General features: G+C 55.7%; 45 protein-coding genes and 7 pseudogenes. 24 read left to right on the top strand and 28 right to left on the bottom strand.

Annotation, left to right across the window (positions count from 1 at the left end):
* Positions 1–219 precede the first annotated feature (219 nt).
* Positions 220–450: a hypothetical protein gene (locus G6K99_RS22980; RefSeq protein ID WP_174198082.1), complete on the top strand. Its 231-nt coding sequence runs from the start codon at positions 220–222 to the stop codon at positions 448–450.
* Positions 451–454: 4 nt separating this feature from the next.
* Positions 455–1453 carry a sensor histidine kinase gene (locus tag G6K99_RS22975; protein ID WP_371816287.1) on the top strand — a complete coding sequence of 333 codons (999 nt, stop codon included), beginning with the start codon at positions 455–457 and terminating at the stop codon, positions 1451–1453.
* 92 nt (positions 1454–1545) lie between these two features.
* On the opposite strand, the gene G6K99_RS22970 is transcribed toward G6K99_RS22975, so the two are convergent.
* From G6K99_RS22970 to G6K99_RS22955, 4 genes are all read right to left on the bottom strand, one after another.
* A complete protein-coding gene (locus G6K99_RS22970) occupies positions 1546–1731 on the bottom strand; it encodes a hypothetical protein (protein ID WP_174198081.1) in 186 nt (61 codons plus the stop codon).
* A gap of 23 nt (positions 1732–1754) precedes the next feature.
* Complete coding sequence (locus tag G6K99_RS22965) at positions 1755–2117, bottom strand: ArsR/SmtB family transcription factor (RefSeq protein WP_371816280.1); 363 nt, start codon at positions 2115–2117, stop codon at positions 1755–1757.
* A gap of 146 nt (positions 2118–2263) precedes the next feature.
* A complete protein-coding gene (locus tag G6K99_RS22960; RefSeq protein ID WP_174198080.1) occupies positions 2264–2632 on the bottom strand; it encodes a response regulator in 369 nt (122 codons plus the stop codon).
* Positions 2633–4619: 1987 nt separating this feature from the next.
* A complete protein-coding gene (locus G6K99_RS22955; protein WP_174198079.1) occupies positions 4620–5054 on the bottom strand; it encodes a hypothetical protein in 435 nt (144 codons plus the stop codon).
* 604 nt (positions 5055–5658) lie between these two features.
* Here G6K99_RS22955 and G6K99_RS22950 point away from each other — a divergent pair.
* Positions 5659–5883, top strand: coding sequence for a hypothetical protein (locus tag G6K99_RS22950; protein ID WP_174198078.1), 225 nt, complete (start codon positions 5659–5661; stop codon positions 5881–5883).
* 971 nt (positions 5884–6854) lie between these two features.
* Here G6K99_RS22950 and G6K99_RS22945 read toward each other — a convergent pair.
* A complete protein-coding gene (locus G6K99_RS22945) occupies positions 6855–7358 on the bottom strand; it encodes a PAS domain-containing protein (RefSeq protein WP_174198077.1) in 504 nt (167 codons plus the stop codon).
* A gap of 307 nt (positions 7359–7665) precedes the next feature.
* On the opposite strand from G6K99_RS22945, the gene G6K99_RS22940 reads away from it, so the two are divergent.
* On the top strand, positions 7666–7899 hold the full coding sequence (locus G6K99_RS22940; protein ID WP_174198076.1) for a hypothetical protein: 234 nt from the start codon (positions 7666–7668) through the stop codon (positions 7897–7899).
* Positions 7900–7982: 83 nt separating this feature from the next.
* On the opposite strand, the gene rpsU is transcribed toward G6K99_RS22940, so the two are convergent.
* Positions 7983–8222 carry a 30S ribosomal protein S21 gene (gene rpsU, locus G6K99_RS22935; protein WP_174198075.1) on the bottom strand — a complete coding sequence of 80 codons (240 nt, stop codon included), beginning with the start codon at positions 8220–8222 and terminating at the stop codon, positions 7983–7985.
* A 578-nt stretch (positions 8223–8800) separates the two neighbouring features.
* Here rpsU and G6K99_RS22930 point away from each other — a divergent pair.
* Positions 8801–9820, top strand: a complete 1020-nt coding sequence (locus tag G6K99_RS22930) for an ABC transporter substrate-binding protein (protein WP_174198074.1) — start codon at positions 8801–8803, stop codon at positions 9818–9820.
* Between the two features lie 29 nt (positions 9821–9849).
* Positions 9850–10245 (top strand): annotated as a pseudogene (locus G6K99_RS23365) (iron chelate uptake ABC transporter family permease subunit); the annotation flags it as partial.
* A 52-nt stretch (positions 10246–10297) separates the two neighbouring features.
* On the opposite strand, the gene G6K99_RS22925 reads toward G6K99_RS23365, so the two are convergent.
* From G6K99_RS22925 to G6K99_RS22915, 3 genes and pseudogenes are all read right to left on the bottom strand, one after another.
* The gene (locus tag G6K99_RS22925; protein ID WP_174198073.1) at positions 10298–11335 is read right to left on the bottom strand and encodes a calcium-binding protein; all 1038 of its coding nucleotides are present in this window, start codon (positions 11333–11335) and stop codon (positions 10298–10300) included.
* 554 nt (positions 11336–11889) lie between these two features.
* Positions 11890–12450 (bottom strand): hypothetical protein, encoded by a 561-nt coding sequence (locus G6K99_RS22920; RefSeq protein WP_174198072.1) that lies wholly within the window; start codon positions 12448–12450, stop codon positions 11890–11892.
* 119 nt (positions 12451–12569) lie between these two features.
* Positions 12570–12707, bottom strand: a pseudogene (locus G6K99_RS22915) (transcriptional regulator); the annotation flags it as partial.
* Between the two features lie 1146 nt (positions 12708–13853).
* Between G6K99_RS22915 and G6K99_RS22910 the strand changes: the two are divergent.
* A pseudogene (locus G6K99_RS22910) lies at positions 13854–15021 on the top strand (IS3 family transposase).
* Between the two features lie 522 nt (positions 15022–15543).
* Here the strand turns inward: G6K99_RS22910 and G6K99_RS22905 are convergent.
* A complete protein-coding gene (locus G6K99_RS22905) occupies positions 15544–17019 on the bottom strand; it encodes a catalase (protein WP_113111955.1) in 1476 nt (491 codons plus the stop codon).
* A gap of 235 nt (positions 17020–17254) precedes the next feature.
* Between G6K99_RS22905 and G6K99_RS22900 the strand changes: the two genes are divergently transcribed.
* The gene (locus tag G6K99_RS22900) at positions 17255–18247 is read left to right on the top strand and encodes a catalase (protein WP_244631601.1); all 993 of its coding nucleotides are present in this window, start codon (positions 17255–17257) and stop codon (positions 18245–18247) included.
* A gap of 506 nt (positions 18248–18753) precedes the next feature.
* On the opposite strand, the gene G6K99_RS22895 is transcribed toward G6K99_RS22900, so the two are convergent.
* Positions 18754–19452 (bottom strand): glutamine amidotransferase, encoded by a 699-nt coding sequence (locus G6K99_RS22895; protein ID WP_174198071.1) that lies wholly within the window; start codon positions 19450–19452, stop codon positions 18754–18756.
* 196 nt (positions 19453–19648) lie between these two features.
* Here G6K99_RS22895 and G6K99_RS22890 point away from each other — a divergent pair, with 196 nt between their 5' ends.
* From G6K99_RS22890 to G6K99_RS22855, 8 genes are all read left to right on the top strand, one after another.
* Complete coding sequence (locus tag G6K99_RS22890; RefSeq protein ID WP_174198070.1) at positions 19649–20332, top strand: MOSC domain-containing protein; 684 nt, start codon at positions 19649–19651, stop codon at positions 20330–20332.
* 40 nt (positions 20333–20372) lie between these two features.
* The gene (locus G6K99_RS22885; protein ID WP_113111968.1) at positions 20373–21824 is read left to right on the top strand and encodes a PLP-dependent aminotransferase family protein; all 1452 of its coding nucleotides are present in this window, start codon (positions 20373–20375) and stop codon (positions 21822–21824) included.
* A 60-nt stretch (positions 21825–21884) separates the two neighbouring features.
* Positions 21885–22532: a MarR family winged helix-turn-helix transcriptional regulator gene (locus G6K99_RS22880; RefSeq protein WP_113111958.1), complete on the top strand. Its 648-nt coding sequence runs from the start codon at positions 21885–21887 to the stop codon at positions 22530–22532.
* A 34-nt stretch (positions 22533–22566) separates the two neighbouring features.
* Entirely contained in the window at positions 22567–23283 is a 717-nt protein-coding gene (locus G6K99_RS22875) for a hypothetical protein (protein ID WP_113111959.1), read from the top strand.
* Between the two features lie 79 nt (positions 23284–23362).
* On the top strand, positions 23363–23911 hold the full coding sequence (locus G6K99_RS22870) for a carboxymuconolactone decarboxylase family protein (protein ID WP_113111960.1): 549 nt from the start codon (positions 23363–23365) through the stop codon (positions 23909–23911).
* A 60-nt stretch (positions 23912–23971) separates the two neighbouring features.
* Positions 23972–24535 (top strand): peroxiredoxin, encoded by a 564-nt coding sequence (locus G6K99_RS22865; protein ID WP_113111961.1) that lies wholly within the window; start codon positions 23972–23974, stop codon positions 24533–24535.
* A gap of 86 nt (positions 24536–24621) precedes the next feature.
* Positions 24622–25836, top strand: coding sequence for an NO-inducible flavohemoprotein (hmpA, locus tag G6K99_RS22860; protein WP_174198069.1), 1215 nt, complete (start codon positions 24622–24624; stop codon positions 25834–25836).
* 88 nt (positions 25837–25924) lie between these two features.
* Positions 25925–26446 carry an N-acetyltransferase gene (locus G6K99_RS22855; RefSeq protein WP_162728420.1) on the top strand — a complete coding sequence of 174 codons (522 nt, stop codon included), beginning with the start codon at positions 25925–25927 and terminating at the stop codon, positions 26444–26446.
* 776 nt (positions 26447–27222) lie between these two features.
* Here the strand turns inward: G6K99_RS22855 and G6K99_RS22850 are convergent.
* Positions 27223–27846 carry a GNAT family N-acetyltransferase gene (locus G6K99_RS22850; protein WP_174198068.1) on the bottom strand — a complete coding sequence of 208 codons (624 nt, stop codon included), beginning with the start codon at positions 27844–27846 and terminating at the stop codon, positions 27223–27225.
* 436 nt (positions 27847–28282) lie between these two features.
* On the opposite strand from G6K99_RS22850, the pseudogene G6K99_RS22845 reads away from it, so the two are divergent.
* The 3 genes and pseudogenes from G6K99_RS22845 to G6K99_RS23225 all read left to right on the top strand — a co-directional run.
* Positions 28283–28504: pseudogene (locus G6K99_RS22845) on the top strand (cytochrome d ubiquinol oxidase subunit II); the annotation flags it as partial.
* A 359-nt stretch (positions 28505–28863) separates the two neighbouring features.
* Entirely contained in the window at positions 28864–29466 is a 603-nt protein-coding gene (locus tag G6K99_RS22840) for a DMT family transporter (RefSeq protein WP_202048855.1), read from the top strand.
* A complete protein-coding gene (locus G6K99_RS23225; RefSeq protein ID WP_202048854.1) occupies positions 29463–29705 on the top strand; it encodes a hypothetical protein in 243 nt (80 codons plus the stop codon). The genes G6K99_RS22840 and G6K99_RS23225 overlap by 4 nt, the downstream gene beginning before the upstream one ends.
* Positions 29706–29893: 188 nt before the next feature.
* Here G6K99_RS23225 and G6K99_RS22835 read toward each other — a convergent pair whose 3' ends face one another.
* From G6K99_RS22835 to G6K99_RS22825, 3 genes are all read right to left on the bottom strand, one after another.
* Positions 29894–30592 carry a nucleotidyl transferase AbiEii/AbiGii toxin family protein gene (locus tag G6K99_RS22835; protein ID WP_174198067.1) on the bottom strand — a complete coding sequence of 233 codons (699 nt, stop codon included), beginning with the start codon at positions 30590–30592 and terminating at the stop codon, positions 29894–29896.
* A gap of 11 nt (positions 30593–30603) precedes the next feature.
* Positions 30604–30867 carry a hypothetical protein gene (locus G6K99_RS22830; RefSeq protein ID WP_174198066.1) on the bottom strand — a complete coding sequence of 88 codons (264 nt, stop codon included), beginning with the start codon at positions 30865–30867 and terminating at the stop codon, positions 30604–30606.
* 537 nt (positions 30868–31404) lie between these two features.
* Entirely contained in the window at positions 31405–32688 is a 1284-nt protein-coding gene (locus tag G6K99_RS22825; protein ID WP_174198065.1) for a condensation domain-containing protein, read from the bottom strand.
* A gap of 373 nt (positions 32689–33061) precedes the next feature.
* Between G6K99_RS22825 and G6K99_RS23620 the strand changes: the two genes are divergently transcribed.
* The gene (locus G6K99_RS23620; protein ID WP_174198064.1) at positions 33062–33265 is read left to right on the top strand and encodes a transposase; all 204 of its coding nucleotides are present in this window, start codon (positions 33062–33064) and stop codon (positions 33263–33265) included.
* 142 nt (positions 33266–33407) lie between these two features.
* Positions 33408–33622 (top strand): annotated as a pseudogene (locus G6K99_RS22815) (IS3 family transposase); the annotation flags it as partial.
* Between the two features lie 918 nt (positions 33623–34540).
* Here the strand turns inward: G6K99_RS22815 and G6K99_RS22810 are convergent.
* Positions 34541–34816: a hypothetical protein gene (locus G6K99_RS22810; RefSeq protein WP_174198063.1), complete on the bottom strand. Its 276-nt coding sequence runs from the start codon at positions 34814–34816 to the stop codon at positions 34541–34543.
* Between the two features lie 547 nt (positions 34817–35363).
* Here G6K99_RS22810 and G6K99_RS22805 point away from each other — a divergent pair.
* The 3 genes from G6K99_RS22805 to G6K99_RS22795 all read left to right on the top strand — a co-directional run bounded on the left by G6K99_RS22805 (position 35364) and on the right by G6K99_RS22795 (position 41335).
* Complete coding sequence (locus G6K99_RS22805) at positions 35364–36695, top strand: MFS transporter (RefSeq protein WP_174198062.1); 1332 nt, start codon at positions 35364–35366, stop codon at positions 36693–36695.
* A 1165-nt stretch (positions 36696–37860) separates the two neighbouring features.
* Positions 37861–38856: a cytochrome-c peroxidase gene (locus G6K99_RS22800; protein WP_174198061.1), complete on the top strand. Its 996-nt coding sequence runs from the start codon at positions 37861–37863 to the stop codon at positions 38854–38856.
* On the top strand, positions 38813–41335 hold the full coding sequence (locus G6K99_RS22795; protein WP_174198060.1) for a two-component system VirA-like sensor kinase: 2523 nt from the start codon (positions 38813–38815) through the stop codon (positions 41333–41335). The genes G6K99_RS22800 and G6K99_RS22795 overlap by 44 nt, the downstream gene beginning before the upstream one ends.
* Here the strand turns inward: G6K99_RS22795 and G6K99_RS22790 are convergent.
* The 12 genes and pseudogenes from G6K99_RS22790 to G6K99_RS22735 form a co-directional block, all read right to left on the bottom strand.
* Positions 41285–42340 (bottom strand): annotated as a pseudogene (locus tag G6K99_RS22790) (IS3 family transposase); the annotation flags it as partial. The gene G6K99_RS22795 and the pseudogene G6K99_RS22790 sit on opposite strands and share 51 nt — an antisense overlap.
* 61 nt (positions 42341–42401) lie before the next feature.
* Positions 42402–43472 carry a ketopantoate reductase family protein gene (locus tag G6K99_RS22785; RefSeq protein ID WP_174198059.1) on the bottom strand — a complete coding sequence of 357 codons (1071 nt, stop codon included), beginning with the start codon at positions 43470–43472 and terminating at the stop codon, positions 42402–42404.
* Positions 43473–43801: 329 nt separating this feature from the next.
* Positions 43802–44517, bottom strand: a pseudogene (locus G6K99_RS22780) (response regulator).
* 600 nt (positions 44518–45117) lie between these two features.
* Positions 45118–46332 (bottom strand): cytochrome P450, encoded by a 1215-nt coding sequence (locus G6K99_RS22775; RefSeq protein WP_174198054.1) that lies wholly within the window; start codon positions 46330–46332, stop codon positions 45118–45120.
* A 197-nt stretch (positions 46333–46529) separates the two neighbouring features.
* Positions 46530–47609 (bottom strand): cytochrome P450, encoded by a 1080-nt coding sequence (locus G6K99_RS22770; RefSeq protein ID WP_174198053.1) that lies wholly within the window; start codon positions 47607–47609, stop codon positions 46530–46532.
* A gap of 269 nt (positions 47610–47878) precedes the next feature.
* Entirely contained in the window at positions 47879–49474 is a 1596-nt protein-coding gene (locus G6K99_RS22765; RefSeq protein WP_174198058.1) for a GMC family oxidoreductase, read from the bottom strand.
* A gap of 854 nt (positions 49475–50328) precedes the next feature.
* On the bottom strand, positions 50329–50700 hold the full coding sequence (locus G6K99_RS22760; RefSeq protein WP_174198057.1) for a hypothetical protein: 372 nt from the start codon (positions 50698–50700) through the stop codon (positions 50329–50331).
* Complete coding sequence (locus G6K99_RS22755) at positions 50697–51557, bottom strand: extradiol ring-cleavage dioxygenase (RefSeq protein WP_174198056.1); 861 nt, start codon at positions 51555–51557, stop codon at positions 50697–50699. Before G6K99_RS22755 ends, G6K99_RS22760 begins: the two co-directional genes overlap by 4 nt.
* Positions 51558–51693: 136 nt before the next feature.
* The gene (locus G6K99_RS22750) at positions 51694–52410 is read right to left on the bottom strand and encodes a response regulator (RefSeq protein WP_174198055.1); all 717 of its coding nucleotides are present in this window, start codon (positions 52408–52410) and stop codon (positions 51694–51696) included.
* A 602-nt stretch (positions 52411–53012) separates the two neighbouring features.
* Complete coding sequence (locus tag G6K99_RS22745) at positions 53013–54227, bottom strand: cytochrome P450 (protein WP_174198054.1); 1215 nt, start codon at positions 54225–54227, stop codon at positions 53013–53015.
* 197 nt (positions 54228–54424) lie between these two features.
* The gene (locus G6K99_RS22740; RefSeq protein WP_174198053.1) at positions 54425–55504 is read right to left on the bottom strand and encodes a cytochrome P450; all 1080 of its coding nucleotides are present in this window, start codon (positions 55502–55504) and stop codon (positions 54425–54427) included.
* Between the two features lie 269 nt (positions 55505–55773).
* Positions 55774–57360, bottom strand: a complete 1587-nt coding sequence (locus G6K99_RS22735) for a GMC family oxidoreductase (RefSeq protein WP_244631605.1) — start codon at positions 57358–57360, stop codon at positions 55774–55776.
* Positions 57361–57671: the final 311 nt, after the last annotated feature.

The following is a 57671-nucleotide window of genomic DNA, read 5'->3' as shown; positions in this document are numbered from 1 at the left end:
TGGGGATGTTTCCATGCAGAATGCATACGTAGTTTCCGTGGTCGACGATGGGCTGGAGCGCAATTTTATCTGTAGTTTTGCCATGCTTTCTTCGGATGGCCTGTTCATGGTCTGCGAAGGAATCGAACGCCGATACAGCACGTCGGATTAGATAAGCATCGAGTCGGTGAAACACGTTATCGACGACGACATTTTAGCGTGAACGAGGGCAGGGACACCATGACGGAAAACCATTCGAAATCCAGGCAGCAGGCGGAGATCGCGTTCGACGAAACGCAGACACAATTCTTCGCGCGCAACCATGCCGTCGAGGAACTGGATGCAGTCGTACAGGCGCGCGAGGCGAAAACGCAGCGGCTGCGTGAGGCACGCCTCGCCAAGGAAGCCGATGATATCGCGATTGCATCCGCGGGGTTGATCGCCAAGCGCGCCCGAAAAGACGATCTTTGAGGGTATCCGCTTGACCGATCAGAACGCCGAATGGAGCTCCAGCCAGCTACGACGCGCCATCAAGGCTGCGGGCGTGGCCCTATGGACGTGGAATGTCGACACCGACGCGTTCCTGATGGATCGACGGGGATACGAGCTTTGGGGCGTGGAGGCAGATGGGGTCCTGTCATTCGAACATCTATCCGCAATGATACATCCGGCCGACCGTGATCGTGTGAGGGCTGCGTTCTCTGCCACCCGTGCTGTCATCGGTTCCTACGAAATCGACTTCCGAATATTGAGCGGTCTCGACGTCAGGTGGATATCGGCACGCGGCCAGGGAAGCGACGAGGACATCGTCGCCCGCCAGATGACGGGTATCTTCCTCGACGTCACTAGCCGCAAGCAGGCCGAAGAGGGGCACGAGCTTCTCGCGGGCGAGATGAGCCATCGCGTCAAGAACCTGCTGGCCATCGCGTCGGGGCTGACCCAGATGACGTCGCGGTCTTCGAGTTCGATCGCCGACATGACTTCACAGCTCACAGAGCGGCTCACAGCTCTTGGCCGTGCCCACGACCTGGTAAGACCACTGCCGGGCGGGCAGGGGACAGCCGCGTTGCTCGGCGACCTCATCACCATCCTTCTCGCTCCCTACGACGAGACGGCGGCGTTCTCCGGCCGCATCCGCGTGGCGGTCCCACGGATGGGCGTGGGCGAGGCGGCGGCGACGGGTCTTGCGCTGGTGATCCACGAACTTGCCACCAACTCGCTCAAGTACGGGTCTCTTTCGGCTGCGACGGGGACGCTTGACGTCTCCGGCTCGATCGAAGGAGACGACGTGGTTCTTGCCTGGACCGAGCAGGGCGGTCCGGAAGTCGTGACACCGCAGGGCGCGGGGGGCTACGGCAGCAAATTGCTGGAACGGACCGTGGCCGGCCACCTCGGGGGAACGCTCTCCTATAACTGGACCCCTGGCGGGGCCTTGGTCACGCTTAAGCTCGACGCGAACCGACTGGCTTCCTGATCGTTTCGTCCAGCCTTAGCTTTGCTCCCCGAGACCTTCGCTGGCGCACGCCGCGATAATATGCGGACGCGACAGTTCCGGGTCGACGCCGTTCAGGAGGGCTGCTGGCAGAGATCGACTGCACGGATGTAAACCCTGTCCGACCTGACCGCGCACGTCCTCAGATACCGCAACGCGTCGGCCGGACCAAGGATGGTGATGGTCGATGACGGCTCGTCTCCGATGATGACGACGGGCGCCCGCCAGCGCGCGTGGAAGTCGACTACGATGATATTCATGCCGACATCTCCTGCTGTCGCGCTTACTGCCTGAGCAGTTCCACGACCATGGGTTCGTCGACACCTTCGACGTCTCGGGAACCGGGAACCTCAATGTCGAAAATCTCGTAGAGGACCGCCAGTATCGAAGCGACCGATGCAGACTCGCTTCTGTAATAGATCGTCTGGGCGTCGCGTCGCGTCTGTACCAGGTGGGCGTTCTTCAGGATGGTCAGATGCTGTGACAAGGCAGATTGTCCCATGCCCACCATGACGGCCAGCTTACCCACCGAGGTTTCGTTTCGGCTGACGATATCGAGGATGAGCATACGCTTCCCGTTCCCGATCAAAGTCAGGAAGCTGGAGGCCTGGGCAATTTCCGTCGCCGAGGGCATGGTCATACGCATCGTGGTATCTCCGGGCGCACAACGTCCTTCCCCGGTATGGGGAAGGTAGGTCTGCGCATGATGGGCCAGGAAGGTCTGGTACGGGACCATTCGAACTCGATGATCACAGACCGGAACGGCAGATTGTCTTTTCCGACCTGAAGCGGTCAGCTATCGTTGATCTGCGCGCGGGACATAGCCTCGAACCTCGCGACAATCAGGTCGAGGTCGTATGGCTTCGAGTAGAAATGAGCCGACGGGGGCAAGTCGACGTCGCATGGCTTGATACGGCCCGATGCGACTACTATCCCAGCACCTGGGAACCGCGCCGCCACTTCGTTGGCGAGGTCAACACCTGTAAGACGACCGGGCATCTGGATGTCGGTAAACAGGAAGTGGATTGCCCCATCGTCCATCTTGTCCATGGCCTCGTCTGCCGTACTCGCTTCAATGACCTCAAAGCCCGCATCCTCAAGAGCGTCCATCACGGTCAGACGGATCAGAACTTCATCGTCGACTACCAGTACTTTACGCATCACCCACCCCTTGCATGTGGCGGGACAACAGAACCGTGCGGATATCGTTCCTAAATGAGAGTTGTTTTACGGATTAACTTCAACTTTGCATTGAGGGAAACTCGATCCGAGTTTGTAGGGACGACGACCTTCAGTCGTCGGAACATTTGTGGTCAGCGCGGCAACCCCACGTCAGCCTGGGAGGAGAAAGCCAGAAAAGATGTCGATCGTGCTTGTCGAACCCGGCTTGAGGGGAGGCCGTGTCTCCATCAGCATGATCTGCCCTTAAAAATCGTTCGCGATTCGTCCGAATGTGACAGCATTACACGTATAGCAGAGAGTTTCGGCGCTACCGTGCGGGCCGCGCACAACACATGTTCGATGGATGAACTTTGCTGCCTAACTGAGACCATTATCACTATTGCTCGCTATATCCTTGTTTGCATTTATAGTAGTATCTTCTAATATTGACGCGTTGCCAGCAGGACACCCCCTCGTGCCTGGTGACATGCCTCTGGGATGCCGTTCCAGATGGTGGAGCGGGCGTGTTGGAGTTGGTGGTTACCTTCTACCGACACGCCCGCTAAAACGACGGTTGGTTACTGAAGACCGGTGATGAGCCCGCAATAACTCCTTAAACAAAAGCCTGATAACCAGTCAGCGTCTTGGCAACGCCTTGCCGAGATGCGTGACGACCGGGACGGGCTTTTCAAGCATGAACGTCTCGGTCGTTGTCGGCTTCCAAGAAGGCAAAGGTATCAGATCACAGCCTTTGCCTTCTTGGTTCGGTCAGTGGTCACCAGCATCACGTTGGAGACGGCGGCTACGATGGTTCAACCTGGCGATTGTCTGTCTCTTGCTCGGGTTAATTGTCATTAATGTGATGTGAGCCGTTGCTATAGCTATCGTGACCGCATGATGCTTCGTTCCCTAAAAGTTGCGATCTTCCCAATCGGCAGAAGGGCAGGTCAAGGCCATCCTGACTTGCCATTCGCCTATTTTCGCGAGATGAGGTGCTCCCCATCCACAATGCTTCCTTAATCAGAATCGCTCATATCTGTGCTGCGTCTGGTGCCGCAATACCAGTAGCTCAGCGAGCATGTCGGCAGTAATTGGTACCTGCTCCCGACATGCTCCGCTACAATCCTCACTTTAACCCCTCTGTTGCCGCCAAGCGCATCTGACCATTGTTCCTTAAACGGATCATTGTTACGCTGGGGTTGTTGCCGAGAGTTGATTCCTCCGGCTATGGCGACAAGTGACGATGGTTCAGCGGTAGGACGTCAGAACCATTGTCTCGACTTGGAACGGTTGCCCTCAACATGCTCCCCGCATGAAGCGTCGTTTCAACGGGAAGGCTGATGGAAGTTGGCCTTCCCAAGTCCCCAGTCGTTGAAAACAGCCTGTTGGTGAGCTTGCCTCACAAGGGTGGCGTTGATAGTCCTTCGGCTGGTCCGAAGCCAAACCCGGACCTCTGACTTGGAAGGTTCTGTCTTCGCGACAGCCTTCCCTTTTTTTGTGGTGGGACGTGCGATTGCGGCAACTCGCGAAAAAAGCGGAAATATAGCCTCCCAGACCCCTTGTGAATCAAGGCTATTTCACACTTCAGATTTACGAAACTGGACCTACTCGCGTTATGCCGGTCACCACTTCAAACCCTGGAATTACGGTTCGATACGATAAGGCTCTGTCGGATGTGGTTTTGTCCCGTAGCGCCATCCAGATCAATTCAGCGTAATGCAGAGATCGGCAGTCGTATCCATTGGTGTCGATAGGATCTGGCAAGGTCCAGCAGTTACCTTCAAAATAGCCATTGGTTGAGGTGGCAAATCTAACCTTTACCCATTTCATTACCATTAGGCTTAGGGGGCCGCAAAGCTGAACCTTTCTCGCGTTGCGAGGTGCACGAGTAGCCCGGAAAGAGGGCGGGGTTCTTGGTTATTCTACCGATGTTCGTGAGGGTTCCGAAGGTATGACGTCTCCTCAACAACATATTTTTTATGTCGTGTTAAAGCGCTGGCCCTTCTAAGCGTGATAGTCGCTGGAACGGCACGACATTATGACCAGAAACGTCTGTCGGAACGTCCTGCTGCCGATCTGGTCGCTCGAAAATCGTACCTGTGTAGAATGAAGGCAAGCCCGTAGTATCGTGTAGGCATCTGCCAATCGACATGACCTTTTTCAAACAAAAGCCGTCAAATACGGTGTAGCAGGTGGAGCCAGCCTCACCACTGAGTATGCCGGTGTGGACTTCAAAAGCCACCCTCTCACGATCGCCGGGGATGATGCGTGCCATGACGTCTTCGATGGTCACACCTCTAACCACCTCATCCAAAGTGAACCCGTAGAGACTGGCGAATATCGCATCGCCGGTAAGGCAATTATCCACCACGTTCCAGTTGTAGAACCCTAAGTTAGGAACGTCGTTTTCACTGAAGGCCATCTCAAACCCCTGATCGAATCATACCAATTCTGCCATTAATGCGAGTATTCGTAATTGCTAATTTTAGTCAGTGAGTTGTAGTAGTGAGGGGGGGGTGATCGCTCTGTCGCTTACGCCAAGAACGCGGAAGTCAAGCAGACTGCTGCAATCATCACGCCCATTAAAACAACCGTCATCAGATGGTTTTGGTGAGGTTTGATCGAGGAGGGTGGGGCGGGTGTGCGTCTTTTGGAACTGGCCAGATAAGGCATGAAGTCTTTCCTATGGTTGTAGAGGAAATGACAAACCGTCAGTTTAGTTCCGATTGTTAATTGTGCGGAAGAAGCCGTTGACTCATGTGATTAATGAGAACACAACAAGAACGTTACCCTTCCAGATCAGGTGCGAGATGTCAGCAATTATCCAAGCCGTAACAACGAATGACGTTGAGATCGATCATGCGGAAGCCTTATTGGCCGCGCACGAAGGCGATGCTGTTGCCGCGCTTAGGCACGTCATTGCCGACGCGTCCTTCCTACATGGACAGCTACTGATAGCATCGACGTTCGTTTCTTACGGAGCGGCGAGGGGATGGCGGCCACGGTTCGTTCGGGAGTAGCGCTTCATGGACGCGGTGGAAGATGTCATTAAGTGCTTGCGGAAGCTTGATTTGAAGCCGGGCGATAGCGTCAACATCTATGCCATCGGGGCACCGCTCATTGACATGGGGTTCGACCCGGAAGCAATCATAGATGCTGTCTGTCTACTGGAGGCTCAGAAGGTTATCCAACTTATCCCCGGCAATCAGATCTCGATCTTAAAGCCGTTGCAACAAGAATATTCGATTTAGCTAACTAACAACGTTGTTTGCTGGCGAGACTCGATTTGTTCCAGTCTTTCGACTACGTGTGATGATCGTATGGGGACCGGGGCATATACATGGACAGCATATACATCGTTACGGTCTTTCAAGACGATGTCGAGCGTGTGTTCTTGTGCTCGATGGTGATGCTGTCACCGGACGGCCTTTACTTAGTAAGCCAAGACGGTGGCGAGTATCGTTTCCCATCATCCGATCTAATCGGGATTGAGTCTGTCAGATCAGCAACGGACGTCGCAGAGCGATGGGATCGGCGGTAGCCGTTAGTGCGTCTGCGAACTGAGATAAGTAGCCAGAAACAAAAAAGCCTATCCGGAAGGAGCCACCGCCGGACAGGCTTTCGATCTTCAGCAGACACGTAGCATGACCGGGGGAGGTAAACATGTGTCTGCTGTTGTCAGAATGCAAACCGAGCCGATTGGTTCCAAGCGCCTAATCGTCGCCATTTGAGTAAAGAAGCCTCATCCCATATCCTTTTCGGTCCTTCATATGGGTGAGGGCGGCTTTCGTGAAACCGTAACGTTCACAGTCCGCCTCAGAGACGGGTGAGACCGGCAAAGCAAACGACCCGGTAGACAACGTGATCGTCAATCCGCGGTAGACGGTACCCGTGACGTCGAAGAACCTGCCAACGACTAGCCCTCCAACGACCGACCTTTATAACAGGCCGCGTCCGAGCGTTTCGGCATCATCCCTTAACAACGTGCCAACTCGACTGCTGTTCTGTGTCGCTCAGGACTTGCGTAGCAGCCATAGCGCCTCTTACTGGACGCTATGGCTTTGCAAGTCTAATCAGTGGGTACAGACATGGACGAAGAGAAAAAGCTAGCGGAGTTGATCCACCGTATTCGGACAGCTTCGATCCGTCCCATAGATGACCAGGATGCCCACATCGGGAAGAGGGAGATGGTTCAACGAGTGCTCAGGCAGTTGAGTAAGTTCTACGATCCTTTGGAAGAAAGAGACCGCAATGCCGACGACAAGTAGCGTTCGGTCAGTTCAAGCCCTTCTTTCTTTGCCAGATCGATTGCAGTTTCTATCTGCATCTTCAGCCCGGCAGCCTTGACGGTCACCTCAACCTCCTTTGCTATAAGCACGATCCCAGAATAGGTGGAGGGCACGCCATCCTGATCGTTCGCACAAGATCCCATGCTCAGTAGAGATCTTATACGTCCGTCACGCGTCATGATGCGATACGGCGAAACGAAGGGCTTGCCCCCAAGAATGACATCGTGGATGCGCTCGGCGAGGCGAGGTCGATCTTCTGCTACGATACGCTCAAGGATGGATTCGACTGGAATCCCTCTCGCCAGATCGGCTTCGCTGATCTCGTAGATCGCCGCAAACGCCGCATCCGCGGTAAGCCTGTTCGTCGTCAACGACCAGGAGTAAAAGCCACCACCGCTGAGTACGCCTTCGACGAGACCACTGTGCGATTTCCCCATGTCGGACCTCTTCTCTACGCCGACACTACAACCCAAATTAGTGTCTTCGACAATGGTCAATCGTCGTTCAACGTGCACGCCACAGGCTTGGAGTAAGCCATATCGATTGTGAACATCGCAAAGACGGGAAAGCTTCAGATGTTCAGCCAGTCCGCACCGGAAACTGGAAAGGTTTGCAACGTTCTACGGCTAAGCCATTGTTTAAAGGCGTCCCCGCATCAGGCTTGTCGTGATCGACGTTTGTTGTAGATTACGGACCTTCGGAAGAAAGGACGAGGTCGGGAGGACCTCTGACTGGGAGGGTTCAATGAACAGGTCCGTGCGTAGTCTTTCGGACAACGACAAGCTCGTGCTTCAATCCCTGCTTGGACGATACGCTTTAAGATACCACCTGGCGGGACCAGAAAAGGATGATCTCATCGAAGAGACATTTTTAGCCCTGGCAACCCGACCGGAAGTGGTTTTCGAGATGTCGGTAGAGCAGGCGGTCGTGGAAGCGATGGAGGCAGTGTTCGCGTCGAGACGTCTGACGGCGGAATAAGAGCGGTTCCTCCATGGCAGCTTCTTCGAGCGGTATGCCATGGGAGACAGCCGAGCTTAACGAGCAGCTTGGTGAGTGAGGGCCTACTTACCTCGGGCGGGCTTCGACTTCGCAGGGACTATGCCGAGCTCCCGGTTCAGCTTTTTCTGGGCAAGCTTTCTCGCACGGCGAATACCTTCGGCCTTCTCGCGCGCACGTTTTTCGGATGGCTTCTCGTAGTGCTCGCGACGTCGCATTTCCCGCAGGACGCCTTCCTGCTGCAGCTTCTTCTTCAGAACGCGCAGTGCCTGATCCACGTTGTTATCTCTGACCTGTATCTGCATTGTTGCTCCTCAAGCTTCACTGTTTCCACCTTCTCTATAGCCACAAGCCTGAACGGGATTCAATCCTTGAGTACGGTGACGGGCATCGTCGAGCCGTCCGCCCTGTCCATCGACGGGTCAGTGGACGGTCCGTCCAACTCGGATGGTATCGGATCGAGAAATTGGTTTTGAATTCTTATGCACGGGCATCAAACGCAATCACCTTTGTCCAGGCATCCATTCTGTAGTTAGTTCCATAACGTGCATTACGCGATTTCATTAGCCGACTAACAGACAAGTCCTATATTTGTTTGGTTTCACGGCCGCCCTTCCGCCGGGTCGCAAAGCTGATGGGAGCGCCTGCACTAAACGCATTTCCACAGCAACAAACGCCTCTTCCAAGCCAATCAGCGGGCATCCCCCACCAGCAACCTTTGGATCGTTCGTGCCAGCGAGCCAAGAGTTCAAGGCTATTACGCGACGGCATGCAGAGATGCAAAACATGAGCGCTCGAGTCTTGTTTTCGGGCTCAAAAATAGTTAGACGACCGCAACGGATACCGGCCTAGATCAGGCCTCGACATGAAGGTGTGGCAGACAATGAGAACAATACTGGCAATCGCAGGTTTATGCACTCTGCTCGGCGTCACTACACACTCGGTGGCGGCGGCTTCCACGGCCTATCCTCTGACTGTTGAAAACTGCGGCGTGAAGGTGACATTCACCAAGGCCCCGCAGCGCGCCGTTGGTCTTGGCCAGGGCAGCGCTGAGATCATGATGATGCTCGGCCTAGACGACAAGATGGTGGGGACCGCCTTCTGGCCGAACAAGCCTATGCCACAACTCGCGGACGCGTATGCCAAGGTAAACCTTCTCTCCATCGAGTTTCCGACGTTCGAATCCGTCCTTGCCCAGCAGCCCGATTTTGTCGCAGCGGCACTACCAAGCCTGATGGGCCCGTCGAGCAAGGTCTCAAAACGGGAAGATTTCGACAAGCTTGGGATCCCCGCTTACCTGTCGCCGAGCGCATGCGTTGGCGAAGGTGTTGCGAAGGACAAGTTCGGCTATGGCAACCGCGACCAGCTGTGGAACATGACGGCGCTCTACCATGAGATCAAAGAACTCTCGCAAATCTTCGACGTGAGCGACCGCGGTGAAGCGCTCATCGAAAATCTCAAGAAGCGCGAGGCAGCCCTTCGCGGACACATGCCCAAGGATGGCAAAAAGCTATCCTATTTGTTTTGGTTCTCTAGCCCATCGCCTGCCGCGGACGCTTATCTTGCTGGGAAAAATACCCCGTCTGGCTTCATCGCCGAGGTTCTGGGGGGAACAAATGCAATTACATCTGAGGCAGATTCGCCGGCCCTTGGCTGGGAGAGCATTATTGCTGCCAACCCTGACGTCATCGTGGTAGCTCAGGTCGACCGCAATCGTTGGGAACTCGATAAGGCAGAAGCGAAGGTCAAGTTTTTGAAGACAGATTCTGGCACTAGTCAGATGCCGGCCGTCAAGAACAATGCCATCGTGATCATGGAGGGTCAGGCCATGAACCCGACAATCCAGACCATATTTGGCGCAGAAAAGATCGCCGAGCAGCTCAAGGTGCTTGGCCTGCGTTAGTGAGCGCGTCCAGTATCAGGGGCGGCGGCGTGCGGCTCTACAGTCGCTTCATTGCACTTGCCGCCACATTGCTCGCCTCGGCCATTGGCATATCGCTGATTTTCGGCGTCGGGATTGGCGACATGCCGATCCCCGCTCTGCTCGACGTATGCCGCTATTCCCAACCAGATGGGTTGGACAAGTGTCGACCTGAACCTGATCCACGAAACGATTATTTGGGATTATCGCCTGAGCCGGGCTTAGTCGCCGTCTTCTGCGGGCAGGCTCGGCCTCTCGGGCGCGATCCTGCAGTCGTTGCTGCCTAATCCTCGGAGTTCTATGTCCTCGACATCTCCGCCGGTGCCTCGACCGGGACCGTCGCCGTGATCATCCTCGGACTCGGTGCCGGGTCGATCTCACTTTCTGCGGGCGCATTCGTCGGTGCACAAAAAGGCGCCCTCTTTTCAGAAGGCGCCTTTTGCGAAACTGCTAGATGGATCAGGCTAAAAAATCGCTGTCGAACATTTTGGTCTGGCCCGCGATCTTGATCTGGAAATCGGCGTAGCCGTCGCCGTTCACATCGCCCGAGACAATGCCGCCGCTGAAGCGCAGCTCGCCTGCCTCGCCCGAAAAGCCTTTCGATCCGATGAAATCGAAGGACTGATTGCCGCCGAAGGTCGTGTCCGCATCGATCGGCCGCAGGTCGATATAATCGTCTTGCGAACGGCTGAAGTCCTGGATGATGTCGCGGCTGCTGTTTGCCTTCGAATCGGAAATCGATGTGAAGACGAACGTATCGGCGCCCGATCCGCCATAGAGATGGTCGTTGCCGGAACCACCATAGAGCTTGTCGTTGCCGCTGCCGCCATAGAGGTCGTCGTTACCGGCGCCGCCGTAGAGCGTGTCGTTGCCGCCCTTGCCGTCAACAAGGTCGTTACCGGCATCGCCCCAGAGCTTGTTGGCAGCGGATGATCCATAGATCTTGTCGCTGGCGCCGGTGCCGATGGCATTTTCGATGCTGACAAGGGTTTCCTTGTAACTGGTTCCGAGCGTCTGCGCCGTGCCCTTGCCGAGATCGAGGGAGACACCGAGACCTTCAAGATCATCATCCTCGTCCTGCGTCTCATAGCTGATCGTATCGGTCCCCGAGCCACCGTTGAAATAGTTGCGATAGCCGACCGAGAAGAAGGCGTCATTGCCCGTCTCGCCGTAATAGTCGCTGTGATAGGTGGAGACTTCGAGAGCGTCGTTACCGCTGCCGGCATAGACGACATCATATAGCTTGCTTGAAGTGGAAAACCCTGTCGCGATGTAACTGTCGTTGCCGGAGCCGAGGTCGATCTCGTTGCCGCCCTCGAAGGAATTGCGGACCAGATCGTTGTCGGCTCCTGCGTAAACCGTATTGAAGCCGCCGTATTTGCCGACCAGATTGAGATAGATCCTGTCGTTGCCGCCGTAGGCGTATACCGTTAGATCGGAATCGTAGTCGTCTTGATAGACGGTATTGGCGTAATCGTTGCCGTAGAATGTGGGCATGTGTTTCCTCCGGTCCGCTTATGGCGCCAGATCCGCCGCGGATTTCTGCTATATGGTAGTGGATGAAAAAGCCTCAAGGTCTCAGCTGCTCGTGTCGGGCAACGATGCAGCGGGACTTCGGCGTAGCAGCGCTCGACACATAGGCGTGTCAATCACCTTGTATCATGAGGTGCCACCGGAAACTGCGCGCAGCGTAAAGCCGCTAGCTTCGGCGAAATGGAGATGGTAGCCGCGTCCAGCCGACACCTGCGACCTGACGAGGTTTAAGCCTGTGCAGGATCCGGTAGCGGCCCGTCGCGGCGAGTTCCGCCAGCATCTCAGCCTCTTCCATGGGTTGGCTCTTGACGCGTCTGCCCCGCGAGGGGGAGTAGACCAGATCCTCTTGGCCGTTCGCCGGGTCGATGAACATATCGAATTGGGCTGGCTTGTCCGTCGGATGCTGCTGCGTCATCCTTACAGAATTACCATGCACTGGCACCTATATGTAGCTCGAGAGACCTGTACAACACCGAAACGGCGCCCAATCCCCGTTTTTCGATTGACAGCCTCTTCTGCTATCGCTCGAACCGCTCGAGCATCTTTCGCAGTTGCGCGTTCTGCAATCGAAGCTTTCCGACCAATTGGCCCCTGAGCAACCTGATCTCGTCGTCGAGGCTCAGCGTATCGTCTGACGGGATGCTGACGTCAGGTAGGACTTGAGTCGTGTCAACCAGCTCCGGTTTCCTGCCTCGACCCAACTGCTTTCGCGGTTTGCTCTCTACCCGCAGCTGCAAATTCGCTGCGTCCGGAGATGGGATGACGACGGTACCCGGGAGATTGAATGGCGCAGTATCACCAACGACTTTGTCAGCAACGACAGTCCCTGCCCCATCATCCGCCCTGCTTACAGCGCTTTCCACCGGCGCAGGCTTTTCCAAATCAGGATCGGATACAGCCGACGGTGATAGCTCAACATCTCCGAGTGCGCTTGAGTTAGCCAGGTTCTCCTCCGCTACGGTCTCCACGGGACCGGAAAGAGCCAGGACATTCGGCTTCACATCGGCAACCTCAGCGTCCTGCTTCGGCTCACGGCGGCGCAACACGAGTCGGCTTAAAAACTTCCAGGGAGATGCCATGGGATAGGCCTCGCATCAGTTATCGATCTATGCGGGTTAGGTCCGGCGACGGTCTGACCGCCGCCAACTTGGCTATCTCAAATAAGAGATCTGATGCGTTTCCGGTTGGGTCGGCCAGATCAGCCGAGATTGAGCTTTTTGCGCAAATCAGCATTTTCGGCACGCAACTTTTCAGCCAGCATCTTGCGGAGCTTTTGGTTCTCCGCCTCTAGCTGCAGAAGATCAGCCATTTCGTCGCCTGCAGCGGTCGCCGCGTGTGCTGCCGCCCAGCGGTTGTCCAACACTCCATCGCCGGGGTCCCTGGATGCTTTCTGGTCAGCTTCAGCGCCGACTTGGAGCGAAGCATGTTTCTTTGCATAGAAAAACTTTCGTCGCTTGGTCTGTGCGCTTCAGTCGAACCTCACCGTTTGACGGCCAACGGCATTCACGGCCTCAAGGGAAACAAGGAGGCGACTGACCTTCGGTCCCGCCGGTTCGCTTAGCCGTTCAGACATGGGCGTTTCGCCCGTCTGGCGATAGGTATGCAGTGGCACTGCTTGTGGTCCTCAATACCGGTTACCCAGCGAGCATGTCGGTAGTGTTTTTTAATTATTTCCGAAATGCTCTCCTACCCCTTCCGAGACAACGACCTTCGCTGATCGCCGTCGCAACTGAAGCCTTGTCCAGCAGTATAAACGTAGTTACAGTCCATATGTTGCCGAGAGCTGATCCCTCTCGCTTTGGCAAACCAGACGAGGGTGCGACCATATTGCGGGCTGAACCATCGTACGGACTGGAACAGTGCCCTCAACATGCTCCCCGCATGACGCTTCTGTTTCGAGTGGGAAGGCTGATACTAATCAGCCTTCCCAAGTCCTCAATTCTTGAAAAACTGCCTCGCGCTTGAGCCTGCTTCACACTGATGATGTAGGCAGTCCTTTCCCTGATCCGAAAGCCAAACCGAGCCCACTGGTTCGGAAGGTTTGTCCTCGCAACAGCCCACCTTTTTGCACTTGCAAAAGCCTAACCTGTAGACACGATGCGTCGCGCTGACCGCATGCGTCTGACCGCTCGCTTGCATAGTACTGTTAATTTACAAGATCTTGGTTCTACGAACCACCTAGCGAGTATTCCAAATGAATGGGAAGCGGAGCATCACAACAGCAATTGAGAATTAAGCCAACTCGAAAACGCCGGTCGCTTTCCAAGCCCGACAAGGAATGATGCGTCCGTCAAGACGATAGCGTAGGTGTCTCGATTCAACTGCGGGGGTCACAGCGCAGACGTGTATTGAACGCCCAGACTCGAATTTTGACAGTCATCAAACGTCATACAACTAAATAAGTGGATAAGTTTAAATGACACTGAATAGCCCCGAGTTTTGTAGACGCCTTCTTTCCTAATTTTGAGGCAAGAAGATCACCATGAGCAAATCGAATTTCAGCGAAGAGTTCAAGCGCGACGCGGTGCGTCAGATCACGGAACGGGGCTATCCGGTTGCGGAGGTTTCGCAGCGGCTCGGTGTAAGCCCGCACTCACTTTATGAGTGGAAGAAGAAGTTCTCCTTGGCGTCTGGGAACCAGGGTAACGACCAGTCCGAAGAGATCAGGCAGCAAAAAAAAGAACTGGCGCGGGTCACGGAGGAGCGCGACATTTTAAAAAAAGCGACCGCGTATTTCGCCATGGATGCACCCCTCTCGACGATGTAAACATCGTATGCCGGGCAATGAGTGAAGTACGCGTTCGTTGCCCAGCATCAACAGCGGTTCTCGGTGCGAATGATGTGTCGCCTGTTCCGCATCCATCCCAGCGGGTTTTATGCCTGGCTTCGGATGCCCTTGAGCAAGCGTGCCTGTGAGGACAAGCGGCAGATTGATCTGCTCCAGACGGCTTGGGAAGAGAGCAGCAGGGTCTACGGGTATCGCAAACTTCATGACGACCTGCTCGATCACGGCGAGACATGCTGCCCCAACCGGGTTGCGCGTCTGACGCGGATTGCCGGGATAAAGGCTCAGATCGGCTACAAGCGCCGTCCCGGAGTTTATGGCGGCAGGCCTTCCATTGTCATCGACAACACTCTGGACCGTCAATTCGGCGTTGCTGCTCCGGACAAGGCGTGGGTCACGGACATCACCTACATCCGGACCAACGAAGGCTTCGCCTATCTCGCGGTGGTGATCGATCTCTATTCCCGCCGTGTTATCGGCTGGTCGATGCAGAGCCGTCAGACAACGGATGTCGTGCTGCAGGCGTTGCTGATGGCTGTCTGGAGGCGAAAGCCAGAGGAAAAGGTTCTAGTGCATTCGGATCAGGGATCGCAATTCACCAGTATGGACTGGGCAGCGTTCCTGAAGCACCACAATCTGGTTCATTCGATGAGCCCGACGGGGCAACCGCCATGACAATGCCGTCGCTGAGAGCTTCTTCAATCTGTTGAAGCGGGAGCGGATACGCCGAAAGGTCTATCGCTCAAGAGACGAAGCCAGGCAGGACGTGTTCGACTACATTGAGATGTTCTACAACCCGAAGCGGAAACATGTCAGAAACGGGATGCTGTCGCCCGTAGAGTTCGAAAAGCAGCAGAAAACTTAACCCGAGGGTGTCTCGGAAACTCGGGGCTATTCAAAGCCCGTGTTGCTCGCGAACCGATTAGCCGTTGCCCGCCGGATTTCTTGGATCGTCGTGGCGGGTCCGTGATCAAAGCCTTGGGGAAAAAGTTGTGTGTATGTTGACCAAACGCACCCAGCGCCCCTGGGTTCAGAACTTTGCCGTCTAGCTCCACTTGTATTGCTTCGTGCTCGGCGGCAGCCCCTTCCCGGCGTGCCGTTCCTTACGGCCAAGAGGCGGCTGCTCTCCAGGAACCAATCAGTGGCAGTCTCTGTTGCGCTCGACCGCCGTACCGCATGGCGAGCCGCTCTCCTGGTCAACGCCGGATGAATAAGTCCCGCCTTGATGTGATGCGAACTGCCTACCTGCGGTCGAAGTTGGAACAACTCTGAATAAAGAGATAGCGGCCTCCCGTCAGGGACGCCCAATGAAACCCCTGAGGCTCGCTCAGCACAATGCAACACGACCGGATCGCAAGCCGCGGTCCGGTCGTGTCGGTTCGAGATGTCACTCTGTGGCTGGCTCGAACGCTGAATGCGCAACTTCATCAGAACCAAGGCCAGCAATCGCACGCGCAACGCCACACCCGTAAAGAGGGTCTGCCATCGTGCAATTTGCAATATGGCGGTCTATGATTGCCTTGTCAGCGCCCTTTATCGCTCGCGCGGTGTTCTCGACCAGAACCGCGCGCTGGTTTTCATTCATCATGCGGAACAAGTTGCCCGGCTGGCTGAAATAGTCCTCGTCGTCGCGGTGATCCCATCTGGCGGCCGCGCCGCCGGTCCTTAACGGCGGCTCTGAGAAATCTGGTTGATCGTGCAGTGCGCCAAAACTGTTAGGCGCGTAATGCGTGCTGCGTCCCCCATTTCCATCTACGCGCATGGCACCGTCGCGGTGAAAGGAGTGAACAGGGCATTTCGGAGCATTAACTGGTATCTGCGCGTGGTTGACGCCAAGACGGTAGCGTTGAGTGTCACCGTAGGAGAAGAGACGACCCTGCAGCATCTTATCAGGCGAGAAACCGATCCCGGGGACAACATTTGCTGGGGAAAATGCCGCCTGCTCGACGTCTTGAAAGTAATTTTCTGGATTCCGGTTCAGCTCGAAAACGCCTACCTCCGTGAGGGGAAATTCTCCCTTCGGCCAAACCTTTGTCAGGTCGAATGGGTTAAACCCACAACCATCTGCCTCATCCTCCGTCATCGTCTGGATGAACATCTTCCACCGGGGGAAATTCCCGGACTCGATGTTTTCGAAAAGATCCCTTTGATGATTTTCCCGGTCATTGCCGATGATTAAGGCAGCTTCGTCATTGGAGAGATTCTCAATGCCTTGCTGCGTACGAAGATGAAATTTTACCCACGTCCGCTCGTTCTGCGCGTTTATGAAGCTAAATGTGTGACTTCCAAAACCATGCATGTGGCGCCAGGATTTGGGGATTCCGCGTTCACTCATGATGATCGTGACCTGATGCAAGGCCTCGGGTAATAAGGTCCAGTAGTCCCAGTTGTTATTAACGCTCCTCATGCCAGTACGTGGGTCTCGCTTAACCGCGTGGTTGAGGTCTGGAAACTTGAGAGGATCACGGATGAAGAAGACCGGGGTGTTGTTGCCAACAAGGTCCCAGTTGCCTTCTTCGGTGTAGAACTTCATTGCAAAACCTCGGATATCGCGCTCCGCATCCGCTGCACCGCGTTCGCCCGCCACGCTTGAGAAACGCACGAACATTTCGGTTTGCTTGCCGACCTGCGAGAAAATTTTGGCCCGCGTGTAGCGAGTGATATCCTGCGTGACGGTGAACGTGCCGAAAGCACCGGCTCCTTTAGCGTGCATGCGGCGCTCAGGAATTACCTCTCTATCAAAGTGCGCAAGTTTCTCCAGAAACCAGACGTCTTGTAAGAGTGCAGGGCCACGACGGCCGGCAGTCATCGTGTTGTTGTCGTCGGCGATGGGCGCGCCGAAAGCAGTTGTAAGTTTAGCCATACCTCATCTCCGTCATGACTGGCTGCCGTGAGCGTTCACGGTACTGAGCAGTGGCCCACACCTTATCTCCAAGCTCCAAGGGGTCAGCGTGCCGGGTTTACGACCCAAGCTGGGCCGCTGAGGGAGATCCGGACTACTCTTCCGAAAGAATCCGGACGGTGAGGAAAGCTATTAAATCCATGATCCTTGGCAGTACGTAAACACGCAGCTCCATGAGAGCCTTGGGAGAAATCTAATGAAAGCTCTAAACCTTTGTGCGGCCGGGTTGCTAGCGGGGCTTGCTGCTAGCGCGAACACAGGCATGCCCAGTGATGCTATCGCTGCGGACGCTCAAACTATCGTTGAGGCACTGAAGACTGTTGCCGGAAACCCAGAAGGTGTGCGTGCGACATTTGCAAAGGGTCAGTGCGTGCACGGAACATACACCCCCGAGCCAAATGCCGGGCGCGTGACAGCGTCCAAAAGCTTCACTCAGTCCTGGCCTGTGATCGGACGGTTCTCGGTTAGTGGTGGCAACCCTAAGGTAGCAGATTCATCGAGGACGGCGTTGAGAGGCTTGTCGATCAAGATCCTTTCAGGGAACGACGAGAGTCACGTGCTTTTCGAAAACGCGCCCGTCCATTTCGCCAAAACGCTCGATCAGATGCTGGGTTTCCTCCAAGCACGCGCTCCAGCTGCCGATGGCAAACCGGATCCAGCACGAATTGCCGCTTTCGCGCGCGATAACCCTGAAACGGCGCGACAGGCTGCGTTCATCAAAGACGAGCTCTTGCCGGCGAGCTATGCTGGTATCGTTTACTGGGGTGTTCATGTTTTCACGGGTATCAACGAAAACGGGAACAAGGTCCCGTTCAAGTTCAAGGTACAGCCCCGTGCTGGTGAACTTACAATCTCCGACGCCGAAGCTGCAAACAAACCGGCCTCATTCTTGGTTTCAGAGCTAGCAGATCGCATCAAGGAAGGGCCAGCAACTTTCGATATTATCGCTATCTTGGCCGAACCGAATGACCGTCACGATGACGTTACGGTTCGGTGGACTAACGAGGATACCCATTCGATGGTAACGATAGGAAATGTCAGCATTACAGGCTTGGAGCCGAACGACACCTGCGACCAAACTATTTTTGATCCCGGGCGTTTGGCGGTCGGCATAAATCCTCCGGCTGATGAGATATTTTCAGCGCGCACGACCGCTTACGCGATTTCTCTAGGACTGCGCTCAAAATAGCTCACTTCTCGACTGTAGGGGACCGGCAACTAGCCGGTCTCTTGCTTCGTATCAGGTTTCATCAGATGGTGAGTGTTGCAGCCATCGAGCAGAATCAATTCCGACCTCACCATCTCCGTCCGCTCGAGGGTCGCGTAGGTGCGAGCGGAAGTCCTAACATCCGCCCCTTTTGCTCAAGCCCTCGACAAGCGCGGTCAGCGAGTATCAGTCCCTTTCGTCGGAAGGTTAACGCAGCTTCAACTCCGCCCGGTTCTGGCGCCCTAGAAAACCGGTCACAATTACCTTTGTGTCACCGACTATACCTCTCCATCTACGCCCTTCTGCCGCGCCGCAAAAACCTGCATCGTGGATCTTTCCCTTACGGGTAGGGTAATCACGGTGGGTGGACTGAGGAACCGCGCGTTCCGCGACAACTGAGACGCTACCGATGCATAGGGTAACAGCGGCACTGATTCCGACAAAATAAATACGTACTCGAATTCGGATAGAAACAGCGAGCGACGACCTTAGTTCACCTGGGCGAGCCATTCTGCGAGCATCCGCCGTCCAGCGTCGCGTAAAGTAGGACCGTATCGATTAGCATCATGCCGGATTGTACGGGGATCAATGCCCGCGTCTGCCAACTCGAAGGCGTGCCCGATGAGCCATTCCTCCATCCCACAAGCATCCACTTCGGGATGGAACTGCACGGCAAGAACCGACGCTCCGACTGTGAAAGCCTGGTTAGTGCATTTCAACGTTGTCGCAAGGTTGGTCGCGTCGGGCGGGATTTCGAACGCATCTCCATGCCAATGGAGGACGGGAACACCGGCCAAATGACGTAGGGGGCTTTTTTGACCGTCCTGAGTAAGAGTGAGCGGCGCAAAGCCTATCTCTTTCTGTCCAACAGGAGCGACTTTTGCACCCAGTGCGGCCGCTATCTGTTGGGCGCCTAAACAAATTCCCACCGTCGGTCGGTTCGCACGCAAGCGGGCTGATATCAATCTCTGTTCCTCTAGGAGAAACGGGTAAAGAGCACTCTCGTACACTGCAACCGGGCCTCCCAGAATGAACAGGAGATCAGGCTCTACTGGGTCCAGAGCGGCCAGGTCGTGAATCCCTACGTCGTGGTAGTGCAATTTGTAGCCCGCCGGCTGCAACACAGCTTCGAACGCTCCTAGATTTTCGAAATATACATGTCGTATCGCAACGGCTGTCTTGAGCATTTCGTGATCTCTTCGGGAATGAGATCATAAATAATCATCAGTCGGCCTCCATTATGGAGAGCCGGATCTTCCAGACGGTATGGTCCGGGCAAACCGCAGTCTATGCCGGCCCACCAGACAAACCAGAACCGGCCGATTAATCGACGCAAGCAGCGTTGTAGTTCTTACCGGCCCTCGAACACTGGAGCTTCGTACTGTGGCGACGAAAGTTGATACAATCCTTGTGGGATCTGTGCGCCCGCTGGGAGAACGACAGGCGCGATCAGGGATCGCTAAGGCGCCCGTTGCTAATGCTGTAGAATTGACGGTGACTGGTCTTATGGGTGATGGACACGGTGATCCAAAATACCACGGCGGCCTGGAGAAAGCAGTTCATCATTATGCATATGAGCACTACCAGCTTTGGCGCGAGATCGTTGGCGACAGGCATATACTCGAACAACCGGGTGCGTTTGGTGAGAACTTATCGACTCAAGGGCTGACCGAATTTGACGTTGCAGTTGGCGATACATTCAGGATTGGCGGCGCTGTGATCCAAGTCAGTCAGGGGCGACAGCCATGTTGGAAGCTCAACCTAAGATTTGAGACTGACGATATGGCGCGGAAGGTTCAAGCCACAGGGATGACGGGCTGGTATTACCGAGTACTCCAACCCGGTACTCTGGAGCCTGGTGATGAATTGGATCTCATTGACCGGATTTCTCCTCAGTGGACCATCCGTCGGCTATGGAATGCATTCTACGTCGATCGTCTGAACATCGAAGAGCTTTCGCAAATCCAGGATATACCGCATTTGCCAGAAAATTGGCGATCATATGCTAGCAGGAGAATCGAGACGCGAGAGGTTGAGGACTGGACACGGCGACTGCAGGTCCATTGAAGAGCAATCAGTTTCGAAGAGCAATGCGGACGGGATTAAGATGGGTAAAGGGACCGTTCTGGCGCTCCAAGTTGTTCGAAACGAACGCGAGCCGATATTTCTTGCCCTTGCGCGAGCAATAATTGGAGAAATTGAACGTGGAAGGCTATCCTCGGGCGATCCACTACCGGGCACCCGATCTCTATCAAAGTCATTGGGATTGAACAGGAACACGGTAGATGCAGCCTATCAGGAACTCTTGACGCAAGGCTGGCTCGATGCGGCTCCATCTCGAGGAACCTTCGTCGCTCGAGCATTGCCAGATTTCGGCAAAGAAACGCGTCTGTTCCGGCCGGCTTCCCGTAAGGCGATCTATGGACAAGCAGTCCAGCCACCGGGCGTCAGGTTTTCAGACGGAATACCGGATACACGTCTTGCACCGACCGTTGCACTCGGACAGGCCTTTCGGCGTGCGATCGTTTCGCCTGCCTTCCTTTCCGAAAATGCGTACGGCGACCCGATGGGTACGCCATTTCTCAGAGAGGCTTTAGCGTTCTACCTCAAAGATGATCGTGGACTCAATGTGAGAGCGGATAGCGTATTCATAACGCGAGGTAGCCAGATGGCACTTTTCCTCGCCGCTAGTGCGATCGGAGAGCCTGGTATGAGTATCGCCGTAGAGTCGCCGGGATATCCGCTAGCATGGTCGGCGTTTCGTGCGGCGGGCGCAGGTATCAGGGGCATACCGATTGATGAAGGCGGGCTCGATGTCGATTACCTCGAGAAAGTAGCGGGCTCTCGGCCGGATCTCAAAGCTGTCTACGTCACTCCGCACCATCAGTACCCAACGACCGTTACAATGAGCTCAGCTCGCCGAAATCGGCTGAAGGAAATCGCTTGCCGTTATCGTCTGACGATAATTGAGGATGATTATGATCACGAATATCGGTTCGAGGGCCCGCCGGTCCTGCCGGTGGCGGCCCATGGAAATAACGAACCGTCGGTCATTTATCTGGGATCACTATCGAAGCTACTGGCTCCGGGAATCCGGCTTGGCTACGCGGTTGCTCCACACGCGACGCTTCGACGTATGGCGGACATTCGAGAAGCAATCGACCGGCAGGGCGATTTTCCTCTGGAGCAGGCGTTAGGTGATCTGATTGCAGATGGTACAATCCGCAGGCATGCCCGAAAAGCTCGTCACATCTATCAACATCGGCGTGACGTACTAGCGAGCTTACTGCGAGAGAACCTGGGCGTCGATGCTCATTTCGATCTTCCGGCCGGTGGTTTGGCGATTTGGCTTAGGCTTAGGCCCGGCTTGAGCGCCGAAACGTGGGCAGCAAATGCAGCTCGCATCGGCCTATCCGTATTACCTGGCATGAAGTTCGTGCTTGATGTTGCTCAGGCATCTGAAACGTTCCGGCTGGGCTATGCAGCTCTAGATGACCATGAACTTCACACCGCAGTGGCACTACTAGCGGCGTCAATACCGGATGAGACCATCTTGTAAAAATTGGGACAATTCGAAAAACGTGTTGCTTATTGTATAGGAGTCCTATATACAATTTCCATGGAAACGCCGAAGAACCCGCTCAGCATAGATTACCGTATCCGCGAAGGCCTTGGACGTATCGCAACAGCAATGCGGGTAGACGACTGGAATAGGGCCAAATTAATCGGCGTTAATCCGACCCAACTAAGCATTCTTACCTTTCTTGAGAGCAGAGGCGAAGATGGGGTCAGCGTGAAAGAGATCTCCAATCAGTTGGGAGTGACCCAACCGAGCGCGACTGAATCAATAAGTACGATGGAACGGAAAGGGCTTCTTCGGAAACAACCAGGACAGACTGATCGTCGCGGTGTCACTGTAGTAATAACCGACGCGGGTGCTGACGCACTCCTCGCCGCAGACAAGTTACCAACGATGACTGAACGGTCGATTGCGGGACTTGAGAAAGATGTTCAGGTCGAGCTACTAGTCGCCCTAGTGCGGATGATACGGCAACTGCAGCAGGCGGACAGTTTTCCGGTGCAGCGGATGTGCGTGACATGTAGATTTTTCGAACCTTTCGCCCATGCGGATGGTAGCTCGCCGCACCACTGTCATTTCGTGAATGCTTCATTCGGCCAGCATGATCTGCGCATCGACTGTCGCGAACACGAGCAAGCCGATCCCGCTTACCAGGCTGCCACCTGGAAAGCTTTTACACAGGGATAGTCCACCCTCCAGGCAACCGAAGAGGAAATAAAATATGTACCCGAAATATCTAACTGGCGCCTTTGTCGCCGGAACAGCACTGCTTTGCCTAAGCGCCGCCCAAGCCGATCCGATCATCGCTGACGCGAAAGATGGCGTGACTGCGTCTTTTGACATTGTCGAAACGGCAATTACGACAAAGGGCACCACCGCTGTCTTCTCGACCCGCGTCCGAGGTGAGGCTGGCAAAGACAAACCCGACGCGACTGGCAAGTTCGAAGGGTCGGAAGTCTACGCGTATGTCTGGCCAACAAGCCTCGACAGTAGTGAAATCGGGTTTGACAAGAAGCAAGGAATCGTAGCGCTCGCCGTCACGTTCCACCCAGACTTCGACGATGCCGCGAACGGTGCTAAGAACCGTCATATCTGGCATCCGCACTGGGTAGTGCTCACAAAAGACAAGGCATGTGGCGCCGGTCTTAAGGTGGTCGATATTCCAAAAGGGACAAAGCCGAAAGTGCCAAAGACCTGGCCGGGCGTCCCGCTTCTCATCGATAGCCCTGAGTATCCGACAACGTTTACCGGCGACAAAGTCGACGTCGAGATCCCTCTCGCTTTCATCAACGGCATTAAGGGTGCGTCTTTCGACGGCGTGACCGCTGGTCTGAAAGTCAACGGCAACCTGCATGCACCGCTTCTGTGCGTTACCGACGTCTTCAAGATTGCTTCTGGCGACCTTAGCCTGCCTGGCAAGGTTCAGTCCACGAAGTAATATCTGCAAGCGCCGGCTCGCCGACTGCCATCGACGAACCGGCTTCATTCCCCCCTCCAGGCTAACAGAGAGTAAGAACATGACCAGGATTACCCTTATTGACCCTTCCAATGCAACAACCGAAGTCGCAGCCCAGCTCGGCCAAATCAGGGACGCGTTCGGCGTTGTGCCGAATATGTTTAAGGCCGTCGCCAACTCGCCAGCGGCATTGAACAGCATGTGGAGTGCATTCGGCGCCCTTGGTAGCGGCCGGCTTGGTGCCAAGCTCGGCGAGCAGATCGCGGTCGCGGTCGCAGATCGCAACAACTGCAACTATTGCCTAGCCGCCCATACTGCGCTTGGCCGTAAAGCGGGCGCAACGAGTCAGGAAATGGCGGAGGCTCAGGCTGGGCGTTCTCAAGATGTTCGTACTGCAGCAGCCCTGGCTTTCGTGGTTAAAACTGTCGAAAAGCGGGCCGAACTGCACGATGAAGATTTCGACGCTCTCCGTACGGCTGGGTTCGATGATGAGGACATCGTTGAAATCATCGCGCACATCGCGCTGAACCTGTTCACCAACTACATCAACGTCGCTCTAGATGTCCCTGTCGATTTTCCAGGCGTGAAGCTCACTCGCTCTGCCGCCTGAGCATCAGGTCTAAAGGCGGGCCGCCGCCTCAGCGGCCCGCACCATTCGGAGAACGATCCAATGTCCCCATCCAATACCGAATGCGCGCCCGAACTCGTTGTCGACAGGTGGTTCAATACCCATAAACCAATCACACTTGCGTCACTGCTCGGGATGCCTGTTCTGCTCCATGGTTTCCAACTCTTGTGCCCGGGATGTGTTTCCGAGGCACTTCCGCAACTGAAGCGCATCCAAAAAGTCTTTGGCGGTACCGATCTACAGATAATCGGTCTTCACACCGTGTTTGAGCATCATGCTGCCATGCCCCCTGTAACGCTCGAAGCGTTTATCCACGAGTACGGAATAACGTTTCCGGTTGCTATCGACCACAATCAGTCAACACTGCCTGTGACCATGCAGCTCTACGGAATGCGCGGCACTCCGTCATCCGTGCTGATTGGCCGTGATGGTACAGTTCATCACCACGCTTTTGGGGTCGAGGACGATCTGACAGTCGGCGCGCGTATCGCCATGGCACTCGCAGCCCAGAAGGTCTCACTCGCGCCGAGTAAAATCGGTGCTGGAGATACTGCGTGTAATGATAGCCAGTGTGAAGTCGAGATAAAGCCACCCAGCGGCGCTTAATTCCGCGATCTCAGTAATTGAATTTGAGCATCCGTTGCCGAAGCCGGCAACGAGTTCTCTAGTCGTAACCCAGAAAGTCAATCCGAATGCCAAAGCCTCTTTCATTAAAGACAACTGCGGTCATCAAGAGCAGCGTTCCGGCACTTGCCGCGCATGGGCCCGCGATTACAAAAGCGATGTACGACCGGCTCTTTCTCGATGATCATATCCGAGCTTTGTTCAACCACTCCAATCAGGGGGAAGGCGGTTCCCAGGTCAACGCTCTTGCGACTGCGATCCTCGCCTATGCGAGAAATATCGAAAATCTTGAGCCATTATTGCCCGTGGTCGAGCGCATCGCGCAAAAGCATATTGGCTACAACATCCTTCCAGAGCATTACCCCTTTGTTGCAAGGGCATTGCTCGACGCGATTACTGACGTTTTGGGGGCGGCAGCAACTCCAGAACTTTTGGACGCGTGGGCAGAAGGATATTGGTTCCTTGCGGACTTGTTGAAGGAACGCGAAGCCGATATTCGCCGTGATCTCGAACAAAGCCCAGGCGGCTGGACAGGCTGGCGCCAGTTCATCATATCGGAGCGGATAAGAGAAAGCGAAGTGATCACGTCCTTCATTCTCCGTCCCTCGGATGGAAGTCCTGTCATTCGACATCATCCGGGGCAGTATCTTACTTTGCGTTTCGAACTGGAACATGGCACTGAGATAAAGCGTAATTATTCAATCTCCAGTGCACCGAATGATGAATACTATCGCATTTCTGTGAAACGCGAAGCAGCGGGTTCTGGCGGCTCACGCCACCTTCATGACATAGCGTTAGTCGGTGACACCATTTATCTTTCACCGCCTGCGGGTGACTTTTTCCTTAACTCGGATCAGGTACGACCGGTTATCCTCCTGTCGGCCGGCGTTGGTCTTACGCCAATGGTGAGTATGATCGAGTCGATCAATACCGATCTCCCTGCTCTGGAAGTTCATTACATTCATGCCGCGCTCAATAGTTCCACCCACGCAATGGATCGGCACGTTCGTTCGATCGCAAAATCTCACGGCCGCATCGCGGTTTCGACCTTCTACAGCGACCCCGGCGCTTTGGATGTCGCCGGGCAAAGCCACGACTATAACGGCTTCATCAACATCGACTGGTTGAGAAACCATACGCCTTTTGTTGACGCTGACTTCTATCTTTGCGGTCCAAAACCGTTCTTGCGGTCGTTGATCAACGGTTTGTGGGAAGCGGGAATTGAGCCTTGCCGAATTCACTTCGAGTTCTTTGGACCATCTGACGAGTTACTCGCAGCCTAGGCTTGGGCATCCGACGCCGACCGGACCAATGCAATATAGCTAATTCGATCTCTACGATTTGGTGGCGATCGATATGGAGACTGTCCAAATGTACTTCTCAAATGCGATAGTGGATGATGGGCCAGAACTGGTTCGTCTCATCAATTCGGCCTACCGCTTATCAGGGTCAAAGCCGGGCTGGACAGATGAAAGGCAGCTACTGTCGGGCCCCAGGATTAGTAGTGAGACCATCGGCGCCGAGTTCGTCGCCGGTCGCTTTCTCCTATGTAAAACTACGCATGATGGGCCGATTGCTGGCTGTGTACATATCGCGGTTCTGGAGAACCAAATCTGGTACATAGCCTTACTCGCTGTTGACCCAACAAACCAAGCCAAAGGTATTGGGGCCGATCTCTTAACTAACGTAGAACAACAAGCTATTGCCGCGTCCGCAGACTGTCTGCGAATAACTGTGATCAAGCAGCGACAGCAACTCATTGCATGGTATGAACGCCGCGGCTTCCGGCTAAACGGCAAGACGATTCCTTTCCCCTACGACGATTCCACTGTCGGCGTCCCTCTCCGTCCTGATTTGAGTTTGGTCGTTCTCGAGAAAAAGCTGGCGCCTTAACCAGTATGAAACGATGCGACGTCCTCCTCTTCGCAACCATTTTGTCTTACGGGGGAAGCGTAGGGGCAAGGTTACGGGCGGAGGTCGACCCTTCTTAGAAGTGGAAATGGCACCAACATGCGTCTGCGCAGACTGCGCGGAACAATGCACTGCAAATGGTTGCGAAGGCCGAGAACGCATCCCGGTTGTGCCATCTCCTTCGGGACTACTCGTCCGTAATTCAGGTAGGCGATCCTGGCAGAATTTTTCCTCTGCTCTCATGTGGCGACTGAACCGAGGCAAGCTCGTTGTGGTGACGCTCGCTAAATTAGCTCGCAGGGGACTACGGTGCTCATCAGCGTCTCGTAATGATGAACAGATGGGTCGCAAAATCTATCTCTGCTAGTAAATCTCTGCTCTGCTCACAAAAAAACAGTGGAGCGATATCGGAAGGGATTTCTGAAGTCGATGACACGACAGTACTTGCGATTTTCCGCGAACGCGCCAATTCAGCTAAACCCATTGTATCCTCCGTCCCGTTAACGAAAACGCCGATTGGTGCATGACCGATCATGTTTGTATTCCGTATCGACAATTGACTGACTCCACTTTATCGGGCGTCGATCGACGCGCACTCGATATTTGGCTTGTATGCCCCAGAGGCAATCGGGGAACGAACCGGTTGAAACCGACCTCATGGGCCGGACAGCGACCAGGCAGCAGAGACAACAATAGGCAGATCGCACCTGACCGCGTCGGTTCGGACATTCAGCTCCCCTAACAGCTGACGCAGCGTGCTAGCTCGTTGCAAGAGAGGCTGTTGAGAAACGGAAAATGGGCCGAGCGTAAACCATCTTGAAGTTCGCTCTGCCATAGTTGCGATAGGAGGCGGCGTCAGCCTGTTCGGAATTGGATGGATAAGACGTTTCAGCCGTAACGATGCTCAATCCAGAACGCTGTGCGTCCTCCACGCGCCTGTGAATAAGTGCCCTCTGAACGCCCTGTCGGCGATAGCTCGGCAACGTGGCGTCTATACCGCACCAAGCAGCCCCTCCTTTCACATACATTGCCGCGGCGCCCACACCCTCCCCCTCAACCGATGCGATATAAGCTAACCATCCTGGTCGCCCTACCAGTGCAGCGAACCATGGTGCAGTGGCTTCAGGGAGGCCAAATCCCGACTGTGTCAGGTTTCCGAATTCGTCCGCAGTCGCCGCGGTTGCCTTCACAATGTCCACGCGAACGTCTTCACCGAGATTCACTGATCCTGTATCAGGTTCAAGAGCGAACTTGGCCCAGCCATTGCCGGAGACTTCCCCTCCGCCGTTTGTGATTATACTTTGAAGACTAGGGTCGATCGGCAACCCAACTTGTAATGCGAAAGACGGAACCTCCTGCCCGATGTACCAGTTTACGAACATCGCAATCGTTCCTCCCGTGAGAGGGGATCCCGTCGCTGCGACCATAGCGCGATTGAGTTCGGTAATCGGGATCTTTCTACATGCCAGCAGACCAGAACCCTCATGTTCGGTCAACGCTAGCCCCAACGCCGACGCTACGTTCCTCCGCCTTCATTCACTGCGCATCCGATAGCAACGGCGAGGTTCATGCCGTCGGCGCGGCGTTGACAGGCAGCGCCGACAAAGCAGTCGTATTGCAAGAAATGCTCGATCACTGCGTCACGATGTTCATCACCGTACTTGAACCGCATAGCGTGTTGATGCGCGCTGAACTCGAGAAAGTATGTATTGGTCTGGTTGGAGCAGGAGAGGCGCTTGCAGGCACGGTCGTGCGAGGCAGGATGAGTGAAGCAGATGCAGTCGAAGTTTTTTACCCTTTGATCAAAGCCGCGATGCTGCGGCGCTTGGCCTGTTCGTGCGGAATTTCGTGGGACTCGGGATCAGCTTTCATCCGGACATCATCCCCGGCACGATCACCATCAAGCAGGCCGCGGCGCCGGTAACCTCCATGACGTTCCTGCTCGTCGGGGCAATTGTGCTCCTGCCGGTGATCCTTGCGTACACTGCATACGCGTACTGGGTTTTCCGCGGCAAAATCGACCCGGAAGGCTACCACTGATGGACGAGCACCTTCGCAAGACAGCTTGGTTCGTTGCCATGTGGTTGGCAGGCGTCGGCAGTGTTGCTGTTACCGCCCCCGCCCGTGTAATCCGCGGGTTCCTGAACTGACACGGAGGCTTGCCGCGGTCGCTTCTACGATCTATTCGAGCGGACCCGCAGTGTCAGGATCCTAATGAGATCATCTCAAAGGCTTTTCTGAATGCCATGTTTTCGGTGGGATGCGGCGATTGAAAGCTCGCCCTATCGTTCAAAGCAAAATATCCACTTCTTGTGGTGGGTGAATTTTCGCCTGCCCGACTAGAGGGCAGTCTGTACGAGGACACAGTTATCACTAAAGCTAAAGGTAGCACTCCGCTCATGGCGTCAGCCAAGCCAATGACTGAAAGCCCAAGGATGGGGATGCTCCTACGGATCCTGTCCGGCTTTCTGTTCGCGGGCATGTCGACCTGCGTCAAGGCAGTCTCTGCCGAGATACCAGTTGGCCAGATCGTGTTTTTCCGCTCTGCGTTTGCGCTTATACCGCTGGTTATTTTTCTGTGGGTGCGGGCAGAGTTCCCGCACGGGCTCGCGACACAACGTCCCCTTGGGCACCTGTTGCGCTCAGGCCTGGGTGCCGCAGCGATGTTTGCATCATTTGCCTCCATTGCCCGGCTTCCGCTCGCAGAGGCGACGCTTCTCACCTACCTGTCACCTGCGTTTACTAGCGTGGCTGGCGTTCTTCTCTTGTCAGAAAAGGTTACGGTATGGCGGATCGGTGGCGTCGTGCTCGGCTTGGCAGGGGTGCTTGTTCTTGTTTGGCCGGAGCTTGGTCACGTCGATATGGATGCCGGTCGTATGTGGGGATATATATGGGGCCTGCTGATGGGGATCCTGACGGCCTTTGCGTTGATTATGGTCCGTAGCCTAGCCGAACTGAAAGTCCCGGAGCGATCGCTTTCTACTTCGTCATTGTTTCGATGATCGGCGGTATTGCGACCGTGCCATTTGGTTGGGTCATGCCTGGAGGTTTTGCCTTTATCCTCCTCATATTGGCGGGCCTCTTCGGAGGCTTTGCGCACATTGCCATGACGCTTTCGTTCCGCCATGCCGAAGCATCACTGCTTGCACCGTTCGAGTATCTTGCGATCCTGTGGCCTATTCTGGCGGATCTGCTTTTGTTCAAAATACGAACCATCGACCACGACCCGTCGACTCGCTAAATGTTTGGAAAACGGCTCACTCACACCGGGAGATGTTGGTCATCACCGAGCCTCGCAGACTCGCAGCAAGGACCTCCGCTCGCTGACGCCGACCCCACTTGGTTTCGCTGGCTGACCCGCAATGATACGCATCCAAGGGGTGGTTAACCGAAAGGCACTACAGCTGAGATCGCCCGGTTGCTTAGTAATCAGCGCGGGAACGGAGAGGAAGGTGCGGCGGATACCGGTGGCGCGTATTTGCACACCTCTTTCAAAAGCGAGATTGTCTTCGCTTGTGCAGTTCTCGAAATATCCGCATAGCCTTCTCTATATTGAAGCTTCCCCATAACCGTACTAGCGAGGCCTGGGTTCATTCTCTCGGCGACTGCCAATGCAGCGGCGGCCTTGTTTCTGAATGGCAAGAGAGCGTCGACAACGTATTCATCGCCGAGTGCCTTGGCAATGCACGCGATATCGAACATGTCACGTGGTTGAAGAGAGATTCCCCGGTAGTGAACCTTCTTCGCGATGATCTCTCCCGGTGTCTCGAGGTCAACTTCGATCCCTCGCACCGTGACACGGGACGTAGGATCGTCGGTCAGGCTTGGAGCGCAGATGTAGTCGATTTCACCAATGCCCGCGAATACGATCTTGAGCGCATGCGTCCCGTCCCAAACATATTCATCTGGGTTCACCTGCAAGGTATAGCCCTGCGTTGTCGGATTCAAATATCGGAGGATTTGCGGATCGTCGATGAATATGTCGATATCGAAGCTGTCACGGTGACTGATCTGAAGCATAAGGGCGGTCCCGCCGCCGAAAGTCCAACTATCGATGAGTGTAAAGGAAGAGTTCGCCTGATTGATTATCGACACAGACTGGTCGAAGAGGCTTTCCCATTGGCTCATCAGGACAGCCCTCAGGCGGCTAGGGCGAGCGGGTATCCGGCTAGCTGCGAGAATTTCTTAGCAATCTCGGATGCGGCCCCGTGGTCAATTTCCATCTCATCCAAAAACTGGTGCTGGAGCTCGGCTTTCACTTCGGAATAGAATGAGAATGCGGAAGCATCGAAATTCTCTACGCTCGCGAGATCGGAAATCTTCGAAGCGAGTTGCACAGCCGAAAGGTTCGTCCCGTAGGGGGCGTTCACCGTCGACAGTACTTTAAAGGCAACGCTAGACATCGTCATAACCACCAGTTTTCAATAAGCTGTGTACCACATATCCCTAAAAAACGCAAGAAATATCGCAGATGCAGGCATTTAAAGGCAACTATACTGATGGGAAATGATGTCGCAACGAGCAAGCACTGGTCGCGAGGCAGCGACGCTGAAACGCCGCCGACCGTTTATAACATCCATGATCGCATTTAAATCCCGTAAGCCTGAGAATAATCGACAGCCGACGAGTAATCCAGCATGAAAGCTGCACCCGGATGCATCGAATGCGCCACGGCTCAACATATCCCTGCGTGCGGCGCGAGCTACCGTCTTGACGATCGTTCTTCCTCCATGTGCATTCGGACAATGTTCAAAGCCGCAAACGCTGTGCAAATCAAAGTATCCCTCAACGAGGTCGCGCCGGACGTATCGCGCCGTCACATTGCCCGCGATGTAGTTAACCCAAATCACTGAGGAGGCAAATTTGTCATGCCGGCTGCAGGCAAAAGACGGCGCTATCGTTAAAGAATGCTGTCCAGTCGTTCGTGGATCGCTGCATTGTCAAACATCGCATTCCTCAGAAAGGATACCAATCAGCTGCGGAAGGCATCCTGCCACGTGAGCGGGGCGGCTCTCTGTCAGGCGTAGGGTTGTGCCATAGGTGGAAGCCCCGATCATGCGCTCATTTTTGATTCGTCCAAGCACCATCGGACCCCATATCGCCTGCAATTGAACAGGTTCGCTACTCGCCCTCGTTTGCAGGACACCAAGATTTGAAATTACCGCATCATAGCGCATAGAGCCGATTAATCCGCAGGCATGATCCACAGTAGACAGAGGAGGTAGAGCTTTCTCGAGCTTATGCGCGGAGAGCGCGACCGCTTCCTTTGATCGCAGCGCCTGAAGCTCGCGACCAAAGCTCCTTGCTCTTTCCCAGAACGGCACACAGCTTTTCATCGGCAAGCGAACAAGCCCTACTGTGAGGAAGACGCCGATATCCGACGCATCTATTCCCGCAAAGTGGCGGACGCTGATTGGAGACAAAACAGCATAATCATCGCACTCGTGTCGCGCGGAGTTCACAGCGCTTAAAGCTGCTGCTAGTGCTCCCTGTACAGTTGCAAGCTCTCGTTTGCATCGAGCAACTACCCCTGCAGTAAAATTGGCAGTGCACTCGACTGAGCCGACTTTCGGAGTATCGCCCTCAAATGAGCGCCAAAGAGGCTCCCGACCAACTTCTTCCAGTACGAGTGGAGCAGCTTCAACATTAATTTCTTGAGGTGATGGATCTCGGGGCGCCTCGAGTTCCAGTAGTCGTTCGACTGATGGGCGCATCAGCACGGGTGGCAGCTCTGCGGAGTTCATGGCGGCTACAAGGTCGTCGAGAAACGCCACAGCGGAGAGACCGTCAGCAAGCGCATGATGAAACGTCAAAACAAGTGTCAGTTCACGTTGATTTAGCGGCTCACGAAGAGCTGTGATCCTTACCAACGGTGCTTGCGACGCGTCGAAGGGCGTTGCGAGCTCAGCCTCAACAATCTCATGCCAGGTCGAGCCTACATTCAAAGAATGCGCCCTCACCGTGATGTCTTTAGGGCTGTAAACGAAGTGGGGCCCTTCCTCTCTTTCATGCACTGAGTAACTCAGTTTGGCGTGACGCGCTTGAACTTTACGAAGGGCTATTGCTAGGTCATGCCGACTGATATTGCCAGAGAGCTTTCCGACGAGACAGAAGTGACGATGGTGTCGTTTAGAGTAAAGGTATAGCAAACGCTCCTGCCCGCCGAGAGAACGACCCCTCTCCGCGCTTGTGAAGCTTGCTTCGTTGGTATTAGAACCTGTCATGATGTTTGATCCTCCAGACAAGGAGGCGGGTAGCATGTGGGCTGATCGCAATGATTTCAATCGAACGCCTTTACGTTGCAAATTTCATGGATCAGCCGGCTCGCTAATTTTTGGGCTGGCAAGCTGTACATGGCACAGCGTATGAAGTCTGCGTCTCTCTCTTGTAACCCAAAATGAGCGATGCCGGCCATGTACGGAAAATTTAGCGACAGTGACGTCCTTGCCTCTGTGGGCATTCCTCATGCAGAGTGGCCCTAACTCCAAGAGTGTTTCCAGAAGTCCGCTCGCCGTTCTTTGTGGTTCGACCGCGTGGTCACCGACAGGGCTCCTGTATTGATGCCGTCGTTCGGCATCTCGACGATGACAGTCGCCGATGTTGGTCCTAATAGGCGACAATCCCGAGCGCATCAAAAAGGAAGCTGCCTTGGCAAAAACGTGCGGTTTCTGCCCTATTCCGGCGTCTAGTGGCAAAACCAACCAAATGCGGCTTGATCGAGGTGGAGATCGCCAGGCAAATGCGGCCATCTATCGTGTTGCGGTCGTTCGAATGCGTGCTGACGAGAGAACCAAAACATAAGCGGCGCGTCGAACCGCAGAAGGCAAGACCAAGCGAGAAATCGCTCGATGCATAAAGCGATATATCATCAGAGAGACATACCCATATCTCTGCGCGTCGTCCGCTTCACAGTTTTCTGGGTCTAGACAGATATAGTAGCTTCAATGCTTTCGCCGAAAGGATCAACGGTCTTCACAAGGCAGAGGTCATTTACAGGCGAGGACCATGGCGCAAATGCGAAGCTGTGGAGTTCGCCACACTCGATGGGTCGAGTGGTTCAATAACCGCAGTCTTCTGGAGCCCATGGGCAACATACCGCCAGCGGAAGCCCACGCGCAGTATTACGCCAGCCTGGACGCACCAGCCATGGCCGCATAACTTTATACGAAATGGCTTCCAAACCCGGTCCGGTCCAAACACCCAACTCGATACCTATGAAACTGGCAGTAGACCAGTCTGTTATCAAAGCCCCCGGAGCCGCAGTACCAGCTGACGTATGCTCTCAATCAGCCGGCCTTCAATCGCCGTCGCCAAGTGTATCAGCAGCATGTCCTGTCCTACAGCTAGCACCTCGCATCGTAGAAGCACCTCCAACGTCCCAACTCTTTTTACTTGAGTGGAAGTGCCCTGCGTGACTGCACACTCTCGGCATTGACTGGAAGGACAGTGTATCAAGAATCATCAAACCAGCAGCCTCAAGTTCTTCATCCGAGAGCTGGTCACAGTTGGAGGTGGAGAGCCTATCTGTCAATGTCATCTGCCTGTCTCCCGCCACTTGAGAGCGCCTTGTATTGGGCACACATGCGCTCATTCAACTACAGTCGAATACGTAAACAAAATTTTTGCTTAATTACAAAGGCGGCAGAATTGGTTCCATCTGCAACAATTAGGCCTTAATCGTTTCAGGTCGACGTACGTGCCTACGATTGCGAAAAAACAGGCCGGCCCGGCGGAGGGATTGTAAACTCATTTGAGTCTGCGTGAGCTTGTGACCCTTAACTGCCAAGCATTGCATATGATCAGGGACAGGTGGCGCCACCACCCCCTTTTGAGCGGGAATCGCACCACTCAGATTTTATCACTTGATTGAACTTCAGCCATTAATCTGACGTCTATGTAAAGGCCGACAAAAGTTGCCAAGCGTACTTGTAACATCACGTTTGTTTTGGATCATGCGATCGATTATGATTAGGCCGGCTTACCGTTCCCCAGAACTGCGCATGATATACTTGTGCTTCCTTCGTTTCCTAGCTAAGGGTCTCTCGCTGCCTCACCTTAAAGGCGGCAGCTTGAGAATTAGCAAGGGTTAGATAAACAGCTTGCCCGCTCGACGAGAGATCGATGATAGACGTCGAATCTCATGGCTTCATCCTTCGAGGTAAATTCGACCTTCGCACCGCACACATCGCCATCAACAATCTTGATGATGCGTTTCCATTGATAGCCCTGCAGGATGTGATAGACGTTCAGCGCGATGACCATTTTCGTCATGTACAAATACGCAGTGTTGGACTGATCCTCATTCAGGTTGCTAGGGTCAAGCAGGTCGCCAAAGTGCAGCCAGCCCGTCAAAGGTCTCTGCAGTAGACCTTGAATTTGTCCACGAACGACGTATGCGTCAAGTCGGACAAACGTTGTATTAATAACCGTCAAAGCGCACCTATCATCGTTAGCCCATCCTGGATGGCTGTAGGAGCAAAACGCGCGGTAACTCACTGAGCGAGAACGCCTGGAATACCTGGGCGTAATTTCACCCTGTTCTTCAATGAGATTCTCTCGGCAACACCTCAACGATGTTTCAGTTTTCCGGCATGTGGTTTCGAAGGTAACTGATGTTTTGCGGGTGCGAGGCGGCGTCGAAAGTAACACACGTCATACATTGCCCGATCGGAGCCGGCCGCGTACGTGTCCGTTGTGGGCGCGCAGATGGGACGTGATTGGAACGCTGCAATGAACCGAAGGCGCATGCACTGCCTTCCTGAGGACTTGCTGCTTCACTGAGCGCGGCTCTTCAGTCTGATGATTTCATTCGTAACATCGGAGGCGTCGAATGAAATCAATGCAACATCCCACGATTTGATGCGTGCTTGAGCGTGCGATTGGGAGATCGGAGATTGCGATGTGGAAAACTGCAGTGGTACAAGATGAACCAGCTGGCACGGACACGTTCCTGCGGACCACCAGCAATTTCCGTATTATTGGACTTGTGTCAGTCGGAGGCGCGCTGGTTTTCTACGATTTTGTCGTCTTTGCATTCCTTGCACCAGTGATTGGCAAACTCTTTTTTCCGGTGAGTGTAGCTCCGTGGCTTGCGACGGTGCAAAGCTTTGGCATATTCGCTGCCGGCTATTTCTTTCGACCACTCGGAGGGGTAGTTCTCGCACACTACGGAGACTTGTTTGGCCGCAAATATATTTTTGCGTTCTCTATAGTCCTCGTTTCAGGCGCAACCCTTGGGGTTGCTGTTTTGCCTACCTATTCCTCGATAGGCATTGCAGCACCTTTGATGCTGATCCTGCTCAGGGTTGTCCAAGGCATTGGGATCGGGGCAGAGGTGCCAGGCGCATGGACCCTGGTAGCGGAACAATCCTCGGCTCCGCGGATGGGAATTGGCTGCGGCCTTGTCTCCACTGGTCTGTCTGGAGGGATCTTGCTGGCTTCCGCAGTCGTTGCTTTTGTCACATGTGCGTTCTCAGACACGCAGATGGACGCCTTTGCCTGGCGAATCCCTTTCGTATTGGGTGCACTGTTCAGTATTCCAGCCATCTTCATTCGATGGCAACTGAAGGAGTCGCCAGGCTTCGCGTCTCTCCCGCGCCGCCACAAACTGGTCCCGGTCTTTCCACTGAAAGCTGTGCTCTGCGAACACCGCGACGCTGTTGTCTTATGCATGCTGATCACATGGGTCATTTCAGCTGGAATCCTAATCACAGGACTAATGACAGCTTCGCTCTTGCAGACGTCCTACGGAATTTCAGCGCATCACGCACTGTGGGCAGCCAGTATCGGAACCCTCGCTTTCATGTTTGGCACAATGATATCGGGACTTATGATCGACCGCATCGGTATCGGACCTAGCCTGATGGGGGGCAGTATCCAATTTGCATTCGCAAGTTACATCTTCTACTCGCTCGCGGGTTTTTCGATACCGATTTTGTACGCGCTTTATGCCTGGATGGGCTTTGCAGCCGGTATCATTGCGGCTGCACCATACATAATGGTCTTGTCATTCCCGCCCCGCGTACGAATGACTGGCATATCCTTTTCCTATAATATCGCTTATGCCTTCTTTGGAGGACTGACACCGGGACTAATTGCTTGGCTCGTGAAGCTGGACAGAATGGCACCTGCCTACTACCTGCTGTTCATCGCATGTCTTGCCTGGTCTATCGGCTGCTACATCTGTCGCCATCCCCGGATTTTGCAACCTGATTTAGAGCCGGTTCGCTGAACCGCGGCGCGAACTCGAACCGGTTCCCCTGGGCAAGAACGAACCGGGCCTGATTGTGCCGCCTCGTTGTTGTAAACCTGCGACTGTTAGCGCCTTGCGACTGAGCTTCACGACGGATTGTGCTCTGCCGCTTTTAAACCAATGAGCCAACCTCTCGTCGTTCGGCACTGTGCACGTATATTCTGATAATACGAAGGGATGGGTTAACGATACTCTCGTTCAATCGCTCGTCGATGTTGTTTCTGCGAGACTGTTTGTGCTTATCGAAGCTCTCGCTCTACTGCGCCGGAGGGGTCAAATCCCGCCGACTGCCCAGGCAGCGGTGCCCTTATGCTCGGCTAGAGACAGGGTTGCCAATCAAAACGCAACTACCAGGGTAGAACTTCATGAAAGCTACATCTGCCTTTTAAACTCCCCAGGGTGCGACAAAGTTACAGTTCACGCTAGTTGCCCGCCGTAAAGGAATCCGCTCAAGGCTTTTCTGACAACCTCCCGGCCCTGCTTTCAAATGTAACAAACTGTCGATGTTTGACATTCCAGCGAAACGTACTCCCGCAACATCCAACACAGACCGTCGTTCACATAGCAAACCTGTTCGTTATCGCGATTACCAGTGGCCGACACGCACCGTGTGGTGTTGCATTAAGAAAGCAAAACAGCCGTGAAGAACGTTCCCCTCGCTTATGACGACGAAGCAACTCGATCTCTGCTGACAGACTTGTCGCGATGTCTTGTTAGGGTAACTGCAATTCGAGACAACAGGAACGTGTCTCGAACCGTAATATGTGACCCTCCGGACCATGTGACCGTAGTCCGTAATGTGGGTCATTCGGACTGTAGAGAGGTGGTTAGGCGGATCGCTGCGCACCTAGAATCTCCGTTTGTTATTCTCAGTGACGACAGGCGTGATGAGACGAACAAGTTGGTTTGGCTGGAACTAGGTGCAGTTCCATATACCACCAAACTAATCGGTGTACGGAAATTGCGCGCCCACGTCGTATCCACTCTCCGCAGGGGGCGAAGAAGATGTTCAGGGTCGAAGTACGTCAAGTCTCACTACCCAGATAACTCGTCGCTTGATGGGGCAGATTGTATCTTCGATAAGGTTGTTTTGGTAGATCGAGCTAGGAGGGACCTTCAATTAAAAGGCCTGAAAATTTTATCAATGCCCTTGCTAGTGGCGCTCTCTCTGTTTGCACTCTCAACAACTGATCTGCATGCGGACGACAAGGGTGAAGCCGCTATTGCCCGAAAGCACGAGCCGCTTTCTCCACTGCCAACTGCACCTGTACTTAGCGAAACTAAGGTGCGCCTTGGGGGGCGTCTTTTTCATGATCCAATCCTCTCCGGACGACAAACCTTGGCTTGTAGTTCCTGCCATGACCTTGCTACTGGAGGAACGATCCGGGCTCAACGCACAGTTGGATATGAAGGCCGAATGCACGCTTTCAATGCGCCGACGATCTTTAACGTAGGCAACAATTACAGGCTGGGCTGGCGTGGCAAACATACCTCTTTGGAGGTTCAGAACGAGAATGTTCTTTTAGACACGAACCTGATGGCGAACGACTGGGAAACACTAATACCGCGACTGAGCGCCACGCCATTCTACCGAACGCAGTTCGCGTCAGTTTACAATAGCCAACCCAAGCGAGAAGCCGTTTTGGACGCGCTTGTCGCGTTCCAACGGTCGCTCGCAACACCAAACGCGCCCTTTGACCGCTTTCTGCAGGGCGAGCGCGACGCAATCACGTCAAGCCAGCAGTATGGATACAAGCTTTTCAAAGAGTACGGCTGTGTCTCTTGCCATCAGGGCTCAAACGTTGGCGGCAACATGTTTCAGATTTTCGGAGTCTTCGCGGATCCAACAACTGTCGATCTGCCCGCCTCGAAAACTCCTCAGTGGCCACTAAGCGCGGCACAACAAGATCAAGAAACGTTTCGGGTACCCAGTCTCCGAAATGTTGAGGTGACGGCCCCGTATTTTCACGATGGTCGGGCCGAAACTTTAAGCGAGGCGGTATCCATAATGGGAATCACCCAGTTAGGAAGAGAACTCGCAACAGATGAGATAGACGCAATCGTGGCCTTTCTTCAAAGCCTTACTGGAGACTATAATGGCAAGCGGCTCGAAACATCGGTCCACGAGGATCAGAGGTGAGGGCTGGTTTATTGCAGCAGCGACACTTGCCGCGATATTCCTAGCCGTCATTGCATCTGGACGAGATACAGGCAGGCCTTCTTATGAAGCTGTAATGATGACGCTACGCGCCGTCGATGTAAACCACGCTTCGTTGCAGCGTGATGTGCTGCGCGCTCGGGCTGGTCTATTGACGTCTTACGATCCTCTTGTGGAATCGGTTGTTGCTTTACGAAGCACAGTTGCTACGCTGAGTGACCTATTTAACGGGTCAGGCATTGCGTCGAGCGCCGACCTCAAGCAACTTTTATTTGAACTTCAGTCAGGTATTGAGGCCGACGAGGCTCTAATTGAGAAGTTTAAGACACGAAATGCTTTGCTTCAAAACTCTATTTCGGTATTTGGCCAGACACTCACAGAGCTACATCAATCTTTCAGTCCACAAGTAAAACTGGCTTTGGCGCAAGTCGGAGATTTGGGGAACTTGATGCTCAGGTTCTCAACTGGTCCGACTGCGGATTTGAGAGACGCAATAGCCACGCGCCTCAATCAGTTGAACGCGGCAACGGCTGTGTCTACTTCATCCAGAGAGGCGCAGACCCTTACTGCGCACGCCAACATGATCCTCTCCATACTACCAACTGTGGACGAGAAGGTCGACATGGTTCAAGCATCGCCCACTCCGGCGCGAGCGGGGCTGCTTCAATCACGATATCTTGAGGTCGCCGCAGAAGCGAACTCAAAGGCGGCGGCAAGCCGTATGCTCTTGGGAGTCACCGCTATTGGCCTCTGTATCTACGTCTTTGTGCTCGTCTACCGTCTCCGCAAGCAAACAAAGCGACTAAAACGTCGACTGCATTTTGAGCAAGTAGTCGCAGACATCAAAGCTGACATGTTCAACGCCGCTCCGCGTGATTTTCCAGAGTTCATGGAGCGAGCCCTGAAGGTGCTCAACTGCTTTTTTAGCTCCGAGACCTGTGGTTTCGCTATTATCGATACTGTCGCTAGTGACATTCGAAATCTCTACATGTTGCATGACGAAGGCGATACTGGCAGTCGCGATCTGGCTCTCCAGTTCGCAACCTTTCTGCAGAGCCATAGCCAGGTCGCTCCATCAGGCACAGACCATGCGATTCATGTGAATCTATTGAGGACGGACGAGCTAACTTTTACCAGAAACGCTATAATCTCTGGCTTTATCGTCGGTTCACATTTGCCGGACGGGCTTGTCGCAACTTTGCTATTCGTGCTGGACGTTCCTCGATCCAAACTCGGAGCAGACGAAATCACGCTGGTAAAGGCAAGCTTACAGATCCTGATGGAGTTTGTTGAGACAAACCGTCGCCAACAGGAGAACGATGCACTTGAACATCGGCTCGAGCATTCTCTGAGACTAGAGGCAGTTGGCACATTAGCCGGTGGGATCGCTCATGAGTTCAATAATGTTCTGGGCGCGATCCTTGGCTATGGTGAGATGGCGCTGCAGTTGCTCAGCAAACCGTCGATGACACGACACTACGTGCAGGAGGTCCTTACAAGCGGCGAGAGAGCAAAGCATATAGTCGACCAAATCCTTACGTTCAGTCGTAAAAGGGAACGCGCGATGAAGCCCTTCAACGTGTCCGAGGCTGTGGCCGACATCATGCCACTTCTCCAGGTCACTCTTGGAAGCACGGTTACTTTGAACGCTCGTATCAGCGACGAACCTGCGGTCATTGAAGGCAACCCGGTGCAGGTGCACCAGCTTGTTTTGAACCTTTGTAAAAATGCTATGGAAGCGTCTTCGCGAAATCAAGAGGTTGAGGTTGAGGTGAAGCATGTTGCATCTACTAGAAAACTGGTTCTTTCTCATAGCGAAATCGCGCCTGGCAGGTATGTCTGCTTGTCGGTGCAGGATCACGGGCAAGGCATTCCCCGGCACGTACTCCCCCACGTGTTCGAACCATTTTACACCACGAGATCGACTTCGGGCGGCACGGGCCTTGGCCTTTCTGCGGTTCACGGGATCGTTTCCGGTTTCGGTGGAAGTATCCACGTCGAAAGCTCCCCAAGCTCGGGCACGCGTTTTGAGCTTTACTTTCCAGTAAGCCCTCTGCCACCCCTTCCCCTACGCAGCTTTTACGATGACCGCGCGGTACCGAAGGGCAATGGCGAGCGGATCATGATCTTAGAAAAAGATACATCATTACTCGAGATGTACGAAGAGAAGGTGGCAGCGCTTGGCTATGAACCTCTTGGTTATTGCGACCTTCATGTCTTGGAGGATGCGATAAAACATAGCGGAGCGCCGCCGGATATCCTTATCATCGACACGGGTTTTGTTACTTCTGAGCAGCCGTTAAAGACCCTCAGGTCCAAGTTGCCTGCCGGGCGGTATCTTCTTCTCGTAGAAGACGACGATGGGATCGGTCCAACCGAATCCGATGCCATTTTGAAGAAACCGTTTAGCTCAAAAACTCTCGCCTTTGCCATCGCTGATATTATTCACTCTTTGTCGTGAAGCGACTCTAGCAAGTAGCGAGAAATGCCCGTGAACCGCCCCGGGTTTGCCGGAGGCCATCCGTTTAAAATATGCGGCCATGGCTGATTCTTCCAGCCTGGCGTGATACTGCTCTTCAGCTTCGGCTGGCGGTATGTTTCCAATGGGCCCCAGGAGGCCCCGGTGGTTGAACCAGTCTACCTCTTCCAGGGTAGCGAACTCGACCGCTTCGAAGCCCTCCATGGTCCCTGGCGATGGATGACTTCAGCCTTGTAGAGACCGTTGATCGTTTCGGCGAAGGCGTTGTCGGAACTGTCGCCGACGCTTCCGGCTGAGGGCTCGATCCCAGCTTCTGCCAACCGCTCGGAATACTGGATGGACACGTATTGGACGCCACGATCCGAGTGATGCACGAGGTCGCCACCATGAGCGGGACGCCGATCATGAAGAGCCTGCTCCATGGCATCGAGGACAATGCCAGCATGTGCCGTCCGGCTCGCCCGCCATCCAACGAAGCGACGAGCAAACACGTCGATGGAATCTGCACAAAAGCGCAGCACTTGTCGCATGGCCACGTAGGCAAAACCCTGCCATGTGGCAACGTAGGTGAAGTCCGAAACCCGCAGCCTGTTTGGTGCTAGGGCTTTGAACTGGCGGTTAACCGGGTCAAGCGGGCTTGGAGCCGTCTTGTCTGAGAACGTCGTGCGGATCGGCTTTCCTCGAATGAGGCCTTTGCTGGATCATCGACCTCATAAGCCTGACAATACTGCACGGGCGAGGTCAAAGCCTTCACGCTACAATTGCCGCCAGACCTTACGAACGTACGAACGCCATAGAGGCGGAAGTTCTGTTCGAAGACACGACGTATCTCGATCTTCAGGCCGATAACGCTGCGCGCACGGATCGCAAGCGATCCACTTCCAGACGTTTGGCGACATCCTCATAGTAGGTCTATGGGGCGATCGGCAAAAGTCTGCAGATCGGCTCGACCCTGAAAACACCACGCTGTTCGTCGATGAACGAAATTCCAATCGGCCCCGCGAGGTCGTCAGTGCTAAGACCTGCATCAACGCTGACCGCAACTTGGTTAGCGTTGAGCCGGAACATTCTCTGGGCGGTTGGCGTAGGCTTGATTTACCACTGAAGCCTCAACAGCGGCTTTCTGTTCGCGCGAATCCCTGTAGTGGGCGATGTTGCTAATTGCGTGAATAACCGGCATCGCAATTCCCTTCGCTTGAGCGAGTTCGATGACTGCATCGCAGATGGTTGCAAGCTCCAACTTTCGCCCACGTTCCAAGTCCTGCAACATGGATGTCCTCACGTCTCCCATCTTTTGTCCCAGCTCCATTATCGAGCCTGGATCCGTTTCGAGTGATGCTCCATAGGCTCGGACCACTGGGAGGACCTCGCAGAGCATCTGACCACTAACACCTGCTAAAAATTCATCTGCGAAATTTTCCCGCAATGTCGCCCCGGTTATAGCCGTAAGTGGGTTGGAGATCAGATTTCTCACCACCTTCGTCCATACCGCGTCCCTTATACGCGGTGCGACGCGTGTGACGATACCGGCTTTCTCAAGGACCGACATCACTTCACCTAGTCTAGGTGTCACGCGGTCGTCCAACTCACCAAGCGTCATCTGCAAAGGGTTGAACGTGGTTGAAGATCCCCGGTCAATCCGTTCGGCTGTTATCAAAGTGGTCGAACCAACGATCTGACGAGAAGGTACGATCCGCTTCAACACGTTGCTAGGATCCGCGGAGTGTAGCTGCGCACCGTCCCAGTTACCGTTTACACCGTCGAAGTACCACCAAGGCAAGCCGTTGATTACTGGGATAACGATCGTACTCGACGAAATGATATGACGGATGGAAACAGCGAGCTCGGGCAGATCATGAGATTTCGAGCAAAGGAATAATATATCAGCCCGTTTGAACTCGGCAGCCACGCCAACATCAGCCTGCAAGTGGTAGCATCCATCTTTGTCCACCAGTCGCAGGCCATTCTTCCTGATGAATGAGGCACCATCCTCCCGCGCGATCAAGCCGACGGAATAACCACCAAGCATTAGACGCGCAGCGAGCGTCAATCCAATCGCTCCCGCACCGGCCACGCAAATGGTGGGACCTTTCTCTCTTTGTTGCATTACCTGGACCATCTATTTTCCAATCGTTGAGATGGTGGACAGTGGCTTTGAGAGATGTCTATCGAATTTCAACTTGGTACTATGGCGCTACAAGTGCCATTCAGCCGCCGCGTTGTGATGCCACCATAGACGATTGGAGCGTATTTGAAGGCTTTCGACCAGACACATAAAGGTAGCACAGTCTTTCATCCGCAGCCTCACTGCACGCCGGCTCCTAACCACGACAGCCCGGCACCTGTAGCTGTGCAAGATCGCAAAGCACGTCCAGATGTCCTGTTACAACAGCTGGCCGCGTCCCCACTCGACGCTCTCTGGGTGCGGAGGCGGGGCTTCGATGAGCCTTACCTCTTGGTGCGGTGCATTACCTTTACCTCGGCATCGAACAGATAACCGGCACCGCGTTCGGTCTTGATCAGGCTCGCTTGGCAGGGTCGACCTCAAGCTTTCGGCGCAAACGAAGGATCAGGACGTCGATGCTGCGATCGAAGACCTCTTCATTGTGGACACGACTTGCCGAAAGGAGCTGCTCTCGGGACAGGATCTGGCGCGGCGATCGGAGGAACGCCGTCAGCAGGTTGAATTCGCCGGCAGTGAGCTTCACCTCCTCGCCGTCATAGACAAGCCTGCGACGCTTGATGTTGAGCTCCCATCCGTCGAACTCGTAAACGGTCCTGTCTTTCTTTATGCCGATGGCGGGTCGCTCGCGCAGCGACGACCGCACGCGGGCCAGCAGCTCCCGGGTTCCGAAAGGCTTGGTGATGTAGTCGACAGCGCCGAGTTCCAGCCCGACCACCTTGTCGGCCTCTTCCAGGCGATCTCCGCTGATGATGATGATCGGGCAATCCGATGTGCTTGAAAGCTTGCGCACGATATCCAGACCGTCTTCCCGCCCAAGGTTGAGATCCACGATCAACAGGTCCACTTCGTCCGTGCTGAGAACTCTTTGCAAGTCCTGGCTGCCGCTGAGCCCGGTTACTCTCAGGGCATGCTGGGAGAGATAGTCTGTCAGCAGGCTGCGGATGGCGAGATCGTCGTCGATGACCAGTACGTGCTTCACGTCAGTGCTCCCATGGCGCCACGAGCGGCTGCGTCAGCATTGGATGGCCGGAACGCCGGCCTCCCTCAGGAAGCCATAACGCTTCGAGACGTCGCCTGCCGAACATCCGGTCACTGTGTGTCCACATCTCCTGCTTCTGTTTGCGGCATCTGCAGGTCAGGCCTTCGAGCAAAATGCTCATCGCGCCAATCCTTCTATATTATGAGAATGACTCACGATANCTCGACCATTAAATTACTACAATGATCATTTTTATCATTTTTATCATTTAATAGTGATCGTATAACCGCTTATCACTCTGGGCTGCCGTCACGGCATTCCTTAGTGACTTCCCCTTCCTCCCGGCCCACAACATCACCCGGAAGGGGAAAATACGGTGACCAATAAATGGACGCAGCAGCCGCAGAACCGAACGCCTCTAAGATGACGATCGTCACCCGTCGGTAATCGATGCTGTCCAGTCCTCGATGAAGGCTGAGTGCAGAACGGCCGAGAAATTTCAGTGCTAAAAACAACTACCTACTCCGCAGAAAAAGAAAGGGACCGGATTGAGATGCGTGCAGCGGCAGCTTCGCCGCGCTCGCCACGAAGCCTTTCCGGCTAGCGCCACCGAACGACGAGCTCTTCGACCTGGCGGATGCCAGCGTGTCCGTGGATGCGCAGGCTCTGGTCCTGTGTTTGGAGTCTTGGAAGGGACGTGCAAAGGGCAGCCAACGCTTCTTCCATCTCGATCCTTGCCAGCGCTTCACCCAAGCACCTGTGCTCTCCACCACCGAACACGGGGTGCCACCTGCCCACCGGGCGCAAGAGATTGAACTGATCCGGATCCGCGAAGATCTGAGGATCCCTGAGGCCCGACATGGTGGAGAGGATGACCGGTCTCCCCTTCGGGATCACATAATCGTCGAGGCAGATATCCTCGACGGAGAGCCGCGGGATCGATGCCACGGCCGGCTCATACCGGAGCGATTCCAGCACCGCAGCCGGCACCAGTGCCGGCCGGTCGCGCAAGACCTGCCACAAGCCGTCCCGCCGATCGAGCAGAAGCCCGACCATGATGACGATTGCAGCCCGCGTCGTGTCGGTTCCGCCCAGTACGACTGAGACGATCTGCATGATGGCTTCCACCGCCGATAGCTCTCCCGCCTGATCGACGCTTGCGACGTAGTCCGACAGAAAATCCCCCTGCGGCTGCCGGCGGCGATCGTCAATCAGTGCTGCGACATAGGCGGAAAGCTCGCTGGTGGCTGCCTCAATGTCCGGCAGGTCTGCTTGCGTCCAAGAGGTCGTCAGCACCTTCGAGACCCTGTAAGCCATGGAGGTAAAGAGCGGAACGTCGGACCTCGGAATACCGAGGATCGAAGCGATGGTGATCGCCGGAATAGCGGCAGCATAATCGTCCCGCAGACGCATCTCTCCATCGCAGAGCGACGTCGCCACGAGTTCGTCGGCGAGCGACCGGACGCTGGGGCGCAGACCTTCCATCATCCGGAAGGCAAAGCTGCGCGACAAAGGCTGACGCCGGCGCCGGTGCGTATCGCCGTTCGAAAACAGCATGCTGTTCGACACCAGCTCCATGACCGGGCCGCTGGCAATACCCCTCATCCGCAAAAGCTCCGTCTCGATCTGCCGCGTGCGGGGATCGCTGACCAGACTTTGGACATCATCCGCGCGCAGCACGAGGAATGCGCCGTCTTCGCGTTGAACAAACGGAAATTCGGGACGCAGATCCCTGTAGAGTTCGTGGGGTGCGGCGTTGAGAGCCGCGAAGGTCAGAACGGGTGGGGATGCATTGTTTCTGGATGGCATGGGCATGGTGAAGGGAGGCCTCTTTCATTGAGCAAGCCGGTTCTTGGGCACTCGTGATGCTGGGTTCTTTCAAGACGCGACAATGCGGTTTCATCTGTAGGACAGCCTGCACCACGGCGACCCGCTTCAGCTGGCTTCCGAAGCGCGTACTGAGAATGTGTGCAGTCCGGCCGTTCGCCTCGGAGAGGACCGCGCCGTGGCAATCACAGCTGCCAGCGGACCGGGCAGCCGGTCGTCTTGCGGACGAAGTGGTGGCCATGAAATGCCGGTTCGCTGTCCAGCCGAAGGCCGAGAAGTCGCTCCACCAGGACAGATAGACCTTCTTCCAGCTCGGCCCTTCCGAGCGCGTCGGCGACGCATTGATGGGCCCCGCCCCCGAAGGCCAGCCGCGCCAGCTTCAGGTTCGGCCGCGAGATATCGAAGGCATCGGCTCGATCGAAGACACGTTCGTCACGCAGGGCAGACAGGGTCGACAAGATCACCAGTTGCCCTGATGGCAATCTCCAGCCATCGATGTCGATCTCCTCGACGGAGACCCGTACGACACCTGCGATGCCTGGCTCGAAGCGCAGGCCCTCGGCAACGGCATTCGGCACGAGTGTCGGGTCAGCGCAGACGACGCTCCATTGTTCCGGCTCGGAAAGAAGGTGCACAGTCTGCGCAACAAGCGCTGTTCTGACTGACTCCGTCCCGCCGATGATGAGCTGGACGATCTGCACCAGGGCTTCCAGCCTTGTCAGTCCATCAGCCTGCGAAAGCGCCAGGTAGCGGTAGAGGAAACTCTCCGGCCTGCAAGCCTCCGGGTGCTTCATATGGCGATCGAGATAGCTTCGCAGCCGAAGTGCTGCATGTTCGGCCTCTGCGACGGCTCGCTCCGTCGGGCCAGGCCGAAAGAACTCGTTCATCGCATGAACGTGCTGCATGAAGGACGAGACGTCCGCGTCCGGGATCTCGAGCAGACCGGCCAGCGCAAGGATCGGAAGCTTGGCGGCATAGCCGGACGTCAGGTCCAGACTTCCGCTGTCATAACATGCATCGATCAGGGCATCGGCCGAGCGACGCACATGCTGTCGAAACTCTTCCGCCATCTGATGCGCCAGAGATCTCGACAGGGGTGAGCGACGGCGCGCATGAACATCGCCATTGGCCGTCAGCATGCCGTGCTGGAAAATGTCGAACAGGGCACCCTGCATGATCCCGGCCTGAGCCGGCATCGCCGTTTCGGTTGCCTGCAACCGCGAGTCACGCATGAGACGACTGACATCGTCATAGCGAAGGACCATGTATCCGCCTGTGTCGAGCGCAATAAACGGATGGGTCTGGCGATATCGGGACAATGTTCCGTGTACGTCGGATTCAAGATCGGATGACGCTACGACAGGGATAGTACGAATGTTGTCTAACACTGGGTCTTCGCCTTTCGAGATCGCAAGATCCATTCGAGTGAATGCTGGGTGTCGGGCCGAAAGCGGTCTGCTCACGCCATGACTTTTGGCGATCGCGGAAGGCCGGAGCCCTCCGCTAATTGTTTCATCGATGCTTTGGTGTTCACTCAGAGTTCGTGCTGCGTGCGGATGAGATCCGCTGCTCTCTCGCCGATGACCACGCACGGCGCCATGATGTTGCCGGTCGGGATGCGCGGCATGATCGAGGCATCTGCGATGCGCAGACCTTTGATGCCGTAAACCTTCAACTGGTGATCGACCACCGACATCTCGTCGCGCCCCATCTTGGCCGTGCAGGACTGGTGCCAGTAGGTGATCGCCGACCGGCGGATGAAGTCGACAAGGCCTTTCCGGTCACGGGCACCGGGGGCGGTCTCGCCCGTCACCAATGGAGCGAAGGCGGCACCGTTTCCGAGCTCGCGGCAGAGCTCGACAGCGGCGATCGCGGCAACCATGTCCTCGGGTTCGCTGAGCGAGTTGGGCTCGATCAGCATGGCGTCACTCACGCCCGCACCGGAGAGCCTCAATCGGCCACGGCTCTTCGGCTGCGCCAGCCCGGCGAACATGGTCCACCCGTGCTCGGGCGTTTCCAGTGCAGCTTCGGCGGGCGACGGCACGGGAAATTCCAGCTGGCACTTCATGAGGTTCGGCTGCAGCAGGCGGGAATCGCACTTCAAGTACAGCGTTGCTTTGGATCCGGCACCGCCGACACTTTCCGGGTTGCGGTATGCCCAGGTACATCCGAAGGCGATGTGGTCCTGGTGGTTCTGACCGACGCCCGGCAGATGCTGGACGAAGGGGATCCCGTGGGCCGACAACTCCTCCACGAATCCAATCACAGATTGCATCAGGACCTTCAGCGTGTTCACGGCGCCGAGCGAGAGGATCGTTTCGTAGTTTGCCCTGAACCGGCGGCGCTGTCCGCCAACCAGGACTTCGACTCCGACCACTCTCTTGCCTTCAAACAACAGGCGAGACACCATTGCACCGGTCATGACCGTCAGGTTGCGCTTGGCCACAAGCGGCGACACGTAGGACTGAAAGACAGACTCTCGCTTGCCATCGCGGATCCGCAGTTCCGCGATAGACGCGCCGCCCTCACCTTCCATCATAGCCCCGTTCGGGCTGTCGAAGACAGGTATTCCCAGCGCTTCGGCAGACTGCAGCAAGGCCTGGGCCACCGGCTGCGGAGCCTCCGGTTGAGCGATATAGGCCGGGCCTCCCGTACCACGCCGTATCGGATCAGGCGTTCCGCGCCAGTCTTCGATGCGACGGTAGTATTCAAGCACGGACTGATAGCCCCAGGCGTCGTCGCCGGATTCGGCTGCGAAGTGGTTCCAGTCTTCCTTGTGGCCTCTCGACCAGACCATCACGTTAATGCTCGATCCGCCCCCCAGCCCCTTGCCCATGCTCAAGGGCAGCTGCCGGCCTTCGAGGGCTGGGGCAGGCTGGCCGACAAATCCCCAGTCTCTCGATGAGCCCAGGTTGAGCGGCCATTGGGCCGGCTCCCGCACGCTGTCGACTTGATTGTCGCCTCCTGCTTCCAGGAGCAGGACGCGGGGCCCACCGCACTCGGCAAGCCGGGCGGCCACGACGGAGCCACTGGAGCCCGCGCCGCAGACGATAAAGTCAAAGACTTCAGGTGCCTGCTCTCTCAGAGCTTCTTCTTCGCATGCCTCTGGTTCTTGTGGCTTAGGCAGCATGGGGATCACCTTTCTTCGCAATTGGTACTGTTTTCAATGTCCGTAGAATCACAGGGATGCCGGACTGCGGATATCGACCATGCGTCTCGCCAGAGCATCCATTGGTGTTAGTCGACTAGCCGGTCGGCAGACGCGCCGAATGTTGCCGGAAGACACGTGGCCATGCCCACCGCAGAATCGGCTGCTCCGATGCCTGTACGGGAGAGCGTTGGTAACTGAAGCCTAACCTCGCGCAGCCTCCTTCGGCACAGCGTTTGACAACGAACATTAATGGATGCCGGTCACGTCGCTCGCCACTATCATCTAGCGCTCGCGTTCCTTGCAATGGACGACGCGAAACCCGGAGATGCCGATAGCCCGGAGGAGAGAGTCCGGCATGCGTCCCAGAAATCTCAAAACCCTGCCGCTTGTGCCGGGAGCGGAGGAAAAGGCGCACAACACCTTACATTCTTCTTGATAATCCGGCCTGAACAGCGGCCGATCCCAATCCGTCGCAGAACCCATTATCGCTAACGCGGCTGGCTTACCTGGATCAGCGATGCGAAAATGGTGCGCTCTCGAGTTCTTGTCGCTGTTTCCCGACTTGAGTGTTCATCTAGTCACAAGAAGTACGACGGGTTAAGGGTTGGCGAAGCCGCTGTAGCCAAGGAGCGGGACGTCGCACTGTGGATCGAACGCACTGACCTCCGTGCTTCGGGTGCAACCGATCCGGGTCTTGTACGGATGACCGTGCGCTTGATAGGTGACGTCTCGGCTGTGGCTGACGCATCCCGACAACGAGATGATGACGACAGCCAAAGCGGCATTCCGTTTGCTAAACATGGAAGGTCTCATTTTGAACGTTGGATCCGCGGTCATGTCGCGATCGAAGGGTAGTCGCGGTCTCGCCAGTGCCGCAATTTCAAGGCGAATTCCTTCTGGAACGACAAAGGACCGTGCACCTTCCTGTACGGCTCGTCGTAGATGCCGATGAAGATCGTCAGATTGAGAAAGAAGTGGGCGCCCATCTCGAACAGCGCGACGTAGTCATGATCGACCAATGCGTTTCGCTCCTTCTGCGTGAACACATGCGCCGTCGACGCCTCGGTTTCATTGCCGATCAGCTTCGGCCCGATCGACTGCTCCCAGGTAGCTACGAAGCCGCGCGGGCTCTCCATGTAGCGTGTGAGAAGGCGGGGATCGCGATCGACGGTGAAGAGGAACTTGTTGAGGTAATACTTGCTCATCGGGCGACCTCGCTCGGGTACCAGGTGAAGTAGGCTTCCATCGTGTGAAAGAGATCGAGGGAATCGACGTAATCGGCTTCGACGGCACCGGCGACGCCCAGCATCAGAATGAAATTCAGGAAGCCGTGTGTCGCATTGCCGCTCCGCTCCAGGCTCTCGTGATTAACCGATCCAAGGATGGCGTCGATATCGCCCGTTCGCAGCCACTCGATCGCCTGCCGGTCGAAGGCGGGGTCGGGCCCGGTCTCCATGAACTGCCTTGGGCCTCCGAGCTCAAGCGAGAGATGTCCGGTCCCGATCGCGGCAACCCTCGTTCCGGACGGATACTCCTCGATTGCCTTGCGGATAGCTCGCCCGAGGTCGAAGAACCGTTTCGGCGAGGCAAGCGGTGGCGCGAAGATGTTGGTGTAGATTGGCACGATCGGCAGATCGTTTTGTGGGCGCAGGGTAATGATGGGGCAGACGATCGAGTGATCGATCTTCAGCTCGTTCGAGAAGGCGAGATCGAAATCCTGGGCGAGCAGCGACTGGTGGATAAAACCGGACATGTCCTCATCGCCCGCAAGGACATATTTCGGCAAGCCGAACTCGCGCTCCTCGTTGTAGAAGGTGGCATCGTAGCGGGATGCCTTGCCGATCAGGAACTGCGGATAGTTGTCCAGAAAAATTTGGTGGAAGTGATCGGAGCCGATCATGACAAGGAGATCCGGGTTCGCCGATGTCAGCGTCTGCCGATAAGCCTCGACCTTGCGCTTCCATTCCGGAGCCTGCGGCATCTGGTCCTCGGGTGGCGCAGTGGTCGCCTTGAGGTAAAATGGGTGGTGGGTGGATGCGAGTGTCGCGACGAGTTTTGCCAAAGCGGTTCTCCTGTCCGGCTGGTGCATGTCAGCCATCCCTTGCAACTAAAGCGCGGGTGTCTTGCCCAAATGTCGAAGAGGGCGTTTTCGGTTTCGATTGAAACGGCATTCTGCAGCCTGGAGGCTTCGATGAACCTCACCCTTTGGTGCGGTGCATTACCTTTACCTCGGCATCGAACAGATAACCGGCACCGCGTTCGGTCTTGATCAGGCTCGGCTTGGCAGGGTCGACCTCCAGCTTTCGGCGCAAACGAAGGATCAGGACGTCGATGCTGCGATCGAAGACCTCTTCATTGTGGACACGACTTGCCGAAAGGAGCTGCTCTCGGGACAGGATCTGGCGCGGCGATCGGAGGAACGCCGTCAGCAGGTTGAATTCGCCGGCAGTGAGCTTCACCTCCTCGCCGTCATAGACAAGCCTGCGACGCTTGATGTTGAGCTCCCATCCGTCGAACTCGTAAACGGTCCTGTCTTTCTTTATGCCGATGGCGGGTCGCTCGCGCAGCGACGACCGCACGCGGGCCAGCAGCTCCCGGGTTCCGAAAGGCTTGGTGATGTAGTCGACAGCGCCGAGTTCCAGCCCGACCACCTTGTCGGCCTCTTCCAGGCGATCTCCGCTGATGATGATGATCGGGCAATCCGATGTGCTGGAAAGCTTGCGCACGATATCCAGACCGTCTTCCCGCCCAAGGTTGAGATCCACGATCAACAGGTCCACTTCGTCCGTGCTGAGAACTCTTTGCAAGTCCTGGCTGCCGCTGAGCCCGGTTACTCTCAGGGCATGCTGGGAGAGATAGTCTGTCAGCAGGCTGCGGATGGCGAGATCGTCGTCGATGACCAGTACGTGCTTCACGTCAGTGCTCCCATGGCGCCACGAGCGGCTGCGTCAGCATTGGATGGCCGGAACGCCGGCCTCCCTCAGGCAGCCATAACGCGTTTCGAGACGTCCCCTGCCGAACATCCGGTCACTGTGTGTCCACATCTCCTGCTTCTGTTTGCGGCATCTGCAGGTCAGACCTTCGAGCAAAATGCTCATTACGCCAATCCTTCTATATTGTGAGAATGACTCACGATAACTCGACCATTAAATTACTACAATGATCATTTTTATCATTTTTATCATTTAATAGTGATCGTATAACCGCTTATCACTCTGGGCTGCCGTCACGGCATTCCTTAGTGACTTCCCCTTCCTCCCGGCCCACAACATCACCCGGAAGGGGAAAATACGGTGACCAATAAATGGACGCAGCAGCCGCAGAACCGAACGCCTCTAAGATGACGATCGTCACCCGTCGGTAATCGATGCTGTCCAGTCCTCGATGAAGGCTGAGTGCAGAACGGCCGAGAAATTTCAGTGCTAAAAACAACTACCTACTCCGCAGAAAAAGAAAGGGACCGGATTGAGATGCGTGCAGCGGCAGCTTCGCCGCGCTCGCCACGAAGCCTTTCCGGCTAGCGCCACCGAACGACGAGCTCTTCGACCTGGCGGATGCCAGCGTGTCCGTGGATGCGCAGGCTCTGGTCCTGTGTTTGGAGTCTTGGAAGGGACGTGCAAAGGGCAGCCAACGCTTCTTCCATCTCGATCCTTGCCAGCGCTTCACCCAAGCACCTGTGCTCTCCACCACCGAACACGGGGTGCCACCTGCCCACCGGGCGCAAGAGATTGAACTGATCCGGATCCGCGAAGATCTGAGGATCCCTGAGGCCCGACATGGTGGAGAGGATGACCGGTCTCCCCTTCGGGATCACATAATCGTCGAGGCAGATATCCTCGACGGAGAGCCGCGGGATCGATGCCACGGCCGGCTCATACCGGAGCGATTCCAGCACCGCAGCCGGCACCAGTGCCGGCCGGTCGCGCAAGACCTGCCACAAGCCGTCCCGCCGATCGAGCAGAAGCCCGACCATGATGACGATTGCAGCCCGCGTCGTGTCGGTTCCGCCCAGTACGACTGAGACGATCTGCATGATGGCTTCCACCGCCGATAGCTCTCCCGCCTGATCGACGCTTGCGACGTAGTCCGACAGAAAATCCCCCTGCGGCTGCCGGCGGCGATCGTCAATCAGTGCTGCGACATAGGCGGAAAGCTCGCTGGTGGCTGCCTCAATGTCCGGCAGGTCTGCTTGCGTCCAAGAGGTCGTCAGCACCTTCGAGACCCTGTAAGCCATGGAGGTAAAGAGCGGAACGTCGGACCTCGGAATACCGAGGATCGAAGCGATGGTGATCGCCGGAATAGCGGCAGCATAATCGTCCCGCAGACGCATCTCTCCATCGCAGAGCGACGTCGCCACGAGTTCGTCGGCGAGCGACCGGACGCTGGGGCGCAGACCTTCCATCATCCGGAAGGCAAAGCTGCGCGACAAAGGCTGACGCCGGCGCCGGTGCGTATCGCCGTTCGAAAACAGCATGCTGTTCGACACCAGCTCCATGACCGGGCCGCTGGCAATACCCCTCATCCGCAAAAGCTCCGTCTCGATCTGCCGCGTGCGGGGATCGCTGACCAGACTTTGGACATCATCCGCGCGCAGCACGAGGAATGCGCCGTCTTCGCGTTGAACAAACGGAAATTCGGGACGCAGATCCCTGTAGAGTTCGTGGGGTGCGGCGTTGAGAGCCGCGAAGGTCAGAACGGGTGGGGATGCATTGTTTCTGGATGGCATGGGCATGGTGAAGGGAGGCCTCTTTCATTGAGCAAGCCGGTTCTTGGGCACTCGTGATGCTGGGTTCTTTCAAGACGCGACAATGCGGTTTCATCTGTAGGACAGCCTGCACCACGGCGACCCGCTTCAGCTGGCTTCCGAAGCGCGTACTGAGAATGTGTGCAGTCCGGCCGTTCGCCTCGGAGAGGACCGCGCCGTGGCAATCACAGCTGCCAGCGGACCGGGCAGCCGGTCGTCTTGCGGACGAAGTGGTGGCCATGAAATGCCGGTTCGCTGTCCAGCCGAAGGCCGAGAAGTCGCTCCACCAGGACAGATAGACCTTCTTCCAGCTCGGCCCTTCCGAGCGCGTCGGCGACGCATTGATGGGCCCCGCCCCCGAAGGCCAGCCGCGCCAGCTTCAGGTTCGGCCGCGAGATATCGAAGGCATCGGCTCGATCGAAGACACGTTCGTCACGCAGGGCAGACAGGGTCGACAAGATCACCAGTTGCCCTGATGGCAATCTCCAGCCATCGATGTCGATCTCCTCGACGGAGACCCGTACGACACCTGCGATGCCTGGCTCGAAGCGCAGGCCCTCGGCAACGGCATTCGGCACGAGTGTCGGGTCAGCGCAGACGACGCTCCATTGTTCCGGCTCGGAAAGAAGGTGCACAGTCTGCGCAACAAGCGCTGTTCTGACTGACTCCGTCCCGCCGATGATGAGCTGGACGATCTGCACCAGGGCTTCCAGCCTTGTCAGTCCATCAGCCTGCGAAAGCGCCAGGTAGCGGTAGAGGAAACTCTCCGGCCTGCAAGCCTCCGGGTGCTTCATATGGCGATCGAGATAGCTTCGCAGCCGAAGTGCTGCATGTTCGGCCTCTGCGACGGCTCGCTCCGTCGGGCCAGGCCGAAAGAACTCGTTCATCGCATGAACGTGCTGCATGAAGGACGAGACGTCCGCGTCCGGGATCTCGAGCAGACCGGCCAGCGCAAGGATCGGAAGCTTGGCGGCATAGCCGGACGTCAGGTCCAGACTTCCGCTGTCATAACATGCATCGATCAGGGCATCGGCCGAGCGACGCACATGCTGTCGAAACTCTTCCGCCATCTGATGCGCCAGAGATCTCGACAGGGGTGAGCGACGGCGCGCATGAACATCGCCATTGGCCGTCAGCATGCCGTGCTGGAAAATGTCGAACAGGGCACCCTGCATGATCCCGGCCTGAGCCGGCATCGCCGTTTCGGTTGCCTGCAACCGCGAGTCACGCATGAGACGACTGACATCGTCATAGCGAAGGACCATGTATCCGCCTGTGTCGAGCGCAATAAACGGATGGGTCTGGCGATATCGGGACAATGTTCCGTGTACGTCGGATTCAAGATCGGATGACGCTACGACAGGGATAGTACGAATGTTGTCTAACACTGGGTCTTCGCCTTTCGAGATCGCAAGATCCATTCGAGTGAATGCTGGGTGTCGGGCCGAAAGCGGTCTGCTCACGCCATGACTTTTGGCGATCGCGGAAGGCCGGAGCCCTCCGCTAATTGTTTCATCGATGCTTTGGTGTTCACTCAGAGTTCGTGCTGCGTGCGGATGAGATCCGCTGCTCTCTCGCCGATGACCACGCACGGCGCCATGATGTTGCCGGTCGGGATGCGCGGCATGATCGAGGCATCTGCGATGCGCAGACCTTTGATGCCGTAAACCTTCAACTGGTGATCGACCACCGACATCTCGTCGCGCCCCATCTTGGCCGTGCAGGACTGGTGCCAGTAGGTGATCGCCGACCGGCGGATGAAGTCGACAAGGCCTTTCCGGTCACGGGCACCGGGGGCGGTCTCGCCCGTCACCAATGGAGCGAAGGCGGCACCGTTTCCGAGCTCGCGGCAGAGCTCGACAGCGGCGATCGCGGCAACCATGTCCTCGGGTTCGCTGAGCGAGTTGGGCTCGATCAGCATGGCGTCACTCACGCCCGCACCGGAGAGCCTCAATCGGCCACGGCTCTTCGGCTGCGCCAGCCCGGCGAACATGGTCCACCCGTGCTCGGGCGTTTCCAGTGCAGCTTCGGCGGGCGACGGCACGGGAAATTCCAGCTGGCACTGCAGGAGGTCCGGCTGCAGCAGGCGGGAATCGCTCTTCCAGTACAGCGTTGCTTCGCATCCGCCACCGCCGACAACTTCCGGCTTGCGGTATGCCCAGGTACATCCGAAGCCGATGTGGTCCTGGTGGTTCTGACCGACGCCCGGCAGATGCTGGACGAAGGGGATCCCGTGGGCCGACAACTCGTCCTCGGGTCCGATCCCGGATTGCATCAGGACCTTCGGCGTGTTCACGGCGCAGAGCGAGAGGATCGTTTCGTAGTTTGCCCTGAACCGGCGGCGCTGTCCGCCAACCAGGACTTCGACTCCGACCACTCTCTTGCCTTCAAACAACAGGCGAGACACCATTGCACCGGTCATGACCGTCAGGTTGCGCTTGGCCACAAGCGGCGACACGTAGGACTGAAAGACAGACTCTCGCTTGCCATCGCGGATCCGCAGTTCCGCGATAGACGCGCCGCCCTCACCTTCCATCATAGCCCCGTTCGGGCTGTCGAAGACAGGTATTCCCAGCGCTTCGGCAGACTGCAGCAAGGCCTGGGCCACCGGCTGCGGAGCCTCCGGTTGAGCGATATAGGCCGGGCCTCCCGTACCACGCCGTATCGGATCAGGCGTTCCGCGCCAGTCTTCGATGCGACGGTAGTATTCAAGCACGGACTGATAGCCCCAGGCGTCGTCGCCGGATTCGGCTGCGAAGTGGTTCCAGTCTTCCTTGTGGCCTCTCGACCAGACCATCACGTTAATGCTCGATCCGCCCCCCAGCCCCTTGCCCATGCTCAAGGGCAGCTGCCGGCCTTCGAGGGCTGGGGCAGGCTGGCCGACAAATCCCCAGTCTCTCGATGAGCCCAGGTTGAGCGGCCATTGGGCCGGCTCCCGCACGCTGTCGACTTGATTGTCGCCTCCTGCTTCCAGGAGCAGGACGCGGGGCCCACCGCACTCGGCAAGCCGGGCGGCCACGACGGAGCCACTGGAGCCCGCGCCGCAGACGATGAAGTCAAAGGTTTCGGGTTCCTGCCCTCTCAGGGCCTCTTCTTCGCATGTCTCTGGTTCTTGTGGCATAGACAGCATGGGGATCACCTTTTTCACGATTGTTTCGGTGATCTGCTCTACCGTAGCGGTTTATCATTTTCAACGTTTTTATCATTTCTATCAGTTTTTAGTTGTAACTTTCGCGTGATGTTTACGGACTTTACTCCAGAAGGTTCTGACTGTTCCATTTGTGGATGTACCGATAGCAACGGACTAGTTCCAAGCTAATTGCCTGCCGTTTACCCGATACTTCTCGGTGCGCGCATCATGCAACTGTTGCTAGGTTTGTGACTCGAGGTGCAAAAGCCGCCAGCATCCGAAGCAATCGGATCCTGAAAAGA

It is taken from the genome of Neorhizobium sp. AL 9.2.2, from assembly GCF_013317225.1.
In the GTDB taxonomy this organism is placed as follows: domain Bacteria; phylum Pseudomonadota; class Alphaproteobacteria; order Rhizobiales; family Rhizobiaceae; genus Neorhizobium; species Neorhizobium soli.
The sequence above is the reverse complement of the archived record's forward strand: the minus strand, read 5'-3'. Positions and strand labels throughout refer to the sequence as shown.

Coding starts and splice junctions, on each gene's coding strand:
- hmpA (WP_174198069.1), top strand. CDS start 24,622: ATGCCAAAGCCTCTTTCATTAAAGACAACTGCGGTCATCAAGAGCAGC.
- G6K99_RS23620 (WP_174198064.1), top strand. CDS start 33,062: ATGTTGGTCCTAATAGGCGACAATCCCGAGCGCATCAAAAAGGAAGCT.
- G6K99_RS22940 (WP_174198076.1), top strand. CDS start 7,666: ATGAACAGGTCCGTGCGTAGTCTTTCGGACAACGACAAGCTCGTGCTT.
- G6K99_RS22960 (WP_174198080.1), bottom strand. CDS start 2,632: ATGCGTAAAGTACTGGTAGTCGACGATGAAGTTCTGATCCGTCTGACC.
- G6K99_RS22745 (WP_174198054.1), bottom strand. CDS start 54,227: ATGCCCATGCCATCCAGAAACAATGCATCCCCACCCGTTCTGACCTTC.
- G6K99_RS22850 (WP_174198068.1), bottom strand. CDS start 27,846: ATGTTCGTAAACTGGTACATCGGGCAGGAGGTTCCGTCTTTCGCATTA.
- G6K99_RS22905 (WP_113111955.1), bottom strand. CDS start 17,019: ATGGCTAAACTTACAACTGCTTTCGGCGCGCCCATCGCCGACGACAAC.
- G6K99_RS22785 (WP_174198059.1), bottom strand. CDS start 43,472: ATGGTCCAGGTAATGCAACAAAGAGAGAAAGGTCCCACCATTTGCGTG.
- G6K99_RS22880 (WP_113111958.1), top strand. CDS start 21,885: ATGGAAACGCCGAAGAACCCGCTCAGCATAGATTACCGTATCCGCGAA.
- G6K99_RS22970 (WP_174198081.1), bottom strand. CDS start 1,731: ATGAATATCATCGTAGTCGACTTCCACGCGCGCTGGCGGGCGCCCGTC.
- G6K99_RS22775 (WP_174198054.1), bottom strand. CDS start 46,332: ATGCCCATGCCATCCAGAAACAATGCATCCCCACCCGTTCTGACCTTC.
- G6K99_RS22800 (WP_174198061.1), top strand. CDS start 37,861: ATGCCCTTGCTAGTGGCGCTCTCTCTGTTTGCACTCTCAACAACTGAT.
- G6K99_RS22870 (WP_113111960.1), top strand. CDS start 23,363: ATGACCAGGATTACCCTTATTGACCCTTCCAATGCAACAACCGAAGTC.
- G6K99_RS22955 (WP_174198079.1), bottom strand. CDS start 5,054: ATGGCCTTCAGTGAAAACGACGTTCCTAACTTAGGGTTCTACAACTGG.
- G6K99_RS22900 (WP_244631601.1), top strand. CDS start 17,255: ATGAAAGCTCTAAACCTTTGTGCGGCCGGGTTGCTAGCGGGGCTTGCT.
- G6K99_RS23225 (WP_202048854.1), top strand. CDS start 29,463: ATGATCGGCGGTATTGCGACCGTGCCATTTGGTTGGGTCATGCCTGGA.
- G6K99_RS22950 (WP_174198078.1), top strand. CDS start 5,659: ATGGACGCGGTGGAAGATGTCATTAAGTGCTTGCGGAAGCTTGATTTG.
- G6K99_RS22945 (WP_174198077.1), bottom strand. CDS start 7,358: ATGGGGAAATCGCACAGTGGTCTCGTCGAAGGCGTACTCAGCGGTGGT.
- rpsU (WP_174198075.1), bottom strand. CDS start 8,222: ATGCAGATACAGGTCAGAGATAACAACGTGGATCAGGCACTGCGCGTT.
- G6K99_RS22965 (WP_371816280.1), bottom strand. CDS start 2,117: ATGCGTATGACCATGCCCTCGGCGACGGAAATTGCCCAGGCCTCCAGC.
- G6K99_RS22770 (WP_174198053.1), bottom strand. CDS start 47,609: ATGGTCCTTCGCTATGACGATGTCAGTCGTCTCATGCGTGACTCGCGG.
- G6K99_RS22760 (WP_174198057.1), bottom strand. CDS start 50,700: ATGAGCAAGTATTACCTCAACAAGTTCCTCTTCACCGTCGATCGCGAT.
- G6K99_RS22855 (WP_162728420.1), top strand. CDS start 25,925: ATGTACTTCTCAAATGCGATAGTGGATGATGGGCCAGAACTGGTTCGT.
- G6K99_RS22735 (WP_244631605.1), bottom strand. CDS start 57,360: ATGCCACAAGAACCAGAGACATGCGAAGAAGAGGCCCTGAGAGGGCAG.
- G6K99_RS22865 (WP_113111961.1), top strand. CDS start 23,972: ATGTCCCCATCCAATACCGAATGCGCGCCCGAACTCGTTGTCGACAGG.
- G6K99_RS22825 (WP_174198065.1), bottom strand. CDS start 32,688: ATGACAGGTTCTAATACCAACGAAGCAAGCTTCACAAGCGCGGAGAGG.
- G6K99_RS22795 (WP_174198060.1), top strand. CDS start 38,813: ATGGCAAGCGGCTCGAAACATCGGTCCACGAGGATCAGAGGTGAGGGC.
- G6K99_RS22830 (WP_174198066.1), bottom strand. CDS start 30,867: ATGTCTAGCGTTGCCTTTAAAGTACTGTCGACGGTGAACGCCCCCTAC.
- G6K99_RS22840 (WP_202048855.1), top strand. CDS start 28,864: ATGGCGTCAGCCAAGCCAATGACTGAAAGCCCAAGGATGGGGATGCTC.
- G6K99_RS22835 (WP_174198067.1), bottom strand. CDS start 30,592: ATGAGCCAATGGGAAAGCCTCTTCGACCAGTCTGTGTCGATAATCAAT.
- G6K99_RS22875 (WP_113111959.1), top strand. CDS start 22,567: ATGTACCCGAAATATCTAACTGGCGCCTTTGTCGCCGGAACAGCACTG.
- G6K99_RS22980 (WP_174198082.1), top strand. CDS start 220: ATGACGGAAAACCATTCGAAATCCAGGCAGCAGGCGGAGATCGCGTTC.
- G6K99_RS22885 (WP_113111968.1), top strand. CDS start 20,373: ATGGGTAAAGGGACCGTTCTGGCGCTCCAAGTTGTTCGAAACGAACGC.
- G6K99_RS22925 (WP_174198073.1), bottom strand. CDS start 11,335: ATGCCCACATTCTACGGCAACGATTACGCCAATACCGTCTATCAAGAC.
- G6K99_RS22740 (WP_174198053.1), bottom strand. CDS start 55,504: ATGGTCCTTCGCTATGACGATGTCAGTCGTCTCATGCGTGACTCGCGG.
- G6K99_RS22895 (WP_174198071.1), bottom strand. CDS start 19,452: ATGCTCAAGACAGCCGTTGCGATACGACATGTATATTTCGAAAATCTA.
- G6K99_RS22920 (WP_174198072.1), bottom strand. CDS start 12,450: ATGGCATCTCCCTGGAAGTTTTTAAGCCGACTCGTGTTGCGCCGCCGT.
- G6K99_RS22805 (WP_174198062.1), top strand. CDS start 35,364: ATGTGGAAAACTGCAGTGGTACAAGATGAACCAGCTGGCACGGACACG.
- G6K99_RS22930 (WP_174198074.1), top strand. CDS start 8,801: ATGAGAACAATACTGGCAATCGCAGGTTTATGCACTCTGCTCGGCGTC.
- G6K99_RS22765 (WP_174198058.1), bottom strand. CDS start 49,474: ATGCTGCCTAAGCCACAAGAACCAGAGGCATGCGAAGAAGAAGCTCTG.